General features: G+C 67.3%; 29 protein-coding genes, 1 tRNA gene and 2 rRNA genes (1 of these 32 only partly in view). 9 read left to right on the forward strand and 23 right to left on the reverse strand.

Annotated features, from left to right (window positions below; genetic code table 11):
- On the forward strand, positions 1-751 hold a 751-nt coding region (gene ribF / locus VN378_RS01940; protein WP_325740462.1), incomplete at its 5' end, for a riboflavin biosynthesis protein RibF.
- Here ribF and VN378_RS01945 read toward each other — a convergent pair.
- From VN378_RS01945 to VN378_RS01955, 3 genes are read right to left on the reverse strand one after another with little or no spacing between them, the layout of a single operon-like run.
- Positions 712-1,314, reverse strand: coding sequence for an AAA family ATPase (locus VN378_RS01945; protein WP_325740463.1), 603 nt, complete (start codon positions 1,312-1,314; stop codon positions 712-714). The two genes, ribF and VN378_RS01945, sit on opposite strands and share 40 nt — an antisense overlap.
- A 19-nt stretch (positions 1,315-1,333) precedes the next feature.
- Entirely contained in the window at positions 1,334-1,576 is a 243-nt protein-coding gene (locus VN378_RS01950; protein ID WP_325740465.1) for a hypothetical protein, read from the reverse strand.
- Positions 1,577-1,616: 40 nt separating this feature from the next.
- On the reverse strand, positions 1,617-2,150 hold the full coding sequence (locus tag VN378_RS01955; protein ID WP_325740467.1) for a DUF3828 domain-containing protein: 534 nt from the start codon (positions 2,148-2,150) through the stop codon (positions 1,617-1,619).
- 262 nt (positions 2,151-2,412) lie between these two features.
- Here VN378_RS01955 and ileS point away from each other — a divergent pair, with 262 nt between their 5' ends.
- Positions 2,413-5,331, forward strand: a complete 2,919-nt coding sequence (ileS, locus tag VN378_RS01960) for an isoleucine--tRNA ligase (RefSeq protein WP_325740469.1) — start codon at positions 2,413-2,415, stop codon at positions 5,329-5,331.
- Between the two features lie 84 nt (positions 5,332-5,415).
- Here ileS and VN378_RS01965 read toward each other — a convergent pair whose 3' ends face one another.
- The 3 genes from VN378_RS01965 to VN378_RS01975 are packed head-to-tail and all read right to left on the reverse strand — an operon-like array spanning position 5,416 to position 9,468.
- Complete coding sequence (locus VN378_RS01965; protein ID WP_325740470.1) at positions 5,416-6,051, reverse strand: 2-dehydro-3-deoxy-6-phosphogalactonate aldolase; 636 nt, start codon at positions 6,049-6,051, stop codon at positions 5,416-5,418.
- The gene (locus VN378_RS01970) at positions 6,048-6,932 is read right to left on the reverse strand and encodes a 2-dehydro-3-deoxygalactonokinase (RefSeq protein ID WP_325740472.1); all 885 of its coding nucleotides are present in this window, start codon (positions 6,930-6,932) and stop codon (positions 6,048-6,050) included. Before VN378_RS01970 ends, VN378_RS01965 begins: the two co-directional genes overlap by 4 nt.
- Before the next feature lie 4 nt (positions 6,933-6,936).
- A complete protein-coding gene (locus VN378_RS01975) occupies positions 6,937-9,468 on the reverse strand; it encodes a glycoside hydrolase family 3 protein (RefSeq protein ID WP_414642203.1) in 2,532 nt (843 codons plus the stop codon).
- Positions 9,469-9,782: 314 nt separating this feature from the next.
- On the opposite strand from VN378_RS01975, the gene VN378_RS01980 reads away from it, so the two are divergent.
- Together VN378_RS01980 and VN378_RS01985 are read left to right on the forward strand one after the other, a co-directional pair.
- The gene (locus tag VN378_RS01980; protein WP_325740474.1) at positions 9,783-12,017 is read left to right on the forward strand and encodes a xyloglucanase; all 2,235 of its coding nucleotides are present in this window, start codon (positions 9,783-9,785) and stop codon (positions 12,015-12,017) included.
- A 20-nt stretch (positions 12,018-12,037) separates the two neighbouring features.
- Complete coding sequence (locus VN378_RS01985) at positions 12,038-13,687, forward strand: alpha-L-fucosidase (RefSeq protein ID WP_325740476.1); 1,650 nt, start codon at positions 12,038-12,040, stop codon at positions 13,685-13,687.
- Here VN378_RS01985 and VN378_RS01990 read toward each other — a convergent pair.
- The 4 genes from VN378_RS01990 to VN378_RS02005 form a co-directional block, all read right to left on the reverse strand.
- The gene (locus tag VN378_RS01990; RefSeq protein ID WP_325740478.1) at positions 13,684-15,657 is read right to left on the reverse strand and encodes a sialate O-acetylesterase; all 1,974 of its coding nucleotides are present in this window, start codon (positions 15,655-15,657) and stop codon (positions 13,684-13,686) included. The genes VN378_RS01985 and VN378_RS01990 overlap by 4 nt on opposite strands.
- Positions 15,658-15,679: 22 nt before the next feature.
- On the reverse strand, positions 15,680-18,610 hold the full coding sequence (locus VN378_RS01995) for a TIM-barrel domain-containing protein (protein WP_325740482.1): 2,931 nt from the start codon (positions 18,608-18,610) through the stop codon (positions 15,680-15,682).
- A 25-nt stretch (positions 18,611-18,635) separates the two neighbouring features.
- The gene (locus VN378_RS02000; RefSeq protein WP_325740484.1) at positions 18,636-20,288 is read right to left on the reverse strand and encodes a DUF5597 domain-containing protein; all 1,653 of its coding nucleotides are present in this window, start codon (positions 20,286-20,288) and stop codon (positions 18,636-18,638) included.
- A 70-nt stretch (positions 20,289-20,358) separates the two neighbouring features.
- On the reverse strand, positions 20,359-23,229 hold the full coding sequence (locus tag VN378_RS02005) for a TonB-dependent receptor (RefSeq protein ID WP_325740485.1): 2,871 nt from the start codon (positions 23,227-23,229) through the stop codon (positions 20,359-20,361).
- A gap of 348 nt (positions 23,230-23,577) precedes the next feature.
- Here VN378_RS02005 and VN378_RS02010 point away from each other — a divergent pair, with 348 nt between their 5' ends.
- Positions 23,578-25,095 carry a tryptophan halogenase family protein gene (locus VN378_RS02010; RefSeq protein ID WP_325740487.1) on the forward strand — a complete coding sequence of 506 codons (1,518 nt, stop codon included), beginning with the start codon at positions 23,578-23,580 and terminating at the stop codon, positions 25,093-25,095.
- A 14-nt stretch (positions 25,096-25,109) separates the two neighbouring features.
- The gene (locus VN378_RS02015) at positions 25,110-26,633 is read left to right on the forward strand and encodes a tryptophan halogenase family protein (protein ID WP_325740489.1); all 1,524 of its coding nucleotides are present in this window, start codon (positions 25,110-25,112) and stop codon (positions 26,631-26,633) included.
- Positions 26,634-26,636: 3 nt separating this feature from the next.
- On the opposite strand, the gene VN378_RS02020 is transcribed toward VN378_RS02015, so the two are convergent.
- Positions 26,637-28,226, reverse strand: coding sequence for a sodium/sugar symporter (locus VN378_RS02020; RefSeq protein ID WP_325740490.1), 1,590 nt, complete (start codon positions 28,224-28,226; stop codon positions 26,637-26,639).
- 177 nt (positions 28,227-28,403) lie between these two features.
- Between VN378_RS02020 and VN378_RS02025 the strand changes: the two genes are divergently transcribed.
- From VN378_RS02025 to VN378_RS02035, 3 genes are all read left to right on the forward strand, one after another.
- Positions 28,404-29,177, forward strand: coding sequence for an IclR family transcriptional regulator (locus VN378_RS02025; RefSeq protein WP_325740492.1), 774 nt, complete (start codon positions 28,404-28,406; stop codon positions 29,175-29,177).
- Between the two features lie 157 nt (positions 29,178-29,334).
- Positions 29,335-30,084, forward strand: a complete 750-nt coding sequence (locus tag VN378_RS02030) for an SDR family oxidoreductase (protein ID WP_325740495.1) — start codon at positions 29,335-29,337, stop codon at positions 30,082-30,084.
- A gap of 4 nt (positions 30,085-30,088) precedes the next feature.
- Complete coding sequence (locus VN378_RS02035; RefSeq protein ID WP_325740497.1) at positions 30,089-31,885, forward strand: IlvD/Edd family dehydratase; 1,797 nt, start codon at positions 30,089-30,091, stop codon at positions 31,883-31,885.
- Between the two features lie 6 nt (positions 31,886-31,891).
- Here the strand turns inward: VN378_RS02035 and VN378_RS02040 are convergent, their stop codons facing one another.
- The 12 genes from VN378_RS02040 to VN378_RS02095 form a co-directional block, all read right to left on the reverse strand.
- Positions 31,892-32,746 carry an aldose 1-epimerase gene (locus tag VN378_RS02040; protein WP_325740499.1) on the reverse strand — a complete coding sequence of 285 codons (855 nt, stop codon included), beginning with the start codon at positions 32,744-32,746 and terminating at the stop codon, positions 31,892-31,894.
- Positions 32,743-33,600 carry an SMP-30/gluconolactonase/LRE family protein gene (locus VN378_RS02045; protein ID WP_325740501.1) on the reverse strand — a complete coding sequence of 286 codons (858 nt, stop codon included), beginning with the start codon at positions 33,598-33,600 and terminating at the stop codon, positions 32,743-32,745. Before VN378_RS02045 ends, VN378_RS02040 begins: the two co-directional genes overlap by 4 nt.
- 3 nt (positions 33,601-33,603) lie before the next feature.
- Positions 33,604-35,046: an aldehyde dehydrogenase family protein gene (locus tag VN378_RS02050; RefSeq protein WP_325740503.1), complete on the reverse strand. Its 1,443-nt coding sequence runs from the start codon at positions 35,044-35,046 to the stop codon at positions 33,604-33,606.
- A gap of 76 nt (positions 35,047-35,122) precedes the next feature.
- Entirely contained in the window at positions 35,123-36,556 is a 1,434-nt protein-coding gene (locus tag VN378_RS02055; RefSeq protein ID WP_325740505.1) for a sugar porter family MFS transporter, read from the reverse strand.
- 47 nt (positions 36,557-36,603) lie between these two features.
- Positions 36,604-37,362 carry an SDR family oxidoreductase gene (locus tag VN378_RS02060; RefSeq protein ID WP_325740507.1) on the reverse strand — a complete coding sequence of 253 codons (759 nt, stop codon included), beginning with the start codon at positions 37,360-37,362 and terminating at the stop codon, positions 36,604-36,606.
- Positions 37,359-38,519 (reverse strand): fumarylacetoacetate hydrolase family protein, encoded by a 1,161-nt coding sequence (locus tag VN378_RS02065; RefSeq protein ID WP_325740510.1) that lies wholly within the window; start codon positions 38,517-38,519, stop codon positions 37,359-37,361. The genes VN378_RS02060 and VN378_RS02065 overlap by 4 nt, the downstream gene beginning before the upstream one ends.
- 101 nt (positions 38,520-38,620) lie before the next feature.
- Entirely contained in the window at positions 38,621-39,649 is a 1,029-nt protein-coding gene (locus VN378_RS02070; protein WP_325740512.1) for a LacI family DNA-binding transcriptional regulator, read from the reverse strand.
- 91 nt (positions 39,650-39,740) lie between these two features.
- A complete protein-coding gene (locus VN378_RS02075) occupies positions 39,741-41,789 on the reverse strand; it encodes a glycoside hydrolase family 2 protein (RefSeq protein ID WP_325740514.1) in 2,049 nt (682 codons plus the stop codon).
- A 23-nt stretch (positions 41,790-41,812) separates the two neighbouring features.
- The gene (locus tag VN378_RS02080; protein WP_325740516.1) at positions 41,813-43,360 is read right to left on the reverse strand and encodes an alpha-N-arabinofuranosidase; all 1,548 of its coding nucleotides are present in this window, start codon (positions 43,358-43,360) and stop codon (positions 41,813-41,815) included.
- A gap of 277 nt (positions 43,361-43,637) precedes the next feature.
- A tRNA-Met gene (locus VN378_RS02085) sits at positions 43,638-43,714 on the reverse strand.
- Between the two features lie 94 nt (positions 43,715-43,808).
- Positions 43,809-43,923: ribosomal RNA gene (gene rrf, locus VN378_RS02090) — 5S ribosomal RNA — on the reverse strand.
- Between the two features lie 81 nt (positions 43,924-44,004).
- A 23S ribosomal RNA gene (locus VN378_RS02095) occupies positions 44,005-45,000 on the reverse strand (it continues 1,793 nt past the right edge of the window).

Below are 45,000 nucleotides of genomic sequence, written 5' to 3' on the forward strand. Positions count from 1 at the left end.
GATGACCCCCGCCCAGATGGCCCGCGCCATGGACCCGCTGGGCGTCGACATCCTCTACCTCCTGCCCTTCGACGCCGGCATGGCCGCCATGTCGGACGAGGCCTTCGCCCGCGAAGTCCTGGCGGACGGCCTCGGCATCCGCCACGCGGCGGTCGGCTTCGACTTCACCTACGGCAAGGGCCGCACCGGCTCGCCCGAGGGCTTGCGCCGCCATGGCGAAGGCCTCGGCTTCACCGTCGGCGTCACCGAACGCGTCGACGACCCCGACGGGCTGAAACTGTCCTCATCCGCCGTGCGCGAAGCCCTCAAGGCCGGCGACATGGCCCGTGCGACGGCCATCCTCGGCCGCCCCTTCGCCATCGAGGGCGAGGTGGTGCACGGCGACAAGCGCGGCCGCACCATCGGCGTGCCAACCGCCAATATCGGCATGGGCGACTATATGCGCCCCGCCTACGGCATCTACGCCACCCGCACCCGCCTGCCGGACGGGCGTACGATCGACGGCGTCGCCAGCCTCGGCGTCCGCCCCATGTACGCCTTGCCCGAACCCCTGCTCGAAGTCTGGCTGTTCGACTTCGACGAAGACCTCTACGGCCAGACGGTCGAGACGGACCTGATCGCCTTCCTGCGCGGCGAAATGACCTTCGCCGGTCTCGACGCCCTCAAGGTCCAGATCGACGCGGACGCCGCCGCGGCGCGCGAGGCCCTGGCTCAGCCGTCGCCGTCGATCAGCGACGCCCACTCCGGATAGGCCCCGCTCACCGCATCGGCCAGTTCGGGAATCAGATCATCCTCGATCCACAGCTCGTCGCCATGCTTGGACAGCACCAGCCGCGGGTCGGCCCCCGAATTGTCGTAGGCCTCGACCCGGTCCGCCTCCTTCAGGAACCAGCCGAACTGCTCGAACGATCGCCGGCGCCGGTCGCGGATCTTGTCCTCCGGCACCGAATGCCCGCCCTTCTCCACCCGGATGGCGACCCGCTCCACATTCAGATCGACCTCGTCCAGGAAGACGAAGATCATCCGCACCGCGAAGCCGTACCGCCGCGCCTCGGCGACCACGTCGCGGTATTTCGGCGTCGACAGCACCGTTTCCACGCCGATCGTCTGATGCGCCCGGATCGAGGCCCGCAGCCACGCCTCGATCCGCTTCACCGCCTCCAGATTGGCGTCCGGATTCAGCGGCAGCGCCTCCTGATCGGCGATCCGCTTCGACAACTCGTCGGGATTGATGATCCAGATCGAGCCGGACGGCTCTTCCGCCGACAGCATCGAATAGATGGTGCTCTTGCCCGACCCGTTGGGCCCGGCCACGATCCAGAGGGTGGGCCGCCTACTGGCGCTTCTTCGCACCGGACGGCGTTCCCAGCAGCGCCTTGTTCTCGCGCCGCGCGGCCTCGACGTTCTTGCTGAACACGTACAGCAGGTCCTCGCCGAAGGTCGGGCTGTTTGCGTCGATGGCGCGGATGGTCACCTTGTCGCCGTCGGCCGTGGTGACACGCCGCAGGGTGACGCCCTTCGGCTTCTTGCCGGCCCGCTTGCCCTTTTCGGCGCGCTGGATGGTGATGTCGGTCATCGTCCCTGCAATATCGGCCCGGCTCCGGGCCTTGGCAAGGTCAGCTGATGGCCGCCATCAGCTGCTCGGTCAGCGGCTTCTGGCCCGGAACCAGGACGTCGTTGACCTTCCACATCGCCCCCTCCTTCACCAGCTTCAGCGTCTGCCGCTTCGTCTCGCCCATGTTGGTGAACACCACCGCCGCCTCGGCCGCCTGCGGCCCGGACTGCGTCACCGCCACGGAGTCGAGGGTGAAGTCGCCGCTGTCCTGGCAGGCGCAGATCGGGTCGTAGTTCAGCGTCGGGACCTCGCCATCGGCCTTGCGGAAATCCTCGCCGATCATGGCGTTCAGCATCCGGTCGTAGATCGGATCCCGTCCCGGCGGCGGCGCCTCGCCCATCCCGGCGCCCGGCGTGACATGCACGGCGTACAGGGCGCGGACGAATTCCTCGGGGCCGACCTTCGCGGCCTCATAGATGGCGGGCCGGCCCGGCGGCAGGGCGGCTGGCGCATCGGCCGGCTCGGGCGCCGCCCCCTCGGGCGACGAGCAGGCGGCGAGGCCGGCGGCCACGACGGCGATCAGGACATGACGCATAAGGATTCTCCCGGGACCCCCGACTATCCCGCCGCCGTCTCCGACTGGCAATCCCGGCTGGCGTCCGGCCCTCGCCGTCTGCTAGACCGTAGCCACCATGACCGTCCGCGTGTTTCGCCCGATTTCGATTAGCCGCCCGGCGTAGCGCCGCAGGGCTCTGGCCTCGTGCACGCCGGGATCGACAAGCGCTCAAGCAGGCCTTCGGCCGGTAGCGCATCGAAAATCTACGCGAACGATCACACCAACGACGAGACGAGACTTCATGGCTGACGCCGCCGATACGCCCTCCACCGCTCGCGACTATCGCGAGACGGTCTTCCTGCCCGAGACGCCCTTCCCGATGCGCGGCGGGCTGCCGCAGAAGGAACCGGCGATCATCGAACAGTGGGGCGACCTCTATGCGGCCCTGCGCAAACAGCGTCAGGCCGAGGGCGCGCCCCTCTATGTCCTGCACGACGGACCGCCCTACGCCAACGGCGACATCCACATCGGCCACGCCCTCAACAAGACGCTGAAGGACTTCGTCGTCCGCAGCCGCTTCCTGCTCGGCAACGACGTCGACTACGTCCCCGGCTGGGACTGCCACGGCCTGCCGATCGAATGGAAGATCGAGGAACGCTACCGCAGCCAGGGCAAGCGCAAGGACGAGGTTTCCAAGGCCGAGTTCCGCCAGGCCTGCCGCGAATACGCCGCCGGCTGGATCGACGTGCAGCGCGACCAGTTCAAACGGCTGGGCGTCCTCGGCGACTGGAACCATCGCTACGCCACCATGGACTTCACGACCGAGGCGGCCATCGTCGCCGAGTTCCACAAATTCAAGAACTCCGGCCAGCTGTACCGCGGCTCCAAGCCCGTCATGTGGTCCCCGGTCGAGCGCACCGCCCTGGCCGACGCCGAGATCGAATACCACGACCACTTCAGCCCGACGGTCTGGGTCAAATTCCCGGTCACGGGCGCGACCGACGACCACCCGGACGACCTGCTGGCCTTCCGCCACGCCAATCCGTCGGTCGTCATCTGGACCACCACCCCCTGGACCATCCCCGCCAACCGCGCCATCAGCTACGGCCCCGAGATCGCCTATGGCCTCTATGAGGTCACGGCCATGGAAACCGGGCTCGAGTTCGAGCCCTGGGCCAAACCGGGCGACCGTCTCATCGTCGCCGACAAACTGGCCGAGGACGTCTTCAAGGCCGCGAAGATCGCGACCTGGACCCGCATCGACGATCTGAACCCGTCGGGCCTGGAATGCGCCCACCCGCTGGCGGCCCTGTCGCCCGGCTACGGCTTCTCCGTGCCCCTGCTGGCCGGCGATCATGTCACCGACGACGCCGGCACGGGCTTTGTCCACACCGCCCCCGGCCACGGCGCCGACGACTTCGAGGTCTGGAAGGCCCACGGCCACCACGAGGTGCCCGACACCGTCGACCCCGACGGCGCCTACTACGACCACGTTCCCCTGTTCGCCGGCCTCAAGGTGCTGGAGACCGAGGGCAAGAAGACCGGCAAGTTCGGCCCCGCCAACGGCGCGGTGATGGACAGGCTGATCGAGGCCGGAAACCTGCTGGCCCGGGGGCGGATGGAGCATTCCTACCCCCACAGCTGGCGTTCCAAGGCCCCGATCATCTTCCGCAACACGCCCCAGTGGTTCATCCGCATGGACGCGCCGCTGGAGGACGACGGGACGCTGCGCGAACGGGCGCTGGAGGCCATCGACAAGACCGACTTCCACCCCGAGGCCGGCCGCAACCGCATCCGCTCCATGGTCGAGAGCCGTCCCGACTGGCTGATCAGCCGCCAGCGCGCCTGGGGCACGCCTCTGGCGATGTTCGTCGACAAGCAGACGGGCCAGCCCCTGATCGACGCCGAGGTCGACGCCCGGATCACCGCCGCAGTGGCCGAAGGCGGCGCCGACGCCTGGTTCACGCGCCCCGACGCCGACTTCCTGGGCGCCCATGACCCCGCTCGCTACGAGAAGATCGAGGACATCCTCGACGTCTGGTTCGACTCGGGCTGCACCCACGCCTTCACCCTGGAAGCGCGCGATCCGGCGCATGGCTACAAGGGCGACCGCCCGTCGCACTGGCCGGCGGATCTGTATCTCGAAGGCTCGGACCAGCATCGCGGCTGGTTCCAGTCCAACCTTCTCGAAGGCGCCGGCACCCGCGGCCGCGCTCCCTATGAAGCCGTCCTGACCCACGGCTTCACCCAGGACGAGAACGGGGAGAAGATGTCCAAGTCGAAGGGGAACACGACCGACCCCGCGACCATCATCAAGGAGTCCGGCGCCGACATCCTGCGCCTGTGGGTCGCCCTTGTGGACTACGCCGAGGACCAGCGGATCGGCAAACAGATCCTCCAGACCACGGTCGACGCCTATCGCAAGCTGCGGAACACCGTCCGGTACCTGTTGGGCGCCCTGGTCGGCTTCGACGAGGAAGAACGCCTGCCGCTCGACCAGATGCCGCCGCTGGAGCGGTTCATCCTGCACCGGCTGTGGGAACTGGATCGCGACGTGCGCAGGGCCTACGCCGAATACCGCTTCCAGGACGTGGTGCGGCCCGTGCTGGAGTTCTGCTCCAACGACCTGTCAGCGCTCTATTTCGACATCCGCAAGGACAGCCTCTACTGCGACCGTCCCGACGCGGTCCGCCGCCGCGCGGCCCGCACGGTGATGGACGCGGTCTTCCTGCGCCTGACCGCATGGCTGGCCCCGCTGACGCCCTTCACCATGGAAGAGGCCTGGGGCACGCGCTTCCCCGGCGGCGGCTCGAACTGCGCCCGCGTGATCCCGGAAACCCCGGACGCGTGGCGCAACACCATCGAAGCCGAGCGCTGGGCCGGCGTGCAGACCGTGCTTGAAATCGTCAACGAGTCGCTCGAAGCCGCGCGCCGCGAGAAGATCATCGGCGGAGCGCTGGACGCCTGGCCCGTCGTCACCGGCCCGACCGGAGTCTTCGCCGCCTTCGAAGGCCTCGACGCGGCGGAGGTGTTCCGCACCTCCGGGGCCCAGCTCGTCGATGGCGGCGACGCCGTCACGGTCGACGTGCGTCTGGCCGACCATCCCAAATGCGCCCGCTCGTGGCGCCGGGTGCCGGATGTCGGATCGGACCCGGCCTACCCGGAACTCAGCGCCCGCGACGCGGACGCCGTGCGCTGGTGGGACGCCCGCAACGGCTGAGGTTCATCGAGGACGGCGAGGTCCGGGCCTGGCGGTCTCTATTCAAAGGGATGCCGGCCGACGACGCGTGGTCGCCGAGCGGGGCTAGCGGGAGGCTGAAGCCTTCCAGGCTGCGACGAAGGCCGCGGCCCGCTCTCCGGCCTCCTCCGCCGACCGGCCGGCGCGGTAGATCGCCGAGCCGATGCCGAAGCCTGAGGCCCCCGCCCCCCGCCACGCGTCGATGCTGTCCGGCTCGACCCCGCCGACGGCGTAGACGCGCTGTTCGGCGCCCAAGACGGCGCGGACGGCCTTCAGGCCCGCCGGCCCCGCCACCTCGGCCGGGAACAGCTTGAGCACCTGGGCCCCCGCCCCGATGGCCGCGAAGGCCTCGGACGGCGTGAAGAAGCCGGGCATGGATGCCAGCCCGGCGGCCCGTGCGGCCTTGATCACCGCGACATCGGTGTTGGGCGAGATGACGATCTGCCCGCCCGCCTCCGCGACCTCGCGGGCCGCGGCGGGCGTCAGGACCGTGCCCGCGCCGACGATGGCCCGGTCCCCCAGGGCGAAACGCAGCCGGCGAATACTTTCCAGCGGTTCAGGCGAATTCAGCGGCACTTCCAGACAGGTCAGCCCGGCCGCCAGCAGCGCTTCGCCGACTTCGACGGCCTCGCCTGGCGTCAAGCCGCGCAGGATGGCCACGAGCGGCAGGGCGTCGAGCCTCGCGATGATGTCGGTCGTCACTGCGTCGCCTCCCATATCCGCCACAGCCCGGCCGCGGTGGCCTGCTCGACGTCGGCGACGCGCACGCAGGGGCCGCCCGCCATCTCCAGCGCCTCTTCATAGCGAGCGGACAGCGCCGCTTCACCGATCAACGTCAATGGCCCTGACAGCCTGTCCGGATCCTGGCCCGCGATCTCCGCGCCGATCAGAAGACCCGACAGATAATCGGCGGCGCCTCCCGGCTCCAGCCGGCCGGCCAAACCCTCGACCCGTACCGAAAACAGGGCGGCGCTCAGGCTGCGGTCCTCAAGACCTCGCTCGACGCCGCGCCGGAAGGCGTCCGGATCCTGCCCCGGCGCGCTCATCCCGACGCCCAGCAGGGTTGCGGTGCGGACGGCGGCGAACAATTCGCCGGTCATAAAGGTCCGGATCGCGACGATGCGGCCGGCCTCGACCGTGATCCACTTGCTGTGCGTGCCGGGAGCGACGACGAGACCGTCCACAGCCACGCCGAACGTCTGGGTCTCCTCGCCGCGCATGACGTCCATCAAGACGCCGCCGGGACTGAATGCGACGCCCGGCACGATGGCGACCGGACGCGCGGGATCGGGGCGAACCAGACCGGCGGCCACATCTGCAACCGCGGTCGGGCACGGGCGATAGGGAGCCTCGACCCAGCCCTGGCGCGCCCCGGCCATGCCGCAGATCAGCACCGGCGCTCCGTCGACCAGCCAGTCTCCGGCGACCCTGTTAAGCACCCCGGGGAAGTCACCCGGTTCGAGACCGACGGCCCCGCGCGGGTCGGCGCGACGATCCAGAACGGCGCCCCCCTCGCCGATCCGCAGGACCCGCAGATTGCTGGAGCCCCAGTCCACGCCGATCAGGGCGGTCGTATCGGTCAAAGGGTCACTCTGAAGGACAGATGGCGTCGCCTTCGTTCGAGGCCAGCCGGATATCCTCGACCGTGACGGCGAACGCCGCGTCTGTCGACAGGTTGAAAGGCTGGTCGACGGCAGACAGGTCCGCGCCCGCTTCACGGAAACAGGACAGGCGGATCTTGACCGATCTCCACTGCCCTGGCGCGTCGCGGAACAGCGAGGTGACATCCACGCCGCCCGCGCCGATGCCCAGACGAACCGGACCGGCGGGCGGGGTATCGACGCGATAGCGGACGTGCAGCGCCATTTCTCCGTTGGTCTGACGCGTCAGGTCGATGGGCCGGGCGGCGATCACGGCCTGTCCGCCTGCCCCGGCGAAGGTGAGGCCGAGCGCCGACTCCTGGGCGGCGCCGTCGGCGGCCCGCAGGGTGATGGCGCCACGGGGGGACCGGCCCGACTTCTCCTGTCCGAGGCGGAACTCCCCGCCTGCGTCGCGCAACATCAGCGACCAGGGCGGCATGAACCGGCCGTCCACGAAGTAGCGATCCAGGCTCGAACCCTCGCTGGCCACGCTGCTCTCCTCGCCGAGGACCGGCACGGCGGCGTGTTGGGCATAGGTCAGGCCGTAGCCGTAGGCGAACTGCGGATCATAGCCCGGATCGCCCCGGTTCAGCGGCGCTCCGGCGGCGTCCTTCGGCCACGAGAAGGAGAGCCGGCCGGTAAAGTCATATCGGGGGCCGCCGTCGCGGTCGCCGATCAGCACGTCGGCGACGCCACCGCCTTCCGCGCCCGGCAGCCATGCGGCGACGAAGGCATCGGACTGGTTGATCTCCGGATTGGTCCACATCGGTCTCCCGGACAGAAACACCGAGACCGTCGGGATTCCCGCCGCCTTCAGCCGACGCAACATCTCCAGCGGCTCCACGGGCATGAAGTCCAGGGTATCGACGTCGCCCTGGAACTCGGCGTACGGCGTCTCGCCGAAAACGACGATGGCGACATCCGGTTTCTGATCGAACGCGCCGTCGGGGCTCAGGGTCGCGGTCCCGCCGCCGACCTCCACCGCCTCGCGCAGCCCGCTCCAGATCGACTGGCCATTGGGGAAGTCGGCATTGCTGTTGCCCGTCCCCTGCCAGGTCAGGGTCCAGCCGCCCGACGCCTGGCCGATGTCATCCGCCGCTCCCGCCACCAGCACGCGCGCGCCGGCGCGGATCGGCAGCACGGAGCCGTTGTTCTTGAGCAGCACCAGCGACTTGCGGACTGCCTCGCGGGCCAGCGCCCGGTGTTCGGGAGAGCCCAGGGCCTCGAACCGGCCTTCCATCGGTCGAGCCTCGACGAACAGGCCGGTCTTGACCTTGGCCCGGAGTATGCGACGGACGGCTTCATCGACGCGGGCCATCGGGATCTCGCCGGACTGAACCTGCGCCAGGGTGTTGGCGTAGAGTGGTTTCCAGCTGTCGGGCGCCATGAGCATGTCGATGCCCGCGTTGATCGCCAGGGCGCAGCTTTCATTCGAACAGCCCGGCAGCTGGCCATGCGCGTTCCAGTCGGACACAACGAAGCCGTCGAAGCCCAGAGGACCCCGCAGGGCGCCCGTCAGAATGGTTTCGTTTCCGGAGTGTTTGATGCCGTTCCAGCTCGAGAAGCTGGCCATGACCGACAGCACGCCGGCGTCGATCGCCGCGGGATACCCGCCCAGGTGGATGTCGATCAGCTCGCGTTCCGATCCGCGAAAGTCGCCCTGGTCCTGTCCGTCCGCAGTGCCGCCGTCGGCGAGGAAATGCTTGGCCGAACCGGCGATGCGGCCGGGCGCTATCGGGCCGTCGGGGCTCAGTTCGCCCTGCAGCCCCAGCGTCATGGGACCTGCATAGGTGCGGGCGATCTCGGGATCCTCGCCATAGCCCTCGTAGGAACGGCCCCAGCGGTCGTCCCGCGGCACCGCGAGGGTCGGCCCGAAGGTCCAGTCGGCGCCAGTGACAGCAACTTCCAGCGCCGTGGCTTCGCCGATGCGGCGGATCAGGTCCGGATCGCGCGCAGCGCCCAGCCCGATGTTGTGCGGGAAGATGGTGGCCCCCACGACGTTGTTATGCCCGTGGACAGCGTCGATGCCGTAGATCAGGGGAACCCGCGCTCCCGGCCGTGCGGTGGCGGCGGCGCGGAAGGCCTGGGCAAGCTCCAGCCAGGCACGGGGGGTTGCGCGGTCATTTCCGCCCGGCGCCGAATTGCCGCCCGCGAGAATGGAGCCCAGGGGATAGGTCAGCAGATCCTCCGGCGTGATCGCGGAGATGTCGGCCTGGATCAGTTGACCGACCTTTTCCTCGACCGTCATCCGCGCCAGCAGGTCGGCGACGAAGGCCTCGGTCGCCACGTCGCTCATGGCCTCAGGAGAGGCGGCCCTTGGCCAGGCCGCCGGGTCGGCGCGCGCAGCGTCGATCACTATGGAGGCTTCCGGCGCGACGAACGAGGCCGGCGCCTGCATCCTCGCCTGGGCCGCACACCCCGTGGCGGCGAGGGCGAGGGCGGCGCCGGTCAGGAGCATGGGACGGAGGCGGTGGGACATGGTCAGGTTCCGTGAAGGCGAAAAGGCCGGCGCGACGATCGGGCGCCGCGCCGGCAGTCGGTTCAGGTCGGCAAAAACTCTGGTCGCATATGCGTTGGTGCCCCCCGGCACGGAGGCCTTTGACAGGCCGATCCTGGTGTCCCGGAACGGCCTTTGCGGCGTCCTCATTTTTACCTGTGCAAGCTTGATGCACCGGTGACAATACTGTCAACTGCAATCTCGTTAGCGCTAACATCAACGGTCGGACCGGCCCGACCCCACGGCGAGGGAACAGACAGGGTATGCGGCCTGGCATCAACAGACGCGAAGCGGGCATGGCCGTTCTGATGGCCGGGGCCGCGGCCGGACTCTCGGGCTCAGCCGCGGCGCAGTCGGCGTCGCCCTACATCTGGCGGAACGTCAAGGTGGGCGCGGGCGGCTTCATTCCGGGCATCGTCTTCAGCCGCGTCGAGAAAGGTCTCGCTTACGCGCGCTCCGACATGGGCGGGGCCTACCGCCGGGATTCCGCAAGCGGCCGATGGATTCCGCTGCAGGACGCCAGCCCGTTCGGCAACGACTTCGGGGTCGAGAGCATCGCGCCCGATCCGGTCGATCCGGACATCGTCCACGCCGCCGTCGGGGTCAGCCGCCGGGAGCCCGGAGCTATGCTCCGGTCGATGGATCGTGGCGCGACCTGGATCCGCACGCCGGTCGCGTTCCGCCTGGGCGGCAACGAAGATGGACGCGGCCTCGGCGAACGACTGGCGATCGATCCCAATGACAACCGCATCCTCTATTTCGGTTCCCGTCATGATGGCCTGCAACGCAGCGCCGACGGCGGCGCAAGCTGGCGAAAGGTCGACAGCTTTCCCTTGAGCGGGCGAGGCCTCGAACCGGGGGGACCGACCCATCCGGGGCTGAGTTTCGTCGTCTTCGACCGGTCGAGCGGCGCAACAGGCGCCGCGACGCCAACGCTGTTCGTCGGGGTCGCCGACCCCGGCGCGGCCCGACTGTATCGATCGGATGACGCCGGCCGGACCTGGACTGCGGTTGAAGGCGGTCCCCGGCCCGACGTGTCGGCCGCCAGGGCCGAGCTTGACGCGCGCGGGGTCCTGTATTTGACCTGCACGCTGGGCGTGGGTCCGAACGGCGTTACCGACGGGCAGGTCTGGCGGCTCGACACCCGCACCGGCGAGTGGCGCGACATCAGTCCGCCCCGGCCGTCAGGCGGATTCATGGGCCTGGCGGTGGACCACCGGCGACCCGGCGTGCTGATGGTCTCGACCCTCAACCGCTGGCAGCCCGGCGACACTTTGTGGCGCAGCATCGACGGCGGCGCGAACTGGGCCAGTTTGCGCGAAGGGGCCCGTCATGACGTCAGCGCCACGCCGTTCCTGTACTGGGGCAACGAGAAGCCGGACTTCGGCTGGTGGATCGCCGCCCTGGCCGTCGATCCGTTCGATTCGGACCGCGCCGTCTACGCCACCGGCGCGACGGTTTACGCCACCTCAAACCTGACCGCCGCCGACGCCGGCGCCCCGACCGACTGGGCGCCGTGGGTCGAGGGCATCGAACAGACCGCGGTGATCACCCTGACGAGCCCGCCGGCCGGACCCGCCCTGCTGACCGGATTCGGCGACATCTCGGGCTTCGCCCACGAAGACCTGACCCGCTCGCCGACGCTTCAGTTCACCACCCCGGTCTTCGCCAACACCAACCAGATCGACTACGCCGGCCGCGCGCCGAACGTGGTGGTGCGCAGCGGCACGCCACACGAAGGCGTCGGCTCCGAGGGACATGACGGGGCCACCCTCGCCTGGTCCGACGACCACGGCCGCAGCTGGAAATCCCTTGGTCGGCCCCGGCCAGCGGGCACGTCCGGAGCAACCCCGGACCCGCGCATGGACCTGTATCGCGACGCACCGATCACCGTCACGGCCGACGGTTCTGCTTTCGTCCTGGGCACGCCGCAGGTGATGGTTTCCCGCGATCGGGGCGTCGGATGGCGCCCCGTGCGGGGCCTGCCTCTGTTCCTGCGACCGGTCGCGGACCGGGCCGATCCCCTCCTGCTCTATGCCCTGGATTTCGTGACCGGCGTCTGGTTCGTCAGCACGGACGGCGGGGAGTCGTTCGCGACCGTGCCCAGTCGCGGCCTGCCCGCGAATCTGGCGCCCGACCGGCCGTCCTGGCGTGAACAGGCGTGGCCGCTGAAGGCGACGCCCGGGCGCGATGGCGACCTGTGGTTCGTCTCCCGATCCGGCCTGTTCCACTCCATCGACGCGGGCCAGAAGTTCGAGCGCGTGGACGGTGGGCTCCAGGTCCAGATGATGGATTTCGGCAAGGCGCCGCCCGGCGGGAATTATCCATCGCTGGTGGCCATCGGGGTCCGGGGCGGGACCCGCGGCGTGTTCCGGTCCGACGACCGCGGCGCATCGTGGCTGCGGGTCAACGACGCCGCCCATGAATACGGCCGCCGCTTCCGCGCCATCGCCGGCGATCCCCGGGTGTTTGGTCGCGTCTATGTCGCCACGGACGGCCGCGGCGTGGTCTATGGCGAGCCGGCCGCATGACCAGAGCGAAGGAACCGCCCATGCCCGACCTTTCCCGCCGTCTCATGCTCCAGGCTGGCATGACCGCACCGCTTCTGCCCGCCCTCCAGGGATGCGCCACCGCACCCGCGGGCGGCGGCCCGGCCGCCGACCCCTTCCAGCCGACCTGGGAGTCGCTGATCGCCGGCTACCGGACCCCGGACTGGTTCCGCGACGCCAAGCTGGGCATCTGGGCCCACTGGGGGCCGCAATGCCAGCCCGAGCGCGGCGACTGGTACGGGCGGCTGATGTACGTCCAGGGCAACCCCTTCTACGAGCACCACGTGCGGACCTACGGCCACCCCAGCGAGGTCGGGTTCATGGAAGTCATGAACCAGTGGAAAGCTGACAACTGGGACCCCGAAGGCCTGCTGGACCTCTATCAGGCGGCCGGCGCAAAATACGTGATGGCCATGGCCCAGCATCACGACAACCTCGACCTGTTCGAGTCGAGCCACCCGTGGAACAGCCTGCGGGTCGGGCCGAAGCGCGACATCGTCGGGACCTGGGAGAAGCTGGTCCGGGCCCGCGGCCTCCGCTTCGGAGTCAGCAATCACGGGGCCCACGCCTGGCACTGGTGGCAGACGGCTTACGGCTACGACGCCGAAGGGCCGCGGGCCGGGCGTCGCTACGACGCGGCGCGGCTGACGAAGGCGGACGGCGTCGGCAAATGGTGGGAAGGGCTGGACCCGCAGGAGCTCTACACGGGCCCGACCTTCGCGCCGCCGGACGGCATCGCCTCCATCGAGGCCATGAACGCCTGGCATGACGCCCGCGACGGCCAGTGGATCGAGACGGCGCCGGAGAACAACCCCGCCTTCGTCCGCTCATGGGTCACGCGCCAGCGCGAACTGGTCGACCGCTATCGGCCGGACATGGTCTATTTCGACAACCACGGCCTGCCCCTGGGCCAGCACGGACTGGACGCCACGGCGTACTACTACAACGCTTCGCTGGGCTGGCGCGGCGAGCTGCCCGTGGTCAATGGCAAGCGGCTGACCCCGGAGAAGCGGCGGGGCGTCGTCGAGACCTTCGAGCGCGGCTTCACCGACGCGCTGATGCCCGAGCCATGGCAGACCGACACCTGCATCGGCGACTGGCACTACAACCGGGCCCGCTTCGTCGATCACAGCTACGTCCCGGCCAAGGCGGTGGTCCAGCGGCTGTGCGACGTGGTCAGCAAGAACGGCAACCTGCTGCTGAATATCCCGATGCGGGGCGACGGTTCGATCGACAGCGACGAACGCGCCATCCTGGCGGAAATGGCGGCGTGGATCGCGGTCAATGGCGAGGCGATCTTCGCCAGCCGACCGTGGTCGATCTACGGCGAGGGGCCGACTGCGGTCACCGCCGGCAACCAGAACGAAGAGCACGCGCGACCCTGGACCGCGCAGGACATCCGCTTCACCACCCGTGGCGGCGTGCTCTACGCCATAGCGCTGGACTGGCCAGAGGACCGGCAGCTCAGGATCCGCGCCCTTGGCGATCGGGCGCTGGCTGGCCGCAAGGTCGAGCGGGTTGAGATGGTCGGCGACAACGCTCCGCTGACCTTCCGTCAGACCGAAGACGATCTGACGATCACCCTGCCCGGCCGCCGCGCCACGGCGTTCGTCCCGGCCTTCCGTATCCGGGGAGCCGGCCTGGACCTCTAGCGGGTCAACGGCAGTTCGAACGGAACGGCCGGCAGGCCCGCGTCGCCGTACAGGTTGCAGACCGGACTGTCGGCCCAGCAGAAGCGCACCGATCGCGGCTCCACGACGCCGGCGGCGTCCAGCACCACGGTCTCGCCTTGCACCCGGGCGTCGACGAACCGGCACCCTTCGGCGCCGCACAGCTCGAAGCCGACCGGCCGCGCCGCGCCAAAGACCACCAAACCGTCCCCCACCCGATCGAAGCGCACCACCACCGTGGGCCCGGCGACCTCGGCCGTGCGGGGGGAAGGAGAGGCCGGAACGGGGGCGTCGTCATAGGCCACCGCCCGCGCGGAGAGGGCCAGACGGCGGCCGACCTCCTGCTTGTTGGTCGGATGGATGTCGTAGCGATCGCCGATGTCGATCGCGACCGCCAGTCCGGCGTTGGCGTCCGCCTCCACCACTTCGCGCTGGACCTCGCGCAGGGCCGCCCAGGCGGAATCGGTCGGCGTCGAAGCCGGCGGCCCGAAATTGGCGAGCTGGACCACCAGGAACGGCAGTTGCCCGTCGCCGAAGCGCGTTCGCCAGTCCGCGATCAGCCCGGACAGCAGACGGCGATAGCCTTCGGGGTCGCCGACGTTGGACTCGCCCTGATACCAGGCGACGCCGGCCAGGCCGTAGCCGTCCAGCGGCGCGATCATGCCGTTGGACAGGGTCGTAACGCCGCTGCCGCCGACCCAGGGCGTGCGGGGGAGGTTTCTCAGTCCGGAGATCGGCGCCGACACCCGCCGGCGCCATGGCTCGGCGAGGCTCACGACCGACCCGTTGGCCAACGCCAGCGTCTTGTCCGCGGCCGGCCCCCAGAGACCGCCGCCGCCTCCCGTGTCCAGCACGCCCACGGCGATGATGTTGCGACCCTCGTGCAGCACCCCGGCCGGCACGGAATAGGTCCGCGGCGTGTCCCAGCCCTCGCCACCGCCAATCTTGCGACCGTTGACCCAGGTGGTATCGACGTCATCGACCGGTCCCAGTCGCAGGGTCGCTCCGCCTGCCGCCTGGGCCGCTGTCAGCGTCACTGCCGTACGGTGCCAGACCAGGCCGTCGAACGTCGTCAACTCGGGCGACGAGCCTTCCCAGAAGCCTTCGGGCGCCGCCGTGGACCAGTCAGCGTCGTCGTAGGCGGGGCTGTACCAGGGCGTCGACCCGGCCGAGCCGGGATCGTTGTCGCGCCACCAGCGGTTGCTCGTCTCGTCCCAGACCCTGCGACCCTCCTCGGGCGAGCGGGCGTAGACGGCCAGGGCAGCCAACGGCACATCATAGCCGCCGATCCGCCGCAGCGCCGGTTCGCTCAGCCAGTCTTCGATCACCGACCCGCCCCAGGAAGCGGCGATCAGGCCGACAGGCACGTTCTGGGATCGGCGCAACTGCTTGCCCATGAAGAAGCAGCTCGCGGAAAAGTCACGGACGCTTTCGGGACCCGAGACGCGCCACACGCTGCCCGGGCCCATCCTGTTGGTCGGCGACGGCCGGCTGGAACGGCCGACCAGAAGAAGGCGCAGACTGGGGTCCGCCGAATTGCCGATCTCGGTATCCGCATTGGTGGCGCTTCGCACGCCGAACTCCATGTTCGACTGTCCCGAACAGAGCCAGACATCGCCGATCAGAAGATCAGTCAGAACCTGTGCTCGCCCGTCCTGCGCCACGCTCAACTCATGAGGTCCGCCAGCGGGGAGCGCTGGCAGGACTGCCCGCCAGCGCCCTTCCGCGTCGGCGCGCGCCGCAACCGTCGTCCCGGCGAGGGTCACGGCCAGCTGCGCGTCCGGCGCCGCCCGGCCCCAGACAGCGATGGGCCGATCGCGTTGCAGCACGGCGTGATCCTGGAACACGTCGGCCAGCAGGGATTCCGCTGGCGGCGATTGCGCCAGGACGCCCGTCGCCGCCGCGCCGGCCAGCACCACCGCCAGCCCGGCGGCCTTCAGGAACTGCTTCATCTACGCCTCGCCTTGATGAGCCTCAGGGGCGGGAGACCTGTACGGCCTGCCCACTATATTCGACCGTCCGCGCCGGAGCCGCGTCGAAATCGACCGCCGCCGCCGTCGGTCCGTCGATCCAGCGGATGTGGAAGGTCCGGTTCGCCGGCATGCCGGGATAGGTTCCGCTGCGCGCGCCGATGGTCAGGAGGCCGCGAGCCTGATCCCACGTCATCGGGATGCGCGAGAACTCTCCCCGTTCGTAGCCATAGCTCGTGCCGGCGTCGTCATAGAGCTCGAATGCGCCATCGGCGCCGGCATAGACGGTCAGGGTGATCGGTCCATCCAGCTTTTCGGCGGTGTGCCGGATCTGCGGTCCCGTCGGCAGGATCGACCCGGCCCGCACGAACAGCGGGATCCGCTCCAGCGGCGCGGCGATCATGGCTTCCGACCCGCCCGCGAACCTGCGGCCGGTGTGGAAGTCATACCAGTCCGCCCCCGAGGGGAAATACACCGACCGGTCGCGCGCCCGATACTTGTGGACCGGGGCGACCATCAGGGCCGAACCGAACAGGTACTGGTCGTTGATGTCCCGCGCCCGGAGGTCCTGCGGGAAGTCCATGGGCAGGGCGCGCATGATCGTGCCGTCCCTGTGCCAGGTGTCGCCGGCGAGCGTGTAGACATAGGGCATCAGCCGGTAGCGCAGACGCATCTGGTCGGCGAAGGCGTCGTAGAGGCCGGACTCCGGCTCCGCCAGGTTGTAGACCTCGCGCAGCGGGAATTCCCCATGCGAGCGGAACACCGGCGAGAAGGCGCCGAACTGGAACCAGCGCAGCTGCAACTCGTCCCATTCCGCCTTGTCTTCGGGCTTCATCTGAGGCGCCTGGTAGCGCGCCTCGACCGAAAAGCCGCCGATGTCATGGGTCCAGTTCGGGATGCCCGACAGGCCGGCGTTGACCCCGGCCGAGATCTGCTCGCCCAGGTCGTCCCAGCGCGCCACCACGTCGCCGGACCACAGGGTCGATCCGGTGCGCTGCAGACCGCCCCAGGCCGAGCGGGTCAGGATGTAGGTGCGGGTGTCGGGCTGTTCCGCCCGGAAGCGTTGGTAGACGGTCTCGGCGTTGACCAGCGGATAGGAGTTGAACACCAGCGCACCCGGACCGGCCGCGGTCGGTCCCATGCGCAGGGTCCGCTCCGGAATATCGAGGTTCGAGTGCATGTCCGGTTCGACCGAATCCAGCCACCAGCCGTCGAAACCCATGCCCCTGAAGCTGTCGCTGATCTGGCGCCAGTACAGGTCGCGCGCCGCCGGCAGATAGGGATCATAGAAGCTGTTGGCGTAGCCGGGGCCGACCCAGTCGCGGGCCCCGGCCTCGACGTTGCGGGTATACATGCCGCCGATGGCCGCCAGCTCCCTGTAATGATCGGTCGTCGGATAGAATTTCGGCCACACCGAGATGATGATGTTGGCGTCCAGATCGTGGACGTCTTTCACCATCTGCGCCGGATCGGGGAAGCGGGCGGGATCGAATTCGTGCGACCCCCAGGCGTTCTCGGGCCAGTAGAACCAGTCCTGCACGACGTTATCGATCGGCAGGCCGAGCTCGCGATAGCGGCGCACCGTGTCCACTACCTCGGCCTGGGTGTTGTAGCGCTGCCGACTCTGCCAGAAGCCATAGGCCCAGCGCGGCAGCATCACTGCCTTGCCGGTCAGGCCGCGATAGCCGGAGATGACCTCGTCCAGATCGTCGCCGCCGACGAAATAGTAGTCGATGTCGTGACCCGCCTGGGACCACAGCGACAGCGTCTGCTGGTCGGCCTCAGGCTGCGGATCCAGGTGGCGCAGGGCGATGTAGCCGTCGCCGGGAATCCATTCGATCTTGATCGGTATCTGCCGACCGGCCGGAATCTCCGCCTCGAAGTCGTGGAACCAGGGGTTCCAGTTCTGACGCCAGCGGTCGATCTTCAGCTCGCCATCGATCCATACCTTTGCGTAGCCCGAGGAGTAGAGCTTGAACTTGTGCTCGCCGCCGGTGAAGGCCTCGATGGTGCCCTCCCAGACCACGCGCACGCCCTCCTGCCCCGCCCGGCCCATGTCGCCGACCTGCACCGGCTGGGCGGGCTGGGCCTTCAGACCTTCGGGCCAGCGCTGCTGGTCGCGGATGTACTCATAGTTGACCTGGCTCTCCTGACGCTGGACCTTCAATTCGTCGCCCTGGAAATAGCTCGCCGTCAGACCGCCGAACCGGCCGGTGGCGTCGCGCACGGTCAGTCGCTCATCCAGCATGCCGTAGGCGCGCGGGTCGCCGAACCGGGTGATCGAATTGTTGTCCCAGAGGATGCCGTAGCCGCCGGTCGAGGCCACGAACGGGATGCCGACGTCCATGTTGTGCTGGGCCAGTTCGACGTCGTGGCCGCGATAGTTGAGCACGCCCTGTTGATGCTGCCCCAGACCGTAGAAGGCGTCATCCGCCGCCGGCTCGAACACCTGTCGGACGGTCTCGAAGCGATGCGAGCCCGTCTGGTCCTCGACGATGACGGGGTCGATCTCTCGACCGCCGGCGCGTTCGGCCAGGATCACCTCGCCGTCGTTGTCGAGGAAGCGCACCGCGCCGGTCTCGAGCGACACTTCCGCAGTGACCTCCATCGCGCGAACCAGGACCACCTCGCCCCGGGTCTCGACCTCGAAGCCCCCGCTCAGCGGCTCGGCGGTGACCATCAGGCTGGCCGGGGCCTCGAAGCTGTCGTCGGGCGAGGCCGTGACGCGGATGGTCCGGGGTCCGAACACCTGCAGCCGCACGGCCCGCGCCTCGCCCGTCCGGGGCGTTACGACGACCCCGTCGGCCAGGCGCCGCACCGCGGAGTCCGCGACGGCGTCCGGCGCGCCCGTCAGGATCGAGGCGCAGGCGCCCAGCGGCGCGAACAGGGCCAGCGCGACGGCGGCGGAGGTCAGGTGACGGGACTTGAGCTGCATACGGGAGGCTCCGCTCTCAAAGGGATCAGTAGGTGGCGGTGACCACGCGCAGCAGACGCGGACGGTCGGTGAAGTTGAGGCCGTAGTCGGTCTGGTCGCCGTTCCAGATGCGTTCGAACACCCAGGCCCCCGAACCGTCGAAATGGCCTTCCTCGATGCGCAGGACCATGCGGCGCTTGCCATCGGTGGCAGGCTTGGCGTTGAAGTCGACGCGCGCGTAGTGGCCCGCGACGATGAACTCTCCCGGCGCGATCTGCGCGATCACCGCCCCGCCGTTCGGCGTCTCCCGGCCCGGGACCTCGGCCTGCGGGCCCAGCCAGGTCCATTCGGGGAGGCCGAACTGCCAGCGGCGGTAGCTGATGGTGGACGTCCACTCGCCCAGGTCGAGGGTTTGCGACGCGCGGTCGTCGGGCTCGGACGCGCCCCAGACCCGGCTCTCGAAGGCCAGTCGCGCCCAGACCCGCTGCCACGGCGCGATCAGACGATAGACGTCGCGCAGCGGAGTCAGGGTGTCTTCGGTGACCGCCTGGGAGCCCAGCGGATAGTTGGCGTAGCCGGTGTAGTCGATGCCGAACGGCGAATAGCCGATGCCGCCTCGCCCCAGAACACTGAACAGATAGCGCGCGTACATCGTGTCATTGCCGGTCTCGGCCACGAACAGGGCGTTGTCGGGCCGCGCGTAGCGGTCGAGGTGGGCTTCGTAGTTCACCGAGCCGCGCTCGTAGATATCGGGCGACAGGATATCGATCGCCGGAGCCGCCGCCTTCCACACGTCCATCACGTTCCACGTCGGGCCGCCCGAGGCATAGGTCGACGGCGCCTGATGCTTGAGTGGATCGCGCAGGGCGGCGTTGACGTACATCGGCAGCGGGTACTCGGCCTTTCCGGCCGCCGCGATCTCGCCGACGTAGGAGCCGATGGCCCAGGCGTGGAAGAATTCGTCGGCGTCGGCGCCGAACACCTGCGCCCATGTGCCGGGTTGTTTGCCCGTCCGCTCCAGCAGCGGCGCGGGCACGGGACCATCGAACAGCGCCTGGGCGGCAGGGCCGTAGTCGCGGACCGAGCCATAGGTGCCGGTCTCGTTCTCCGGCTGGATCATGATGACAGTGCGGTCGCGGCTGTCGATCCGGCGAAGGTGCGCCATCAGGGCGACGAAGGCGCGCTTGTCCGCCTCCAGGGTGTTCCGTGAGTGAGGCGAGAGGGCGTAGGACCCGGTTCCATCCTGTTTGACGAGCAGCGGAAACCGTTCCGGGTTCAACTTGACCCAGGCCGGCGCGTATTTGGGGGCGGTGTTCTTCCAGGTGGCGAACCACAGCAGCACCAGACGCACGTCGTTGCGCCGGGCCTCCTCGACCAGATGATCGACGAAGGAGAAGTCGAACTGACCTTCGACCGGCTCGATCTGTTCCCAGGCGATGGGGACCTGGACGGTGTTCGCGCCGACGAAACGGACCGCGGGCCAGGCCTCGGCCAGCGGCGCAGGGTAGTTGGAAGAGTTGTTGACCTGGGCGCCGAGGATCGTGAAGGGCGCGCCATCGACGATCAGGGCGTGACGCCCATCCTGTTCGGCCAGCCGGGGAATGGGTTGCTGGGCGATGGCGATCCCGGCGGTCGCCGTAAAGGCAAGCAGCGCCGCCGCAACGGACGCCGTCCATCGACCGATGTGCGAGCCGCCCATCGTTATCCTCCAACCCCGGTCAAAACAGGAAGGGGACGATCCACGCGGATCGCCCCCCTGTCACGTTCGATCAGAACGCCGCACGCAGCACGATCGCGACGCGGCGGTCGGTGTCGACCCAGTTGTACGGCGGCTTGCGGGTCTCGTTGCCGACCTTCAGCACCGTCCGTTCGTTCAGGATGTTCGTCGACTGGATGCCGATTTTCAGGTCATCGGTGATGTTGTAGAAGACCGACCCGTCCAGCTGCCCGAAGTCGGAGGCCCATACCGGGGCGTTGATGTTCGCCGCCGAGGTGGTCAGCAGATATTCCTCGCGCCAGTTGTAGGCCAGCCGCGCGGAGAAGCCGTATCTCTCGTAGAGCGCCGCCAGATTGTAGCTGGTGCGCGACATCCCCTCGAGCGGCAGCGGGTCGGCCGAGGCGCTGTTCTGCAGCGGATCGAGGATGTTCTGGCTGGTGTTCCGGCCGCCGCTGCTGTCGATATAGGTGAAGTTGCCCTGCAGGCCGAAGCCGCCGAGCCATCCAGGCAGGAAGTCGTAGAACTGCTGGTAGGCGATCTCGAACCCGTCGACCGTGCCTTCGTCGCCATTGGTGTAGCGGGTCAGCAGGAAGTCGTAGGTCACGCCATTGTTGGTGAAGCTCTGCGTCTCGGTGCCGGTGAAGATGTAGTCGGTGATGTCCTTGTGGAACACCGCCAGCGTCAGGCTTCCGGTCGGCGCGAAATACCATTCCAGGCTGGCGTCGTAGTTCGTGGCCTTGATCGGATCGAGCGTCGGGTTGCCCCCCGTGCCGGTGAACGGAGCAACGTCGTCCAACGTGTAGCCGTCAGCCTCAAAGTTGATCGACAGGTTGGTGAACGGCTGGAGCTGATACATCTCGGGCCGCACCATGGCGCGGGACACCGCGAAACGGGCCTGCAGGTCTTCGGCCAGGAAGACGCGCAGATTCAGGCTGGGCAGCACATCGGTGTAGCTGTGGTCGATCGGAAGCCCGTCCAGCGAGCCCCCGGTGGCGAAGGCGACGGCCCGGTTGAAGGCCGTGCAGTCCGCGCCCGGATTGGCGATCGGCGGGCATGAACCGCTGATCACCGGCAGGGTGGTTATGGTCTGCGTGGTTGTGGTGGTCTCGACCAGGCGAACTCCGATATTGCCGTCGAAGCTCTTGCCGAACAGGGCGTCCTCGGCGCCGAAGCGGGCATAGACGTAGCCCGCCCGGGTATCTTCGGTCAGCTCGGTGATGCCGCCGTTGCCGCCGCCCAGACGATAGCTTTCGTAGTCATCCGAGAGCGGCGTCCAGCCCCAGCCCGAGCTCTGCGTGTTGCGCAGAATGTCATAGGCGTGGGCGGTGCCCTGGTTGACCAGGCTGGCGGTCGGGAACCAGGCGACGCCCGGCACCGGCGCGTCCCCCCGGAAGAAGTTGTCAAAGGCGTACAGCTCCGACGACCCCGGCAGGCGCGGGTCCTGAGTGCCGCCCGGATAGCCGGCGTCATCCAGATAGACGACCGCGCCGCCGCCGTTGCCCCAGTACTGGTTCGACAGCAGCCCCCAATTATAGCCGGTCTGGCGGTTGATATAATTCTTCTCGGTCCCGCGGATGCCGAACTCGATGGATTTGAGGAAGCTGCCTTCCTCAAAATCGTAGCGCGCATCAAGGCGGCCGGCGAGTTCGTCGGCCTCGTTGTCCTCGATATGATCCATCGCAGCGGCCCACCAGTAGGTGGACTGGTCGGTCATGGTGCCGCCGGTCGAGGTGATGGTGGGCAGGTCGTCGCCGATGGTGATCGTCAGGTCGGGACGGTTGGCCAACTGCGTGAAGGCCGTCATCGAGTAGATTTCGGCGGTGGATTTGACGTACTGCAGGTCGCCGCTGAACGACCAGGGCGAGTCGGGGGTGTACCGGAAGCCCAAGGCCACGTCGCCGGTGCGCTTGGTGTCGTCGCCGACCCGCGTATCGGTATTGTAATTGGCCTGGAAGACGGTGCCGCCGGTGAAAACGTCCTCGTCATTGTAGGTATAGGTGGTGTTGGGCGACAGGACGCTTTCAGTGCCAAGCGCGCGCTCGATGTTGTAGGCGTCCGCCTGCGAACCCAGCGCCTGCAGGGTGATCAGCAGATTGTCGTTCGGTCGCCATTGGGCCGCCAGGGCGATGGCGGTGCGCTCCTGCTCCCAGTCGATGGTCCGCCAGCCCAGGTATTTGGGAATATAGACCGTGTCGCCAGCCACGCGGCCGTCCGACGCGTTCCCTGCGCCCAGCACCACCGGATCATAGCGGTCGACCGAGATTGAATCGGTCCGGTTGCCCACGTTCGAGATGCTGATGTTGGCCAGCAGTCCGATTTCGCCGATCGGCGTATCCCAGCGGTTGGACGCAAGGGCGCTTCCAGACCAGAAGCCGCGTTCGGACAGGTCGCCATAATTGTAGTCGGTGTTGATCGCGATCAGCGAGTCGGTGCTGTCGAACGGCACCCGCGTGCGCAGATTGATCGTACCGGCGATGCCACCTTCGATCATATTGGCGGCGACGTTCTTGTAGACGTCCACGCCGGCCAGCAAGTCCGCCGAGACGTCCTCGAAGCTCAGGCCCCGGCCGCTGGAGGCCGAAAAGATATCGCGCCCGTTGGTCTCCGAGCGGACCCAGGACAGTCCGCGCACGAAGACGCCGCCGCCCTCGGCCGCCAGACGGGCGGGATCCCGCGCCGCATTGGTCCGCTGGAGCGTCACGCCCGAAATGCGCTGCAGCGCCTCGGACACCGATCGGTCCGGCAGCGCGCCGATATCCACGGCCGTCACCGAGTCGACGATGACTTCCGAATTCTGCTTGATGGCCTGTGCGGAGCGCAGCTGCGCCCGAATGCCCGTGACGATAACCTCGTCGATTTCCGTAGAGTCCTCGCCCGTGGGATCCTGCGCCAGGGCCACGGAAGGCAGGGCGAACGCGCCCATGGAAAGCGCCGAGACGCCACACAGCAACGCAAACCGATTCGTACGATTGGTTCGAGACATAAGCCTCATCCTCCCCGTCTGGGTCGCACCGGCCGCATTCTTGCGGTTCTCGCGGCGAGACACCTCCCAAAATTGCGCAAGGGGACCCGGCTCGGACGCCTCGCACTTTCAAAGATGCACAAAGTTTCACAGGATGAAAAGCGATTTTTGGTAGCGCTATCATCCTGTGAGCGCGAAGATGGGGCGCGAACCACGATGGGGAGCGGCGCGGGATAGCCAGCCGCCCCGATTTCAGGCCCGCCACCACTGGTGATAACGAGAGACGCAGTCTCCGGGGAGGAACAGGAAATGGAGCGGGCCATCCGCCGGATCGTGGTGGTGGGCGGAGGCTCGGCCGGCTGGATGGCGGCCGCCTCGCTCGCCTGTTCCTTCTCGCCGCGGCTCGCCTCGGGCGATCTCAGCCTGACGGTCGTCGAATCAACGGCGATCGGGATCGTGGGGGTCGGCGAGGCGACCATTCCTCCCATCCGGGACTTCAACGCCGCCCTCGGCATTGATGAGGCCGAGTTCGTGCGAGCGACCCGGGCCACGATCAAGCTCGGAATCGAATTCCGGGACTGGACCTCCAACGGTGACCGGTTCTTCCACGGTTTCGGCGACTATGGTCCGCCGCTCGACCGCCAGGCGGCGGCGCAGCACCTGTTCCGACTCAAGGGCCTCGGCCTGATCAACGACATCGAGCCGTGGTCGGTGCCCAGCGTGATGGCGGCGCAAAATCGTTTCGCGTCGCCGCTGAGAGATCCACGCTCGGTTCTGTCGGCCTATTCCTACGCCTATCAGTTCGACGCCGCCCTCTACGCGACGTTCCTGCGATCCTATGCAGAAAAACTGGGCGTGCAGCGTCTCGACCGTCGCATCGTCGATGTTTCGCTGCGCGGTTCGGACGGCTTCATCGATGCGGTGGTGTTCGAAGGCGGCGAACGGCTGGAAGGCGACCTGTTCATCGACTGCTCCGGGTTTCGTGGCCTGCTGATCGAGCAGACCCTGAAGACCGGCTATGAGGACTGGACTCATTGGCTGCCTTGCGACCGGGCCGTCGCCATGCCGTGTCCGTCGGTCGGCGAGACGACGCCCTTCACCCGCGTCACCGCACGCGAAGCTGGCTGGCAATGGCGCATTCCGCTCCAGCACCGCACCGGCAATGGCTATGTCTATTCCTCGAACTTCGTCGACGACGAAGCGGCGATCGCGGACCTTCGAAGCCAGATGGACGGTCCGGCGCTGGCTGAGCCCAATCTGCTTCGTTTCGTCACCGGGCGGAGACGAAAGGCCTGGAATCGCAATTGCGTCTCCCTTGGCCTGGCGTGCGGTTTCGTGGAGCCGCTGGAATCCACCAGCATCAATCTGATCCAGACCGGTGTCGGCCGACTGCTCGACCTGTTTCCCGATCTCGACTTCGATCCGGTCGTAACGGACGAATACAATCGGCGCTCGGCCGAGGAGGTCGAGCGCGTGCGCGACTTCATCATCCTGCACTATCACCTGGGCCGTCGGCAGGGCCCGCTCTGGGACTACTGTCGCGCGATGAGCCTGCCCGACACCCTTGTTCAGAAGATCGCCCTGTTCCGCGCCCGGGGTGAGGTCGCCCTGCTGGAAAACGAGTCCTTCCGGGAATCGAGTTGGACCGCGATCTTCACCGGCCTCGGCGTCTGGCCGGACCGCTGGAGCCCGCTGACGGATCAAACGCCCGCCGGGGACACGTTCGAGCGGATGGAGAGGCGCGCCGCGCTGATCCGTCGAGCGGTCGAATCCCTTTCGCCGCACGACCGCTATCTTGCCGACCTCGCCACATCCGTCACGGCCTGAGCCTGGACATCCACATGACCGCAAACCCGATTCGCAGCATCGTCATCGTCGGCGGCGGCACCGCCGGCTGGATGGCGGCGGCCGCCCTGTCGAAAGTCCTGCCCGACAATCGCTGCCGGATCGAACTGATCGAGTCCGCCGAGATCGGCACGGTCGGCGTCGGCGAGTCCACCATTCCGCCCATCATGCTCTTCAATGAGCTTCTGGGCATCGACGAGAACGAGTTCGTCCGCCGCACCCAGGCCACGTTCAAACTCGGCATCGAGTTCCGCGACTGGACCCGCAAGGGCGATATCTATTTCCACCCGTTCGGCCAGTACGGCACGCGTATCGACGCCGCGGCTTTCCATCATTACTGGCTGCGCCTGAAGGAGGCCGGGCTGGACGACGACCTCGGCGCCTACTCCCTGACCACCCTCGCGGCGCGGCAGGGTCGGTTCGCTCGACCGGTGCGCGACCCCCGCTCACCGCTGTCCCAGATGACCTACGCCTTCCAGTTCGACGCTTCGCTCTATGCGCGCTATCTCGGCGAACTGGCGCGCGGGCGCGGCGTGATCCGGCGCGAAGGCAAGATCGTCGATGTCACTCTGCGCGAGCCGGACGGCTTCATCCAGTCGGTGACGATGGAATCCGGCGACGTGGTCGAGGGCGACCTGTTCATCGACTGCTCCGGGTTTCGGGGGCTGTTGATCGAGCAGGCGCTGGGGACCGGCTACGAGGACTGGAGCCACTGGTTGCCCGCGGACCGGGCGGTGGCCATGCCCTGCGAACACGGCGAAGCGGGTCTGACGCCCTATACCCGCGCCACGGCTCGCGAGGCCGGATGGCAGTGGAGAATTCCGCTCCAGCATCGAGTCGGCAACGGCTACGTCTACTGTAGCCAGTTCATCAGTGATGACGAGGCTGTCGCGAAACTGACCGACAGTCTCGAGGGCCGTCCGCTCGCCGACCCCAACCTGCTGCGCTTCCGCACCGGCATGAGGAAAAAGGCCTGGAACCGCAACTGCGTGTCTCTGGGGCTGGCCAGCGGCTTCCTCGAACCGCTTGAGTCCACGAGCATCCATCTGGTCCAGAGCGGCCTTTCCAAGCTGCTGCTGAACTTCCCTGACCGCGACTTCGCCCAGGTCGAGATCGATCATTACAACGCCCGCATGCGCTACGAATATGAGCGCGTTCGGGACTTCATCGTGCTGCACTACCACGCCGTCGAGCGGGATGATTCCGCGCTGTGGAACCAGGTGCGGACCATGTCGATCCCCGAGTCGCTGCAGCGCAAGATCGACCTTTTCCGCAGCCACGGCCGGGTGTTCCGGGAGGACGAGGAACTGTTCCAGGAGACCAGCTGGATCGCCGTCCTGATGGGCCAGAACGTCGTTCCCGATCGCTATGATCCATTGGCGGCCCTTCCCCAGCTGGACGACCTGACCCGCAGGTTGCACGGCATCCGCGACGCCTACGCCCGGACGACCGCCTCCATGCCGACCCAGGCCGAGTTCATCGATCGGAACTGCCGGGCCGCGCCGATTGTCGCCGGCTGATCCTCACCACCAGATGGCGTAGACCGCGACCAGGAACAGGATCACCCCCACTCCGGCGATATTGAAGCCGGCCGAGGTCCTGTAGCTGACGCCGTCCAGCCGGATCTGCATCGTGCCTTCCCTGGGGGGCGACATCAGGGAGACGATGACTGCCGCGGCCAGGGACAGGAGAAACACGACGCCGACCCGGTTCATGAACGGAAAGGCGAAGATGTCGAGGAACTGGAGCAGCCAGAAGGTCGCCGACAGCGCCACGGACAGGATCGCCCCGGTCAGCGCCCCGGCCTCGGACGCGCGGCTCCAGAACAGGCCCAGGATGAAGATCACCACGATGCCCGGTGTGAAGAAACCCGTGAATTCCTGAATGTATTGAAAGCCCTGCTCGAAATTTCCCAGCAGCGGCCGCGCCGTCAGGATGCCTATGACCATGGCGGCGACGGCGGCGATCCGGCCGACGAAGACCAGCTGACGATCCGAGGCGGCCTTGTTGGCCTTGGCGTAGAGGTCCAGCGTGAAGATGGTCGAGATCGAGTTCACCTTGGACGCCAGCGAGGCGACGATGGCGGCGATCAGGGCGGCGAACACCAGACCCTTCAGACCGGCCGGCAGCAGGTTCATCATAGAGGCATAGGCCTGATCGGTCGCCGGCTGTCCGGGCTGGCCCAGATTGGGCGCCAGCACCAGCGCGGCCATGCCGGGCAGGACCACGATGACCGGCATCAGCAGCTTCAGATAGGCCGCGAAGGCGATGCCTTTCTGGGCCTCGCCGATCGACCTGGCGGCCAGGGCGCGCTGGATGATGTACTGGTTGAAGCCCCAGTAGCTGATGTTCATGATCCACAGCCCGCCCAGCAGGACCGCGATTCCCGGCAGATTCACGAACTGGGGATTGTCGGGCGACAGGATCATGTCGAACTTCTCGGGGAAGCGCGTCAGCAGCGTCTGGAAGCCGCCCAGCGCCCCGGCGTCGCCGCCGATCTGGCCGAGAGCGATGTATCCGATGATCAGTCCGCCCGCGACCAGAAGCATGACCTGGACGATGTCGGTCAGGGCCACCGCCTTGAGGCCGCCCCACAGTTGATAGGCCAGGGCGAACACGCCGATGGCGACGATGGCGTAGGTCTGGTCCAGCCCGGTGACGCCGTTCACGGCCAGAGACCCCAGCCACAGGATCGAGGTCACGTTCACGAAGACGTAGAGCAGCAGCCAGAACACGGCCATGACGTTGCGGATCGAAGGGCCGTACCGCTGCTGCAGGAACTGCGGCATGGTGACGATCTCGTTGCGCAGGAAGATCGGCAGGAAGTATTTGCCGACGATCAGCAGCGTCAGCGCCGCCATCCACTCGTACGAGGCGATGCCCAGGCCGATCACATAGCCGGAGCCGCTCATGCCGATGATCTGTTCGGCCGAGATGTTGGCGGCGATCAGCGAGGCCCCGATGGCCCACCACGGCAGGTTCTTCGACGCCAGGAAATAGTCCGTAGAGGTCTTTCTGGCCCCGCCCTTGTCGCGCGACACCCATTGGGCCAGACCGAAAATGCAGACGGCGTATATGGCCAGAATGATCAGATCGATCGTCGCGAGCGTCATGAAAGCCTCCCCGGCGCGGCCCGTTCGGGCTCAAGCCGACGCTAGGTGAGGCCACAGCGACGGGCAACCCCGTTTTCATATCTGAGATGATGCTTCATATGTGGGCGTCGGCCGCCACGCTTCCCGGCAGCGGCCCTAACGGCTAGATTCCCGGCCTCACAAGGAACCCCAGCGCCGATGTCGCTTCAGGACGAAACCGACGACCGGAAATACCGCGCGCCTGCGCTCGAAAAGGGCCTCGACGTTCTGGAGCTTCTGTCCTCGCATGGCGAGCCGATGACCCCATCCCAGATGTCGGGCGTCCTTGGGCGGTCGGTCAGCGAGCTGTTTCGCATGATCCAGGTGTTGGAGTTTCGAGGCTATATCGAGCAATCGCCGGACGGCTATCGCCTGACCAACCGCCTGTTCACGCTCGGCATGGCCCAGGCTCCGGTAAAATCCCTGGTCGAGGCCGCCCTGCCGATAATGCGCGAACTGGCCAACGCGACGGTTCAGTCGTGTCACCTGGTGGTGCGCTCTGGCGAGCAGATCGTGGTCATCGCCCGTATCGAGGGTCCCGGCGACCTCGGCTTCTCGGTCCGCGTCGGCTACCGTCGCAACGTCATTGACGCGACCTCGGGCCTGATGTTCTACGGCTGCGCCCCGGCGGCCGAAAAGGCTGACCTTCACGAGCGGCTGGTCGCCCGCTTCGGCGCGGCGCGCACCAACCGCTTTATCAAGGCGGCCGACGAGGCGGGCGCCAGGGGCTATGTTGAACGCCCCAGCGACTTCGTCAGGGGCGTCACCGATCTGGTGGCGCCGATCATCGGGGCGGACGGCGTGATCGCGACCCTGATTTCGCCCTACATCGAGCGCACGCCGCCGACCTGCGCCATGGATGTGGCGGTCGAACATCTTCGCCGCGCGGCCGCGTCGATCTCGGTCGAGATGAGCGCCGCCTCCCAGGCCTGACCGCCGTTGAAATTCTGCGTCAGCCGGGCAGGTCGCGTTGACTTCGCAAGCCCCGGCGCGCATTTTCGCCGACGAATACTGCTTTCATGAATGAAAGATCGACTCTCGGGTTGATGCGGGGGCGCAGCCCTCGCCGGGACAAGGGTTCGGGGAGCGTATGGCCGCCACTTATTCAGACCTGGCTGGCGTCGTGGTCATCGTGACCGGCGGCGCTGGCGGTATCGGCGAGGCGATCACGCGGGCCTTTGTCGCCCAAGGCTCAAAGGTCGGGTTTCTTGACATCGACGCCACCCGCGGCGCGAGCCTGCAGGCAGAGCTCGGCGCCGCCGCCCTGTTCGTGCCTTGCGACCTGACCGACATCCCCTCGCTCAAGGCCGCGGTCCAGACGGTGCGCGATCGCTTCGGGCCGGTCGGAGTCCTGATCAACAACGCGGCCCACGACGAACGCCATGCCACGCTGGAGGTCACCGAGGCCTACTGGGACGGCCGCATCGCGGTGAACCTGAAGCACCAGTTCTTCGCCGCCCAGGCCGTGCTTCCCGACATGCAGGCGGCGGGCAAGGGCGCGATCGTCAACCTTGGTTCGACTTCCTGGGTGATCGGCCAAGGCGGGATGGCCGCCTACACGGCCTCCAAATCCGCCGTGCTCGGCCTGACCCGGTCGCTGGCCCGCGACTTCGGAGAATACGGAATCCGGGTCAACGCCATCGCCCCGGGCTGGATCATGACCGAACGCCAGCTGGAACTCTGGGTCACGCCCGAGACGGAGAAGGAGATTTATGAACGCCAGTGCCTCAAGCGCCGGCTGATCCCCGACGACATCGCCCGCGTCATCGTCTTCATGGCCTCCGACGAGGCCGGGGCCATCACGAACCAACACTACATCGTCGACGGCGGTTGGAACTGAGACCATGACAGACCGATCGAAGAAGCCGCTGCGTTCGCGCGCCTGGTTCGACAATCCGGACAATCCCGACATGACCGCGCTCTATCTGGAGCGCTATCTCAACTATGGCCTGACCCGGAAGGAACTGCAGTCGGACAGGCCGATCATCGGCATCGCTCAAACCGGCTCGGATCTCAGCCCTTGCAACCGGCACCATCTGGTGCTGGCCGAACGACTGCGCGAAGGAATCCGCGAGGCCGGCGGCATCGCCATGGAGTTCCCGGTCCACCCGATCCAGGAAACCGGGAAGCGGCCGACGGCCGGGCTCGATCGCAACCTCGCCTACCTTGGTCTGGTGGAAAGCCTGTACGGATATCCGCTGGACGGAGTGGTGCTGACCATCGGCTGCGACAAGACCACGCCGGCCTGTCTGATGGCCGCCGCGACCGTCGATATTCCCGCCATCGCCCTCTCGGTCGGACCGATGCTGAACGGCTGGCACAAGGGCGAGCGGACCGGCTCGGGCACGATCATCTGGAAGGCGCGCCAGATGATGGCCGCCGGCGAGATCGACTACGACGGCTTCATCGAGCTGGTGGCGTCCTCGGCTCCGTCGGTCGGCTACTGCAACACCATGGGCACGGCCACGACGATGAACTCCCTGGCCGAAGCATTGGGCATGTCCCTGCCCGGCTCGGCCGCCATCCCGGCCCCCTATCGCGAGAGGGCGCAGGTCGCATACGAAACCGGGCTGCGCATCGTGGAAATGGTGCGCGAGGACCTGAAGCCGTCGGACATTCTGACGCGCGACGCCTTCCACAACGCTATCGTCGTCAATTCGGCCATCGGCGGCTCGACCAACGCGCCGATCCACCTGACCGCCCTGGCCCGGCATGCCCACGTCGATGTGCCGTTGAAAGACTGGGAGACGTATGGCCTGCACGTGCCGCTGCTGGTCAATCTCCAGCCCGCCGGCGAGTATCTGGGCGAGGATTATTTCCACGCCGGCGGCGTGCCTGCGGTCGTCAACGAACTGATGAAACAGGGCCTGATCCATGAGGGGGCCCTGACCGTCAGCGGACGCTCCATCGGCGAGAACTGCGCCGGTCGCGAGATCGCCCTGCCCGATGTCATCAAGCCGTTCGACACGCCAATGAAGACCGACGCCGGCTTCGTGGTGTTCAGCGGAAACCTGTTCAACTCGGCGATCATGAAGCTGAGCGTCATCAGCCCCGAGTTCCGCGAGCGCTATCTGTCCAACCCCGCGGACCCGAATGCCTTCGAAGGTCCGGCGGTCGTGTTCGACGGGCCCGAGGATTATCACCGCCGCATCGACGACGAGAACCTGGGCATCACCGAACAGACCCTGCTGTTCATGCGCGGCGCCGGCCCGATCGGATATCCCGGCGCGGCCGAGGTCGTGAACATGCGGCCGCCGGACTATCTGATCAGAAAGGGCGTCCACGCCCTGGCCTGCATCGGCGACGGTCGGCAGTCCGGGACGTCTGGCTCGGCGTCGATCCTGAACGCCTCGCCGGAGGCGGCGGCGGGCGGAAACATCGCCCTGATCAAAACCGGCGACCGGGTGCGCATCGACCTGAATACCGGCAGGGCGGACATACTGATCAGCGATATGGAATTGGCCGGGCGCCGCGCCGCGCTCGAGGCGGCGGGCGGCTACGCCTATCCGGCCTCGCAGACGCCATGGCAGGAGATCCAGCGCGGCATGGTCAGTCAGCTGGAGACCGGCGCCGTGCTGGAGCCCGCTGTGAAATACCACCGCATCATCGACCGTTTCGGCGAAGCGCGGGACAATCACTAGGTCTCTTCAGGCGTCGGAGACGGCGATCTCCATCCACATCGACAGCGCGCGTCCAGGAGCGAGCATGGCCAACCCGCTGGCCTCGCCATCCGGCGCATGGATCGCGTCGGGCCTGTGGGTGACGGGCTCGACGCAGCAGAAGGCCTGCCCGGGCGCATAGACGTGAGCCCAGTCCGCATTCGGCGAGGCGGTGAGCGTGGTGGTCCGACCCGGCTCGATCAGGCGCGCGGAGCCGTCCCAGCCGGCGTAGCAGTGGTCCACAAAGGGCGCCTCGGCGGCTCGCGGGCCAGTCGACCAGTCGAAGACGCCCGCGGGTGAAACCGGCGCGGTCGGTATCAGTCCGCTGTCGATCGCCCAGACCGCCTCGGCCTGCAGCGACAGGCGAGTCTGATCGCCCACGGGAAAATAGGGATGGAATCCCAGACCGGCCGGCATCGGGGTCTCGGCCACATTCAGCACCGACAGGTCGATGTGCAGGCCCGACCCGGTCAGGGTGAAGGTCTGCACCGCCTCATAGGGCCACGGCCACGCGTCCCCCTCCTGACGATAGACGAAGCTCGCCGAGGTCTCCGAGCGCTCCAGCGGAGACCACGGCTGCAGCCAGCCGTCGCCGTGCAGGGCGTGCGGGGCGAAGCGGTCGAGCACGGGCAGGGTCACCCTTTGTCCGTCGAGGCTGAAGCGGCCCCGTGCGATGCGGTTGGCGTAGGGAACGAGCGGGAAGCAGGCGGTCTCCAGAATGTCCGTCGCCCCTTCGGGAGCCGGACGCAGGACGTTACGACCGCCCCGGGTCAGACTGGCGACCGAGCATCCCAGCTCCGGGCGCACCGTCAGCCGCCAACCGCCCCGTTCGAGGCCGATCACAGTCTGACCCGGGCCTGCGGCAGACCCGGCGTCTCGACTCGTGTCCGATAAAGACCGCCCAGCGTCGGCTGCCCGGCCCGCTTGTCGGCGTTCCCCAGCCAGGCGGTCGTGCAATAGAGGTCCCGCAGGTCGGCCCCGCCGAACGCCGCCTTGGTCACCGTCTGCACGGGCAGGCGAATGGTCCCGATTCGATCGCCGGCGGGCGAAAACCGGGCGACGCCCCAGCCGTTGAACAGGCCGACGTGCAGCACCCCTTCCGCGTCCACGCTGGGGCCGTCCGCGAAGCCGTCCTCGGTTATGGCGAACAGCCGCTTGTTGGTCAGAAATCCATCGGCGTGGTCGAAGGCGTAGATGCGGCGCTCGGTGGTGTCGTGATGATACATGGTCCGCCCGTCGGGACTGAGCGCCGGACCGTTGGTGACGCGATAGCCGTCGTCGTGGCGGGTCAGCTCGCCCGCGCGCCAGCGGTAGAGGGCCCCCGAAAGGGTCTCCTCGCTGTCATCCATCGAACCGAACCACAACGTTCCATCGGGTCCCACGAAGCCATCGTTCAACCGGTTCTGCGGCCGGTCTTCCTCGACCCGCTGGATCAGTTCGAACGCGCCGTTGTCCGGATCGAACCGATGCAGGCCTCCACGCAGGCCGCAGATCAGCGAGCCGTCCTCCGCGGGCAGGGCGAAGCCGGTCTGGTCGGGCGTGTCCCACGAAGCCTTGCCGCCGTCGGCGGGATCGTAACGATGCAGCTTGCGACCCTTGATGTCGACGAACCAGACGCAGGCCCGGGTCGCGTCCCAGACCGGCCCTTCGCCCAACTCCGCCTTCACATCCCAGATCAGCTCGGGCCCGATACTCATCGATCAGCCAGCCGAATAGGAGGTCTTGGTCTGGGTGAAGAATTCCACGGCCGCGAAACCCTGCTCCCGCGCGCCATAGCTGGACGATTTCGAGCCGCCGAACGGCACATGGTAATCGACCCCGGCGGTCGGCAGATTGACCATGGTCATCCCTGCCTTCGCGCGCCGCTGGAAGTCGCGGGCGTGTTTGAGAGAACTGGTGACGATCCCTGCCGACAGACCGAACTCGACGCCATTGGCGATGGCCAGCGCCTCCTCATAGTCCTTGACGCGGATGGTCGAGGCGACGGGGCCGAAGACTTCCTCATTATTGATCCGGCCGGCCGGATCGGTGTCGACGATCAGGGTCGGCTGCACATACCAGCCGGGCGTCTCGAGCTGCATCCGGTCGCCGCCCGCGACGATGCGACCGCCCTCCCCGCGAGCGATCTCGATGTAGCGGTAGGAGGTCTCGCGCTGGTCCTCGCTGACCGCCGGACCGATCTGGGTGTTTGGGTCGAGCGCCGCGCCCACCCGCAGGGCGGCGACCCTCTCGGCAAGGGCCGCGACGAAGCGGTCGTGGATGCTGTCCTGCACGATCAGCCGGCTGGAGGCGGTGCAGCGCTGGCCGGTCGCGTAGAAGGAGCCGTCCAGGGCGATCATCACGGCCCGTTCCAGATCGGCGTCGTCCAGCACGATCAGCGGGTTCTTGCCGCCCATCTCCAGCTGCACCCGCGCCTGACGCTTGACCGCGCCCGCCGCGACGCCGGCGCCGACGCCTTGGGAGCCGGTGAAGGAAATGCCGTCCACATCCTTGTGATCGACGATGGCCTGACCGACGCCGCCGCGGCCGATGACCATATTGAGAACGCCCTTCGGCAGGCCGGCCTCATGCAGGATGGCCACCAGCGCTTCCGCCGTCGCCGGCGTCGGCCCGGCGGGCTTCATCACCACCGTATTGCCGAAAGCCAGCGCCGGCGCCGACTTCCACGCCGGAATGGCGACGGGAAAGTTCCAGGGCGTGATCAGGCCGAACACGCCGACGGCCTGACGGTAGGTCTGGATTTCCACCCCCGGCCGAACCGAGGCCAGGTTCTGGCCGTGGGCGCGCAACGCCTCGCCGGCGAAATACTTCAGGATGCGGCCGGCCCGAACGGTCTCGCCGATGCCTTCGGGCAGGGTCTTGCCCTCTTCGCGCGACAGCAGCCGGCCCAGCTGTTCCCGCCGCTCCATGACCAGGGTTCCGGCCCGGTCGAGGATGTCGGAGCGCACCTCGGGCGAGGCTTCGGACCAGGCCGGGAACGCCGCCTTGGCGGCCGCTACCGCCGCATTGACCTCGTCCACGCCGCCGTCCGGGGTGCGGGCCACCAGATCGCGCGTGTCGGACGGGTTCAGGCTTTCCGAGGGCCGGTCAGTCGGGACCTTCTCCCCATTGATCCAGTGAGACAGTTCGATGGTGTCGGTCATGGCCGGTCCTCAACGGTGACACGGGCGGCGGGGGAGCGCCGCCCGTGAGGGTAGATAGGGGATGACGCGCTCGCGGTCAGCCCGTCATGTCTTCCAGTTCGCGCCCGCGGGTTTCCTTGATCCATGCCTGGACGAGGAAGTACGAGACGAAGGCGCTGACGGCGTAGAAGCCATAGGTGACGGTCAGGCCCAGCCCCGCGGCCATGGCCGGGAAGCTGACCGAGATGCCGAAGTTGGCGATCCACTGGGCGAAACCCGCCACCGCCAGCGCCGAGCCGCGCATCTGGTTCGGGAACATCTCACCCAGCATGACCCACATCACCGGGCCCCAGCTGAAGTTGAAGAACACGACATAGGCATTGGCGGCGACCAAGGCGATCATGCCGACCTGGCCCGGGAGATGCGGGGCGCCGTCGACGATCTGGGCCTGCGAGAAACACCAGGCCATCACGCCCAGCGTCACCGCCATCCCCGCAGAGCCGATCAGCAGCAGCGGCTTGCGGCCGATCCTGTCGATCACCGCCATGGCGGCGAGGCAGGCCAGGATCGACAGGGCGCCCGAGCCGATGTTGATGAGCAGGGAGTCGTTCTCCGAGAAGCCGACCGACTGCCACAGCACCGCACCGTAGTAGAAGACGATATTGATGCCCACCAGTTGCTGGAACACCGCCAGGATCAGGCCCGCCCAGACGATCGGACGGATGTTGCGCGTGACCGGGTCCAGCAGGTCCGCCAGCTTCGGCTTGTGGTCCCGGGCGAGGGACTCGCGAATCTCGACGACCTTGCGGGCCCCGGCTTCAGGACCGAACAGCCGCGTCAGCACCGCCTCGGCTTGCGCCTCGCGGCCCTTGACCACCAGGAAGCGGGGGCTTTCCGGGATCAGCAGCAAGGCGAACAGATAGATGCCGGCCGGTATGACCTGCAGCCAGAACATCCAGCGCCAGGCCGGGAAACCCATCCAGAACTCGGCCGTCGAGCCGCCCGCGGTGGCCGCCAGCGCATAGTTGGCCACGAACGCGCCCGTCAGACCGGTGATGATCATGATCTGCTGCACGCTCGACAACCGTCCGCGGATTGACGCCGGCGTGACTTCGGAGATGTAGGCCGGGGCCAGCACGCTGGCCGCCCCGACGCCCAGGCCGCCGATGAAGCGGGCGAGGATGAAATGCATCGAGCTGTCCGCAGCGCCGGCCCACAGGGCGCTGATGATGAACAGGACGGCGGCGATCAGCATCACGGTCTTGCGCCCGATCAGGTCCGACAACCGGCCGGCGATGAAGGCGCCGACCGCGCAGCCCAGCAGGATGGCCCCGACGTTGAAGCCGGTCCCCAGCGCTGAAAGGTTGAAGGCTCCCTCAAGCCCGTCCTGGGTGCCGTTGATGACCCCCGAATCGTAGCCGAACATGAAACCGCCGATCGTCGCCACCGCAACGATGATGGCGATGAAGCCCATGTTCACCCGGTCCGATCCGGCGATATCCGGGCCGGTCGCCCCCGTTGGTCCTGCCATCTCATCCTCCCTTTGAGCTCTTTCGGCCCGATGCATGGATCGTTCGGCTATCTCCAGCCGGCGTCCACGAAATACTCATGTCCCGTGATGAAGCGCGCGTCGTCCGACGACAGGAACAGGGCCATGGCGGCGATGTCGACCGGCTCGATCCGGCCCTTCAGGCACTGGGCGGAGACGATCTCGGCCTCGCCCTCGGGCGTGTACCATTTCATCTGCCGGGGGGTCTTCACATTGCCGGGCACGATGCAGGCGACCCGCACCCCGTCGGGGCCCAGCTCCCGCGCCAGCGCCCGGGTCATGCCCTCGATACCAGCCTTGGCGGTCTCGTAGAGCGAAAGGTCGGGCAAGCCCAGGTGCCAGCTGATCGAGCCAAGGTTCAGGATCACTCCCGCGCCCCGCTCGCGCATCGCCGGCGCAACGGCCTGGGTGGCGAAATAGAGATGGCGCAGGTTCACGGCGATCCGGTCGTCCCAGTAGGCCGGGGTGACCTCGGCCAGGGAATGGCGGTCGTCGTTGGCGGCGTTGTTGACCAGCACCTCCACCGCGCCGTGAACTCTCGATATCTCGACCAGGCACGCTTGCAGCGCCGCCACGTCGGTCAGGTCGCACCGGTGATAGATCGGGGCCGGTTCCAGAGACGCCAGCGACGCCTCCAGCTGGTTTGACTCCTCGTCAAGCAGATCGAGAAAGATCACGCGCGCGCCCTGACGCGCAAAGCCCTCGGTCAGCGCGGCGCCGATGCCGGAGCCGCCCCCGGTGATCACCACGAGCCGATCCCTCAGCGAAGGATAGATCGCCATACTCATACTCTTGCCCCCAGCAGACCGCGGCCCGCCAAATTGCGCATCAACGCCGATACGCCGAATGTCCAGGCCGGCGCCCCGTCGCAGGTCGTGACCTTGTTCTCAAGCGCACCCAAGCGCTCCGACGACACCCGCACAAGGTCGCCCGCCTTGTGGGTGAAGCCCTTGCCCGGCGCGTCCCTGTCGTCGATCGGCGCGAACATCGTGCCGAGATACAGGGCGACGCCATCCGGATACTGATGGTTCGGGCCCGAGGCCTGGCGCACCAGTTCCTCAGGATCACGGCTGATCAGGCCCATCGAGCTTTCGCCACGCATGACGAAGCCGTCCTGGCCCGTAACCTCCAGGGCGACGGTGGCCCCGCGCACGTGGTCCATGGTGAACCCGGCGTCGAACAACCGGATGAACGGACCGATGGCGGCGGAGGCGTTATTGTCCTTGGCCTTGCCGAGCAGCAGGGCGCTACGGCCCTCGATATCGCGCAGGTTGACGTCATTGCCGAGGCTCGCCCCGACCGGACGGCCGGCCGGGTCGCAGACGATCACCACCTCGGGCTCCGGATTGCTCCAGGCCGAATCTGATCGGACCCCGACCCAGTCGCCCCAGCCCACCGAGGCCAGCACCGGCGCCTTGGTGAAGATTTCCGCGTCCGGCCCGATCGCCACCTCAAGGTACTGCGACCAAAGACCATCAGCGATCAGCGCCGCCTTCAGCGCCGCAGCCCGGTCGGAGCCGGGCCGGACCGACGCCAGATCGCCGCCGATCCGGCTGGACAGGCTCTGGCGAATGACGCCCGCAGTGGCCGGATCCCCCCGCGCGCCCTCCTCGATAACCCGTTCGAGCGCCGAGACGGCGAAGGTCACGCCCGACGCCTTGATGCATTGAAGATCGACCGGCGATAGCAGGGTCAGGGCGTCCGGCGCGACCGGGTCCCAGGCCCGCTGGAATTCGAGCGCATCGAGACCGCCGAGATCGCGCCCTTCCGCCTCGGCCAGATCGGAACGGGCGAGAGCCTCAGCGCTGGTGGCGGCGAAGGCCGAGATGTCGAACAGCCGGCCGCCGCGCGCCAGCACAGGCGTCGGACCTTCGGGCAGGCGCAGCCGCCCCAACAGGCAGGCATCCATCCAGTCGCGGGGCAGATCGTCGATGAGTCGCGCCATTTTCCTCGCCGCAGCCTTCCCGTCCGAACGGGGCCCGGTCGTTGTATGTTAGCGCTAACATCTCCAGTGGCGCGAGGAGTGTCAAGCTTTCGCCTGTGAAATCATTCTCCCGGCGGGCCCGAGGACTCGCGGACGATCAGGGTATGAGGGACCAGGTGCTCGCGGGGCGCGTCCTCGTCCTTGTCCCGTCCCGGCGCGGCCTCGGTCAACAACCGGATCGCCATTTCGGCCATTTCCGCCACCGGCTGCCGCACCGTCGTCAGGGAGGGCCAGACCGCGGTCGCCAACGGCGTGTCGTCGAAGCCGACGACGGTCAGTTGTCCGGGCACATCCAGCCCTCGCCGATGAGCTGCGGCGATGGCGGCGGCGGCCATGTCGTCGTTGCTGGCGAAGATGGCCGTGGGCGGACGCCGCGCCGACAGCAGTCGCTCGGCCGCCTCGAAGCCGGAGCGGTAGGTAAACTCCCCCGCCTCCACCAGGCATTCCGCAGCCGGTTCGGCCAAAGCGAGCTCGGTCTCGAACCCGATCAACCGTTCGGCGCTCGCGGTCTGGTTCGGGGCGCCCTTGATGAAGCCGATGCGTCGGTGGCCGAGCCCCAGCAGGTAGCGGGTCATCTCGGCCGCCGCCGCCATGTCGTCGATCCGGACGCTGAGCGCGTCGGACTTGAACCGCCCGGCTGCCACGGCCACCACGTTCAGTTGGTGCATCTGCACCTCGGCGAGCGCAGCCCAGGATTCGCCGTGGGGGGGCGGGAGCACGACGCCCACCACCCCGCCCGCCACCAGCCGCGCGATGGCTGCGCGTTCGCTCTCGGGATCAGACTCGCACTTCTCGATCAGCAGCTGGGCCCCCGCCCGGTGCACGCCTTCCAGCGCACCGATCAGGAACTCGCTGAGGTAGCTGGCGCTGGGATTGGAGTACAGGATTCCCAGCCGGCCCGCGCCGGCGCGGGCAAGGCTGCGGGCCGCAGCGTTGGGCGTATAGCCCAGGCTGTCGACAGCCTTCATGACGGCGTCGCGTGTCGCGCCCTTGACGCCCGGCGCATGGTTCATCACCCGCGACACCGTCATGGGGGAAACTCCCGCAAGGCGGGCGACATCGCTGATCTTTACGGTCTTGCCGGCGGCCATCCTGTTCCCCGTTTATCCGATCGCGCTCTAGCAACGGCCCGCCGGCTTCAACAGCGTAACGGTTGCCCGATCATTTCGCACGGCCGCACTCTCAGGGCTGCAGCCAGGCCGAATCCAGCAGCTGCTCTCCGACGCGGATCTCGGCGCGGTTAAGGCCTTGATCGAGACGGACGTCCATCCAGAGGGCCTCGTGATCGGCCACGACGGCTTCCGATACCCGCCGGCCGTTCACCCAGAGCTCAAGCGCGGGAAGATTGGAGAAGGCGCGCACAGTCGTTCGCGGACCGCGGCCGCCCAGCCGCCGATCGGTGATGTGGGCCATCGGAGTTGCGGACCAATTGGCCTGGTACCAGAACCACGCATCCTTGCGCACGGACCGGTCGTAGGTGACCAGCCCCTTGTCGTTGACGCCCGGTCGATCTCCTTCTTCACGTCCGTCGGAGGCGAGATCGAACCCGACCCAGATGAAGGTTGACCACAGCCAGGGGCGCTGGCGCAGCTCGCGCCAGTAGGCCTGATGGAAGGCGGTCTGGTACTGCTCCGGGTGCCATTCACCGTCCGGCCTGGGCCTGTCCGGGGGAAGCTGCTGGTGCAGCACGCTGGCCCCGGCGCCGAATTCGCTGATGGCGAGCGGCCTTTGCGGATCCCGTGCCCGGCGTTCGTCCGCCCACTCGCCGATATGGGCGAAGTCGTTCTCGTACCAGCCGAAATAGCGATTGTAGGCGGTCAGGTCGGCGTGCAGCGCCTTGCGGTCCAGGTCGTCCTGGCAACAATGGGCGTATGCGGTCGGGAGACTCGAATCCTCCTGGTGGGCCACGGTCTGCATCAGGGCGATGGCGGCGTCGGCCGGGTCGTCCGCTGAATAGACCTCGTTGCCCAGCCCCCAGACCACGATCGAGGGGTGATGCCGATTCTGCCGGATCAACTCGCGCATCTGCCTGGCGAGATTGGCTGAGAACGCCTCCGACGCGTTCGCCGCCCCGTTCAGGGGCGCTTCCGTCCACACCATCAGGCCAAGCTCGTCCGCCAGTTCGTAGGCCCGCTGGGGGTGCTGGAAATGGACGAGACGCACAGCGGTGGCGCCCATCTCCGCCATGATCTCGAAATCCTGGTCGATCTCCCAGTCCTGCACCGCCAGACCGCGCCCCGGCCGCCCCGCGTGGAAATAGTTGACGCCACGCATGGGCGCCGGCTCCCCGTTCAGGAGAGGGCCGCGGTCAGGATCGACGCGGAAGTCGCGGACGCCGGTCTTCAACGACACCTGGTCGAGAGGTGCGCCGCGGTCGTCGAGGACCACGGCTTCCAATGTGTAGAGGTGCGGGTCGAGCAGCCCTCGCCACAGCCGGGGTGACCTCAGGCGCCGATTCGCCGAAACCTCGATCGCCTCACCCGGTCGGGCCCTGAACGGCGCCTCCGCCGATGTGGCCTCGCGGCCGTCGCGGTCGACTAAGCGCCAGCGCACCCGGACGCGCACGGGCTGGTCGCCATCATTGACGACCCGGGCCTGAAAGGCGAGATCCGCGGCGGCTGACGACACCTCGCTGGCCCGGACGCCGGCTCCCGCGGCGCCATGGTCGGCGAGATCGAAATGGACCGGGCCCGTCTCGATCAGCCGGACCGGACGATAGAGGCCGCCAAAAACGGTGAAGTCCCCGCCGAGAGGCGCGATCGTCGTCGTGGTGCTGTTGTCGACCCGGACATCCAGGGTGTTGAGGCCCGGCCGCAAGGCCTCGGTGACATCGAATCGGAACCGGGCGTAACCGCCCTCATGCCGCCCAACGGCGCGGCCGTTGACGTAGACGTCGGCGCTGAGGGCCGCCCCGTCGAACTCCAGCCAGAGCCGATGCCGGTTCGACGGCGCCTGGAAGGTCGTCCGGTACCAGCCGGCCCCGCGCCGATAGCCGCCGCCGTCCTCGCCGTCGCGGCCATTCCAGGTATGGGGCAGACGGACCTCCGCCCAGCCCTCGACCTCTTCATCCGTCGGCGTCGCGGTTGCGACCGCCTCGGGATGGAATCGCCAGGTTTCCGGCAGGGCCAGTATCCTGCGCCCCTCTTCGGCGTCGGCGGTCGAGGCGGCTGCGATTCCGCACGCCACGCCGACCACCGCCAGCCACCGCGCCGCGCGCCGGACGATCGTCATTTCCGCCCTCCCCCGGGCCAGACTCACTCCAGCACCAGCACGACCAGCGACTTCGCCGGCAGGCTGACAGACAGGCTGCCGTTCCGCAGTCGGGCGTCCGTGAAGGGCGCTGGCTCGACCGCGCGCGGCGCGTCGAAGACGTTGTGGGCGTCCATGACCTCCGCCGTCAGGATGCGCCCCGAGACGCGGCGAGGTGTTCCACCGGACACCGACAACGCGACCTCGACGGGCTTTTCCGGATCGAGGTTGACGAGCGCCACATGGATCTTCCCGTCGAGTCCCAGCGCCGCCGTCCCGTCGACCGCCTTCAGCGGACCGTAGTCTGGCGACTGGATCGTCAGAGGCAGCACCGTCGCGCCCTGGAACGGCCGGTACATCTCGAAGGCGTGGTAGGTCGGCGTCAGCACCATTCGCGGCCCGTCGGTCAGGATCATCGCCTGCAGGACGTTGACCATCTGGGCGATATTGCCCAGCCGCACTCGGTCAGCGTGTCGGTGGAAGATGTTGAAATTGACCGCCGCCAGAAGGGCGTCCCTGAGGCTGTTCTGCTGCTGCAGCCAGCCCCCGGGCGAGCCCGGAGTCGGATCATACCAGGCGCCCCATTCGTCCACCGCGAGGATTTTCTTCCCCTCGGGATCGGCCTCGTCCATCACCGCGTCATGGGCGGCGATCATCGCCTCCATCCGATAGGTCTGGACGAAGGCCGAGCGCCACTGGCTCTCGTCGAAGCCGGTCGCCGGCCCCTTGGCCGCCCAGTCTCCGGTCGGCAGGGTGTAGTAGTGCAGCGACAGGGCGTCGAGATCGCCGGCGGCCACCGACATCAGGGTGCGCGTCCACTCCACGTCCTCGGCGTTGGGGCCAGCGGCGACGATGGTCGTCCGCCTGTCGCCGGGCGCGATAAAGCCGACGTACTGGCGGAACAGGTCGGCGTACCAGGACGCCCTCATCCGCCCGCCGCAGCCCCACGGCTCGTTGCCGACGCCGAGATAGTCGATCTTCCATGGGCGATCCCGGCCGTTCGCACGGCGCAGCTCGGCCATGCGGGATCGGGACGGGGAGGTGATGTATTCGACCCAGTCAGCCGCCTCGGTGGGCGTGCCCGAGCCGACGTTGACGCTGAGGTAGGTCCTGGCCTCGATCAACTCGGCGAACTCGAAGAATTCATGGGTGCCGAAGGCGTTGTTTTCCTCCTTGTCGCCCCACCAGCGGTTCAGCGTGACGGGCCGCCTGTCGCGCGGTCCGATCCCGTCGCGCCAGTGGTAGATGTCAGCGTAGCAGCCGCCGGGCCACCGGACGACGGGGACGTCCAGGGCCTTCAACGCCTGGAGCACGTCATTGCGGAAGCCGCGAGTATTGGGGATCGCAGAAGCCGGCCCGACCCAGACGCCGCCATCGATGCCCGCGCCGAGCTGCTCCATGAACTGGCCATAGACCTCCGGGGCGATTACCGCGCCGGGCTGGTCCATCCGAAGAGTGGCTGTCGCCCGCGGCTCGGCTGTCGCGACCGTGGACGCGAATGCGACCGCTGCAGCCAACACCAGCCCGGCGAGGAATCCCGTTTCTCTCGACATCAGGTTTCTTTTACAGATGATCCGATTTTATCTGGTGGTAACGAAAACATCGACGCGGCGCAAACGGGCCATCAATGGCGCGGTCCGGACAGGGTCGGGACGCAAGCGGCGGCGGGTCCCGCGAGAGACGATTCCGGCAGTTGTCCCAACCCGTTAACCGGCCGGCAGGTCCGCACCGTAGGAACGCCGTGGCCGGTCTCGCCCGCCGGGCGCCGCGCGCCGGACAAGCAAAAGCCCCCGCTTTCGCGAGGGCTGGTACTTTGATTTCATTGAATATTGGGTGCGGGAGCAGGATTTGAACCTGCGACCTTCAGGTTATGAGCCTGACGAGCTACCGGGCTGCTCCATCCCGCGGCAAACGGTAGTGCAAAGGAAGAACGGTTCGAGAGGATGGGCCCAATTCCAAAAGGACGAGGGCTCAAAATACAATCTTCTATCCGTCTGGTAGACCCGGCGGCGACCTACTCTCCCGCGCCTTAAGACGAAGTACCATCGGCTCTGGAGGGCTTAACGACCGAGTTCGGAATGGGATCGGGTGGGGAACCTCCGACATAGCCACCAGGTCAACCAGGCGGATAGACGATTGTGAGAAGACATTGTCAGTTCAGCAGAAGCTGAAAAAATCGAATGAGTTTTGCTGAGAAACGATCAAGCCGATCGGATTATTAGTACCAGTAAGCTTCATGGGTCGCCCCACTTCCACACCTGGCCTATCAACGTGGTAGTCTTCCACGATCCTCAGCGAAGCCTTGTTTTGAGGTTAGTTTCCCGCTTAGATGCTTTCAGCGGTTATCTATTCCATACATAGCTACCCTGCTGCGCGGCTGGCGCCACGACAGGTCCACCAGAGGTATGTCCATCCCGGTCCTCTCGTACTAGGGACAGATCCTCTCAAGCTTCGAACACCCACGGCAGATAGGGACCAAACTGTCTCACGACGTTCTGAACCCAGCTCACGTACCACTTTAAATGGCGAACAGCCATACCCTTGGGACCTGCTCCAGCCCCAGGATGTGATGAGCCGACATCGAGGTGCCAAACTTTGCCGTCGATATGGACTCTTGGGCAAAATCAGCCTGTTATCCCTAGAGTACCTTTTATCCGTTGAGCGATGGCCCTTCCACGCGGGACCACCGGATCACTATGGCCGACTTTCGTCTCTGCTCGACTTGTCAGTCTCGCAGTCAGGCGGGCTTATGCCATTGCACTCGACGACCGATTTCCGACCGGTCTGAGCCCACCATCGCGCGCCTCCGTTACACTTTAGGAGGCGACCGCCCCAGTCAAACTACCCACCACGCCATGTCCCGGGACCGGATAACGGCCCTCGGTTAGACGTCAACGACAGTAAGGGTGGTATTTCAAGGATGACTCCACCAGAGCTGGCGCCCCGGTTTCATAGTCTCCCACCTATCCTACACATACGGTCGCTAACGCCAAGGCGAAGCTATAGTAAAGGTTCATAGGGTCTTTCCGTCTGACCGCGGGAACCCCGCATCTTCACGGGGAATTCAATTTCACTGAGCCTGTGCTGGAGACAGTGGGGAAGTCGTTACGCCATTCGTGCAGGTCGGAACTTACCCGACAAGGAATTTCGCTACCTTAGGACCGTTATAGTTACGGCCGCCGTTTACCTGGGC

Source organism: Brevundimonas sp. (genome assembly GCF_035561115.1).
Lineage (GTDB): Bacteria > Pseudomonadota > Alphaproteobacteria > Caulobacterales > Caulobacteraceae > Brevundimonas.

Coding starts and splice junctions, on each gene's coding strand:
- VN378_RS02015 (WP_325740489.1), top strand. CDS start 25,110: ATGACCGCAAACCCGATTCGCAGCATCGTCATCGTCGGCGGCGGCACC.
- VN378_RS02050 (WP_325740503.1), bottom strand. CDS start 35,046: ATGACCGACACCATCGAACTGTCTCACTGGATCAATGGGGAGAAGGTC.
- VN378_RS02075 (WP_325740514.1), bottom strand. CDS start 41,789: ATGACGATCGTCCGGCGCGCGGCGCGGTGGCTGGCGGTGGTCGGCGTG.
- VN378_RS02025 (WP_325740492.1), top strand. CDS start 28,404: ATGTCGCTTCAGGACGAAACCGACGACCGGAAATACCGCGCGCCTGCG.
- ileS (WP_325740469.1), top strand. CDS start 2,413: ATGGCTGACGCCGCCGATACGCCCTCCACCGCTCGCGACTATCGCGAG.
- VN378_RS02045 (WP_325740501.1), bottom strand. CDS start 33,600: ATGAGTATCGGGCCCGAGCTGATCTGGGATGTGAAGGCGGAGTTGGGC.
- VN378_RS02070 (WP_325740512.1), bottom strand. CDS start 39,649: ATGGCCGCCGGCAAGACCGTAAAGATCAGCGATGTCGCCCGCCTTGCG.
- VN378_RS02000 (WP_325740484.1), bottom strand. CDS start 20,288: ATGGGCGGCTCGCACATCGGTCGATGGACGGCGTCCGTTGCGGCGGCG.
- VN378_RS02055 (WP_325740505.1), bottom strand. CDS start 36,556: ATGGCAGGACCAACGGGGGCGACCGGCCCGGATATCGCCGGATCGGAC.
- VN378_RS02030 (WP_325740495.1), top strand. CDS start 29,335: ATGGCCGCCACTTATTCAGACCTGGCTGGCGTCGTGGTCATCGTGACC.
- VN378_RS02020 (WP_325740490.1), bottom strand. CDS start 28,226: ATGACGCTCGCGACGATCGATCTGATCATTCTGGCCATATACGCCGTC.
- VN378_RS02010 (WP_325740487.1), top strand. CDS start 23,578: ATGGAGCGGGCCATCCGCCGGATCGTGGTGGTGGGCGGAGGCTCGGCC.
- VN378_RS02005 (WP_325740485.1), bottom strand. CDS start 23,229: ATGGGCGCGTTCGCCCTGCCTTCCGTGGCCCTGGCGCAGGATCCCACG.
- VN378_RS02060 (WP_325740507.1), bottom strand. CDS start 37,362: ATGAGTATGGCGATCTATCCTTCGCTGAGGGATCGGCTCGTGGTGATC.
- VN378_RS01950 (WP_325740465.1), bottom strand. CDS start 1,576: ATGACCGACATCACCATCCAGCGCGCCGAAAAGGGCAAGCGGGCCGGC.
- VN378_RS01995 (WP_325740482.1), bottom strand. CDS start 18,610: ATGCAGCTCAAGTCCCGTCACCTGACCTCCGCCGCCGTCGCGCTGGCC.
- VN378_RS01955 (WP_325740467.1), bottom strand. CDS start 2,150: ATGCGTCATGTCCTGATCGCCGTCGTGGCCGCCGGCCTCGCCGCCTGC.
- VN378_RS01980 (WP_325740474.1), top strand. CDS start 9,783: ATGGCCGTTCTGATGGCCGGGGCCGCGGCCGGACTCTCGGGCTCAGCC.
- VN378_RS02065 (WP_325740510.1), bottom strand. CDS start 38,519: ATGGCGCGACTCATCGACGATCTGCCCCGCGACTGGATGGATGCCTGC.
- VN378_RS01975 (WP_414642203.1), bottom strand. CDS start 9,468: ATGTCCCACCGCCTCCGTCCCATGCTCCTGACCGGCGCCGCCCTCGCC.
- VN378_RS02080 (WP_325740516.1), bottom strand. CDS start 43,360: ATGTCGAGAGAAACGGGATTCCTCGCCGGGCTGGTGTTGGCTGCAGCG.
- VN378_RS01990 (WP_325740478.1), bottom strand. CDS start 15,657: ATGAAGCAGTTCCTGAAGGCCGCCGGGCTGGCGGTGGTGCTGGCCGGC.
- VN378_RS01985 (WP_325740476.1), top strand. CDS start 12,038: ATGCCCGACCTTTCCCGCCGTCTCATGCTCCAGGCTGGCATGACCGCA.
- VN378_RS02035 (WP_325740497.1), top strand. CDS start 30,089: ATGACAGACCGATCGAAGAAGCCGCTGCGTTCGCGCGCCTGGTTCGAC.